This is a genomic window from Propionispora sp. 2/2-37 (assembly GCF_001298735.1).
GTDB lineage: Bacteria > Bacillota > Negativicutes > Propionisporales > Propionisporaceae > Propionispora.
Genome location: NZ_CYSP01000001.1, coordinates 230687 through 288357, shown reverse-complemented (window position 1 = coordinate 288357; position 57671 = coordinate 230687). Strand labels below are relative to the sequence as shown.

Sequence of the window (57671 nt, the reverse complement as noted above, 5' to 3'; positions counted from 1 at the left end):
CGAGAGGGCAGACGATATAGGCTTGATGCCCTTTGGTAACTTCATCAATAATGAACTTATAAACTAAAGAACGCCGACTGCTGTCGCGAACGAATGTTTTGACAGGTGATCGTCCCGGCGGAAGTTGCTTAATAGAGGAGACATCCAAATCGCCATATACTGTCAATGCCATGGTTCGAGGTATAGGAGTTGCTGTCATAACAAGTACATCCGGCATTTTTCCCTTGGATTGGAGTTTTGCCCGTTGTCTTACGCCAAATCGATGTTGTTCATCGGTGATGACCAGCCCCAGAGCTTTAAAAAACACATCCTCCTGAATCAGTGCATGGGTACCGATAACAATATCCACGACTCCTTCGCCAATGTCATTGATCAATTGCTGCCGTTTATATTTGGATAACTTTCCGGTTAATAAGGCTATTCGCACACCGTATACAGAGAGCAATTCCGATAAGGTTCGGTAATGTTGCTCTGCCAAGATCTCCGTTGGCACCATCAGCGCACCCTGATAGCCGTTTTCTACCGTTTTGGCTAAGGCTATAGCCGCCACTACCGTTTTACCGGAACCTACATCTCCTTGGACCATTCGTTGCATCACAACGGTGTTTTCCATATCAGCCTTGACTTCTAGCAGTGTCTGCCTTTGGTCATGTGTGAGAGAGAATGGCAAATTTTGCTCTAACTGCCGTACCAAATGCCCGTCACTCGCGTGCTTAATTCCGGATAGGCTTCCCCTGTTCCTGCGCTTTGAGTACAGCAGGCCACATTGTAAGAGATACAGTTCTTCAAAAACCAGCCTTTCTCTTGATTTTTTTAAGATTTCCCAGTCGGCGGGAAAATGAATGTTTAGCAGTGCTTCATTATGCCCAATCAAATGATTGTCTTTAATAACCTCTGCAGGAAGAATTTCTGCTTCCGAAGTGTTCAGATAGCTTAACGCCTGTTTTAGCAAGCCGCGCAGCCAACGTTGGCTAATGTTGTCACTACAGGAATAGATAGGTAAAATACTTCCGGAAGCCAAAAACCCCGTGTTACCAATTATTTCCATTTCAGGATTTACTACTTGTGTATAAGGAATTTTCTTTTGTATTTTACCATATACCATGATTTGCTCTTCCAGCTTATATTTTGTTTTTAAATAGGGCTGATTAAAAAAAATTAATTCAGCAATTCCGGTATGATCACGCACCATGATTTTAGTAAGATTAACTCCCCTGGCAGATTTCTTGCCATTGCTGCCGATAATAGTGGCAATAAATGTTTCCATCTCACCATTTGTTAATTGATTGATAGCCTTTATCTGACGACGGTCTTCGTAACGACGTGGAAAATGTTCCAGCAAATCCTGTATAGTCAAAATTCCTAAATTGGCAAGCCAAGCAGCTTTTTGATTTCCGACTCCTTTTAGATACTGTACATTGGTTGACTTATAGATTGTCATAAATTTCACCTCGAAAGAATAAGCAAAGTATCATTAGACACTTTGCTTATTTTCGGCTTCCAGTAATTCATTCAATTCTTTCAGAAGCGCTTCCACATCAATGTTATGCATCTTGGCCCCATTCCCTATCGTTTCCTGATTCGACCCCATGCAGCCTATGCAACCCATTCCGTGCAAAGCAAAAATTTCCCGCGCCATTGGGTGAGAACGGAGTGCCTCAATTATCGGCGTATTTTTAGTAAACAAAATATGCGCCTCCCATCCCCTATTTGTTTGCTTATTTCCATAGCGGGTCAAGAAATTCCTGCTTGTAAAACATAAAGTCCCAATAAAATTACTAGGATATCTTGCTTATGAAGTTAGCATATGTTAAAATATCTATGTTTAGTTGAGAACTGGTGTCTTCATCAGAGGAGGTGTATTATAGATGGCAAATGTTTGTGAAGTCTGTGGTAAAGGTGAGCAAAGCGGTTTTAATGTCAGCCACTCCCATTTAAAAACAAAACGCAGCTGGAAACCGAATATTCAGCGGGTTAAAGCCGTTGTAAACGGTGAAATTAAACGAGTTAATACTTGCACTCGCTGCTTGCGTTCCGGTAAGATTCAACGTGCGATATAGTTTCAAAATAAGCGGGTTAACTCAAGTTAATCCGCTGTCTCATTTCCATATAAATTAATGTTGATGGGATCACTGTTTGTTGTTATTCATACGCATATAACCTTTTGTTTGATAAATTAAAGAAAAAGGCTATCGCTTAAGATTTCGATAGCCTTCTTTTTTATTCCGCCAGCATTTTTCCCAGATCACTACGGTCGAAATAATACTTTTTGGCACAGAAATGGCAGCAAATTTCAGCTTTCCCCTCTGCGGCCAACTCTGTTAGCTCTTTTTTTCCCAAACTTATCAATACTTCCTGAACCTTATTGCGCGTGCAGGGACAATGGAAACTTACCGGCTGTTGATCATACAGTTTTATTGGTAATCCTTCAAAAACAGTATTAATGATATCTGCTGCACAATATCCCGAACTAATCATCTGAGAAACCGGAGATAACCGTGCTAAATTCTTTTCAATAATCTGCAGACTCTTTTCTTCTGCAGCCGGCAGTGCCTGTACTAAAAAACCGCCTGAAGCACTGACCGTCATGTCAGGTTGAACCAATACACCCAACGCTACACTGGAAGGTGTTTGTTCGGATACTGCCAAATAGTTGGTAATATCTTCAGCAATTTCACCACTTACCAAAGGAGCATTACCGGTAAAAGGCTGTTTTAAACCGGTAAACCGGGTGACAAATATGCTGCCGCCACCAACAGCGGTCCCGACATCCAGTTTAACACCGTGAAGCGGTAAATCAACATGAGGATTTTTCACATAGCCACGTACCGTCCTCCCCTTTGCCGATGCATCAGCAATAATACTACCGATCGGACCATCTCCTGCTATGCGTATACTCAGCCGTTCCTCTGTTTTAAGATTGGCTGCCATTAACAGCGCCGCTGTCATTGTACGTCCTAATGCTGCCGCTACTACAGGGTAACAGTCATGCCGCTGCCGTGCCTCTTCGGTTAATGCAGTTGTTATTGCCGCCACCATCCGGACTCCCGGCACTGTAGCTTTCATCATATGATCCTGCATGAATTTCCTCCTGAATAAACTGGTTAGATTGATTCTTCCATGATGATTTTCCCCGCATCAATATCGATTACAGAAATTTTACGATTTGTTACTATTGCCAGAGTCCCATGTTGATCAACCTGTTTAGACAAGCCTGAAACGGGCGATCCCGGATTTAAATGCGTTACGCCATTCTGCTGCTTTAACGCTGCAATATGTGTATGACCGGTGATAATCAAGTCTGCTTTTACTTGTTGTGCCAAAGCAAAAAGCTTTTCTTCCGTTTGATTCTGTCCGTGAGTAACAAGAATGCGAAGATCGTTGACTATGGCATACGAATATGGAGATTGTACGGGAATATCAAGCACCATACTGTCAACTTCACTGTCACAATTACCAGCGGCTACAATAAACGGAACAGGACAAGCATTCAGTGCTTCCGCCAGTCGAGATGGATTGTATTCCGGTAATACCGGATTTCGTGGACCATGATAGAGAACATCACCGGCATGAATAATAAAGTCGGCATCATAAAGATATTGATCATATATTTTCTCCCACGTTGCAGAACAGCCATGGGTATCACTTATTACACCTATTTTCACGCTAATCTCCCCTTATTATTTCCCTGGAAATATTTTACATACCATGTAATAAATTGGCCATTTCAATTGCGGATAATGCTGCATCAAATCCCTTATTTCCTGATTTGGTTCCGGCACGTTCAATAGCCTGCTCAATATTTTCCGTTGTCAGCACACCAAAGATGGTCGGCACGCCACTAGCCAGGCCTACATGTGCCACTCCTTTGGAAACTTCGGCACAAACATAATCATAATGAGTTGTTCCCCCACGAATAACGGCTCCCAAGCAAATGACTGCATCATATTTCTTGCTCATAGCCATTTTTTGTGCTGCCAAAGGTATTTCAAAGGAACCAGGAACCCAGGCAACATCAATATTTTCTTCCGCTGCTCCATGACGTTTTAAACCGTCCAAAGCACCGCTAAGCAATTTATTGGTAATGAACTCATTAAACCTGCCTACCACAATAGCAAAACGTAAATCATTGGCTACTAAATTTCCCTCAAATGTTTTCATAACTTATTATACCTCCATATTTTGTTTAAGAATATGACCTAACTTGGCTTTTTTTACCGACAGGTACCGCTGATTAAAACGGTTGGGTTTCATTTCTAGAGGAACACGCTCGGTAATGGTTAATCCATACCCCTCTAACCCGGCCCGTTTTTGAGGATTATTGGTAAGTAAACGAATTTTACTTAATTCCAGATCTGCCAGTATCTGTGCTCCAATACCATAATCACGTAAATCAGCTGAAAAGCCTAAGAGTTCATTCGCTTCCACTGTATCTTTGCCCTTATCCTGCAAGGCATATGCCCTGATCTTATTCGCTAGGCCAATTCCCCGGCCTTCCTGGCGCATATACAGTAAAACTCCTTTACCTTCGGCCTCAATCCTCTTTAGAGATGTCACCAGTTGATCTCCACAATCGCAACGGAGAGAGCCCAAAACATCACCAGTAAGGCACTCCGAGTGGACACGTACTAAAACATTGTCCTGATTGGCTACATTACCTTTAATCAAAGCAAGGTGGCACTGCTTATCCAGCTTACTTTCATAGGCAATCAGTCGGAATTCTCCGTATTTCGTCGGTAAAGCCGCCTCCGCTACCCGTTTAATAAAATTCTCATTCCTTTTTCGGTACTTGATCAGGTCTGCAATTGTAATGATCTTTAAACCATGTTTTGCCACAAAATTCATCAGTTCTGGTACACGGGCCATTCTCCCGTCATCATTCATGATTTCACAAATTACACCTGCCGGATACAGTCCGGCTAATCTTGCCAGATCAACTGTTGCCTCGGTATGTCCGGCACGTCGTAAAACACCGCCTTCTCGATACCGTAAAGGGAAAATATGTCCCGGACGGCGAAAATCCTCCGGTTTCGCATCACTATGTAAAACCTTCCGAATAGTTTCAGCTCGTTCATAAGCCGATATTCCAGTGGTAACGCAGTTGGCATCAATCGAAACAGTAAAAGCTGTACTCATACTATCGGTGTTGACATCAACCATGGCACTTATGGCAAGTTCGTCCAACCGCTCACCGATTACCGGCATACAAATCAAACCACGGCCATAAGTAGCCATAAAATTTATCGCTTCTGGTGTTGCTTTCTCGGCAGCCATCAACAAATCGCCTTCATTTTCCCTATCCTCATCATCTACGACAACAACCATTTTCCCATTTTGGATATCTTCAATTGCTTCTTCAATTGTATTAAACTTGAATTTCATCATCGCATCTCCTGTCGCTAAGTATTGAGTTAGAAACCATTATTTATGAGTGAATCAATAGAAAGGCCCCCGCTTGCTACATTTTTTTCGTGGGTTGAACCGGACAATCCCAGCAATTTTTCCACATATTTGCCGATCATATCCACCTCTAAATTTACCTGATCATTTATTTTCTTATAACCAAGTGTTGTCATAGACGCAGTATGCGGGATCAGTGAGACGGTAAACCAGTCTCGTCCACAATCCACAACCGTCAGACTAATGCCGTCAATGGCAATTGATCCTTTTTTTATAATGTATTTCATGATCTCCGTTCCGGCTTGTATACGAATGATAACCGCAATATCGTTTATTTCCTTTGCGACAATGCTGCCAACCCCATCGATATGACCGGATACAATATGCCCTCCCAAACGAGAATCTAAGCGTAACGTCCGTTCTAAATTGACATGGTGGCCAATTTTCAGTCCGGCCAATACGGTCCTTGAAACGGTCTCGGGCATAACATCAGCTGTAAAGCAATCCGGCTGGAGTGCTACGACAGTCAGACAAGTACCATTTACGGCAATACTATCGCCGATTTTTACGTCCTCCAGAACCGTTTTGGCGCCTACGGTCAAGCGAACCGATCTTTGCCCTTTAACAATTGCTTTTATCGTTCCCAGTTCTTCCACAAGTCCTGTAAACATGCCGACCTTCCCTTCCCTGTAAATATGCTGTAATCAGTATATCTTCACCAACACGTTCAAGTTCAATATCTTCAAGCGTTAAAGCTTTTTCCATAGTTTCAAGACCGGTTCCGCCAATCGGCCCGGGTGCATTGCTTCCTCCAATAAATTTAGGAGCAATAAACCAGTATGCTTTATCAATAAGTCCTGCGCTGATTGCAGAAGCATTAATACGGGAGCCGCCTTCAATAAAGATGCTGGTAATACTTCTTCTGCCAAGAATTTCAAATAATCCTCGCAAGTCGATACCACCCCTAGGACCGCAAGGCACAATAACAATATCTGCATGTTTAGAACGTAATGCTGCTAATTTTTCCTCAGAAGCATTTGGACTTACTGCGATCACAACTGGGGCCTGATTATCATTCAGCAGTTTTGCCGTAAGCGGTATCCGTGCCATACTGTCAACAACAACTCGCAAGGGATTCTTCCCTCCCGGAATTCGGGTGGTCAGCGCCGGATCATCCGCAAGAACAGTACCAATTCCAACTAAGATAGCATCATAAATATTGCGTAAACGGTGCCCATAGTCTCTTGCCTGTTCACCGGTTATCCATTTCGAATGTCCTGTAAAGGCTGCAATTTTACCATCCAGGGTCATAGCTGTCTTCAAAACTCCGAAAGGCATTTTAGTTGTGATCCATTTGATAAAAACCTCATTTAGTTTCGCCGCTTCGTGACTCAGGACTCCCTCTACAACCTCAATAGCATTAGCACGGAGTATGCTAATACCTTTACCGGCAACGACCGGATTAGGATCCGTCATCGCAACGATTACTTTTTTAATTCCCGCAGTGATTATGGCATCCGAACATGGACCGGTACGTCCATAATGGCAACATGGCTCTAATGTAACGTAAAGCGTCGCATTCTTTGCTAAATGGCCTGCTTGGCAGAGCGCATGTATTTCGGCATGAGGTGTTCCGGCTGCTTGATGCCAGCCTTCACCGACAATTTGTCCATTATTGACAATGACTGCGCCGACCATCGGGTTGGGGCTTGTTTTTCCCCTTGATTTCGCAGCCAGTTGTAAAGCACGCTGCATAAATATCTCGTCCATTGCTGCCTCCAATCCAGAGATTAAAAACAAAAATTCCCTAAAAACAATAGGTTTTTTAGGGAAATAACATGCCAAGCCAAACATTACTATGGCCGGAAAACAAGCCTTTTCCCTTCCAGACTATACTGTCGGCTCCGGAATCACACCAGATCAACCATACGGCTCGCGGGCTTTACCGCCGGTAAGGAATTGAAGGATATCTACTCCCTCTCACCTTGCCCCAAAGGCTAATGATATTCAGTTACTTTACGTTTCTATAATAATAAATAATACAAAAATAGTCAAACTTTATTTTGCGGAAGAACTAAAATTTACTGCTTTGCTCTTTTAGTTCTTCTAAAATGGCAAGATATGAATTATATCTGCTTTGTGCAATTTTACCGGACAGCACCGCTTCTTTCACTGCGCACTGAGGTTCTTTTACATGCAGGCACGAGGCGAATTTACATTGGGCCGCTTGTAATGCAATCTCACGAAAGCAGTAGGTCAGTTCGGGTTCCCTTAGATTGCTGAATTCAGTAAAACTAAATCCCGGGGTATCAACCACATACCCGCCCCCGGTTAACGGAAGAAGCTGGGCAAAACGGGTTGTATGCCTTCCTCGGCCAATTTTTTCGCTGACTTCTCCGGTTTCCAGTTGAAAGCCTGGTTCAATCAAATTTAGGATGGTAGATTTTCCAACTCCTGAAGGGCCGGCAAATACAGATATTCGGTCATACAGGATATGCCGGAGATCTTTGACCCCTATTTCCGTTTTAGCAGATAAAGCAATTACATCATAACCGATACTTTCATATAGTTCGATAACCGGTTGCAAACTTCCCCACTCAACCAGTTCGGTTTTATTAATGCAAAGATAGGCTTTTAGCTGCGCCAGTTCAGCTAGAACCAGAAACCTGTCCAATAGTTCAACATTCATATCGGGATTTGCCGCGGCAAAGGTAATAATGACCTGATCCACATTGGCAACCATGGGCCGGGTAAGGATGCTGCGCCGTGGCAAGATCCTCTCGATGACACCCTTCTCCTGTCCGGTAAGGGTATAAACGACGCTGTCTCCAACCAGTAGCGAAAAGCGCTCTTTTTTAATGCGCCCTCGTAAAGTACACATTGTAATTTTGGAAGTATTTTTGACATAGTAAAAACCGTTATAGGCTTTTACCACTATTCCCTGAAACACGTAATGTTACCTCCCATTACAATGTTTTTTCCTGTACAAGCGTTCCATTAATATAAACCTGCATGCGAAGCTGCCCTACACCTTCAATTTGTTTTTCTACTTTATCTCCGGGTTTATGAGGATTATCATAAACTACACGGCGGCCATTGGAATCGGTTACCACAATTTGCACTACCTGTCTTGAAGCGCCTTCAGGTACGGTAATCTGGACAATAGCCCGTTTCACTGCACCGGGAGCACTGCGTGACACGGTAAAATCAATTGCAGTTCCCTCTATCACCTCGGAGGCAGGCGCTGGATTCTGACTGATAATAGTACCCGGAGGATACTTATCATTAGCTTCTTCCGTAACCTTACCAAGTTTTAATTTGAGACTTTCTAACTGCGTATTCACAGTATTTAGCGGGGCACCTTGAAAATCAGGCAAAACGATTTTTCGCTGTGCCGGTCCCTTGCTAATAATCAGATCAATAGCTGTATTTTTATTTACATGAGCCGGTGGCCTTGGATTTTGACCAATAACGATATCCGGTGCCACATCGGCGGCAATCTGTTCTTCAACTCGTCCTAAAGTAAGTCCCGCATTTTTTATCTGTAATTCTGCATCCCGCCTTGTTAAGCCCCGGACGTCCGGCACAACCGTAACTTCCCCGCCCTTGCTGACAACCAGGGTTATTGTCCGCTGTTCTTTGACAGTGGCACCCGCTTCCGGGTATTGCGAAATAACATGACCGGCAGGGACATCATCGTTAAAAGCCTCTGATATGGATACGCGCAGGTTTTGGTTTGTCAGTATGTTTTGCGCAATATCCACTTGTTTGCCAACTACATCGGCAACAATTACCTCACTGGCACTCCAGAATTTCCCAAACGCCAAAAAAGTTCCTATGGCAAAACCTATTAACAATAGGGCAAATAAAAGCAAATACCATAATTTCGATCTGCGGCTTTTAGGTCTGCCTGAAGCATTTTGTTTATTTGTTGGTTGAGGTTGAGTCAAAACTTCATCGGTTACTTTAGGTAAAACTTGTGTGGGAAAATCATCATGCGATAAACGCCGGGTTTGATCATCACGGAGATAATTTTGTGCAAGTCTTAAATCGGCAATCATTTGAGTAATATCTTCAAAACGGTCGGATGGCTCTTTAGCCATAGCCTTTAATACAGTTGCTTCTACCAAAGGAGGTATTTGCGGATTTAATTCGCGTGGAGGCCGTGGTTCCTGCTGTAAATGTTGTAATGCAATGCTTATGGGCGTCTCCCCATTAAACGGTACTGTTCCTGTTAGCATCTCATACATAACCACGCCCAGAGAATAAATGTCGGATTTTGCGCTTACCATTTCACCTTTTGCCTGTTCCGGTGAAAAATAGTGAACTGATCCTAAAATAGTTCCGGTATGGTTCATTGTGGCTGAAGTCACTGCCTTGGCTATTCCGAAATCAGTCACCTTAACGCGGCCTGTACGGGTAATTAAAATATTGTGAGGCTTAATATCACAATGTACAAGATCGTTTTGGTGGGCATGTTCCAGCGCTTCGGCAATTTCTAAGATAACTCGTACCGTCATTTCTACAGGAAGTGTTTCGTTTCGTATAATGCGATCTTTTAATGTCTCACCGGAAATATATTCCATAATAATATAATATGTATCTTCCGCCTGACCCACATCATAAATATTAACAATGTTTGGATGGGATAATTTTGCTGCCGCCTGGGCTTCTCTGCGAAAACGGGTTACAAATTCCTCATCATGAGTAAACTGTGAGCGTAAAACTTTTACCGCCACAGACCGGTCCAGCAGTTTATCGTGAGCACGGTAGACATCTGCCATTCCGCCGCCACCAACATGTTCTAGTATAGTATAACGATTGTCTAATGTCTTATTAAGCACGCTCTGTCACCTCCTTAATGTATTCCCTGAGCTAAAACTTGCCGGGCGATCGGCGCAGCTACTTGTCCGCCCGAACCCGCATTTTCTACTATAACGGCAACAACAATCTGTGGATTGTCCGCCGGTGCAAAGCCGATAAACCAGGCATGTGGCTTCCCATGGGGATTTTCCGCTGTTCCTGTTTTTCCTGCAACCAGCGCATCTTTCAAAGCAGCCGCACTTCCGGTTCCTTCCGATACCACAGTTATCATCATTTCCTTAATTTTTTCTGCCAGGCCGGCATCAATTGGAGTCAGCCACTCAGTGGGCGCGTTCTTTTCAATCATGTTCCCATTGGCATCTTGTACCTGACTAACCAGATAAGGCTTCATGATGCCCCCCCTATTGGCAAAAGCACTTGCCAACAAAGCCATTCGTAAAGGAGTTGTCAAAAAACTTCCCTGTCCAATCCCGGTTTGGGCCAAATCTCCGCTGCTCAAATCAGCAAAATCCGGTAAATGACTCAACGATTCTTGGAAATCGCTGTTCAATGGAGTAGTAAAGCCATAACGTTCGAAAGTTTTTTCCATTCTCTTGTTTCCGAGATTTAACGCCAGTGTACCAAACGTTATATTGCAGGAAACAGCCAATGCTTTCTCTAAATTAATATCTCCATGCCGACTGCCATCAGCCTCGGTTAAAGTATAGTCTTTACCGATTTGAAGTGTTCCCTGGCACGAAAAAACCGTATCCAGATTCGCTATATTTTCTTTTAAAGCGGCTTCCGCCATCATGACTTTTAATGTGGAGCCGGGCGGATACAGCCCTTGTGTTGCACGATTTATTAACAACCCGTCCGGCGACTGAAATATATCCTGCCCATTCTCATCAATAGTATTGGGATTAAAGCCCGGTTTACTTGCCATAGCCAAAATCTCACCGGTATGCGGGTTTAAAGCTACAACGGCTCCCCGGTAATTCCCCAGAGCATTATAAGCAGTTTCCTGCAAAGCAGTATCAATGGTAAGAATAACATTAGCTCCCTGTTCCGGACGAAAAGCCTGGGAAATTGCTCCCCAATGGCTAAAAGGAGACTGTGTACCGGACAAATAAGCGCCATAAACCGCCTCTACGCCAGTCTTTCCATATTGTTTGCTGTTATAGCCCACAACGTGCGCAGTCAGCGCCCCATAGGGATAGTATCGCCGGAATGAACCCTTTCCATCTTCTTCACTATACGCTAATTTTTCGTTATGTCTGTCCCGTATTTCACCGGGATGTATCTTTTTATTTGCTTCAGTAATACGCTGGTTCAAAGGATGTTCCGCCAAAAAACTGCTTTTTACGGTTTGCAGATAAGAAACATAAATAAATACTACACATAGCATTCCAATAATAACATATGCCGCGGTACGAATATTCTCAGAAAGAGTATTGTGAAGTTCACTAATCCGGTTAAGCCTCATCTATAATTAGGCCTCATTTCCGATAAGGTAAACAAAATGCCTAACAAAATACAATTAGACAAAATGGAACTTCCGCCATAGCTGATCAAAGGTAACGTGATACCTGTCAGTGGAAAAAATTTTGTAACCCCGGCGACAATTAAGAAAGTCTGCAGACCGATAATCACGGCAAAGCCACTGGCTACCAACGCAATAAAAGAATTGTTGTTTAGCAGAGCCGTACGGAATGAACGATAAACCAAAATAATGTAACTGAGTAAAATGGCTCCTGTTCCCATTAGGCCCAATTCTTCGCCAATGGCTGCAAAAATGAAATCGGTGTGAACTTCCGGGATCATCGTAGGAAAACCATACATAAGGCCTGTCCCCAGCACACCGCCCGACCCCAGAGCAAAGAGCGACTGAACGATTTGGTAGGCTTTGCCGGACGGATCGGCCCATGGATCAATCCAGATATCAATTCGCGTTTGAATGTGAGGATAGTAGTAATAGCAGAAAACTGAACCCGCAAAAAACAGCACAAATCCCATCATAGGGTAACTCAAACGCCCACTGGCCATATAGGTCATGATAATAGTGATACTAAAATATAATAATGCAGAACCCATATCACGCTGCAAAACAAGCATCAACATGGTTACTCCCCAAACAAACACTAATGGGGCAACAAACCGAGGATGGGGTAACAGCAACGGACCAAGACGTTTATTGGCCAAAGTCAGAACTTCACGCCGCTCATTCAAATAAGCCGCTAAAAAGATAACAATAAACAGCTTGGCGAACTCCGAAGGCTGAAACCTTATCGGCCCTAAAATAACCCAGCTTTTGTGTCCGCCAATATCTACGCCAAAAAGAATGGCCGACATTAATAAGATAATACCGGTAAAACCGCAAACATACTTAAAGGTAGCTAAATTTTCTATTTTCTGTGCAAGATATACTGAAAGCACAAAGACGAACACACCCAAAAGTATCCATATGGTTTGTGCAAAAAAAAGATTTGGTGTCAGTCTAAGTACCATAATCAAACCAATATTTGACAATAGTGCAGCTAACGGCAGCAATAAGGGATCACCGGAATGGCCGGCAACACGCAACCATACATGTGCGGCAAACCAGGAAGCGACAATGGCTGCCGCAGCGCCCAGTACTTTGTAATCCATATTTTTCTGCAGAAGCTGTATTACCGCAAGGCCATTGATCAGAACGGCGCTGGCAAGCAGCAGCAGAAACCGCTCGCATCTTACCATTTCTCTCATTTATTAATCACCATATTGCAATAAAATTGCCGTAATATTATCCAGGCCGCCGCTGCGGTTAGCCTGGTTTACAAGCTCCTCTAAAACCTGTTCGCCGGTAAGCCGGCTAAGATTGGTTCTAATGCTTTGGTAAATTTCCTGGTCGTTTAACATGCTGGTAAGTCCATCTGTACAAAGTAACAGAATATCTCCAGGTCCCCACTCCATTGATCCGCACTCCACCGCAATAGTTTGGCTGGTTCCTACTGCACGGGTAAGCATATTTCTTTGAGGGTGAGACTGAATTTCCTCCTGCGTTATACTGCCGTTTAAAAACAGTTCCCATACCAGAGAATGATCATTAGTCAGCTGGCAGATAGAATTATCCTGAATCAAGTATAAACGGCTGTCACCGACATGACTCCAGTAGACATGATTCCCTTCAATGTAAGCAGCCGTTACGGTAGTTCCCATCCCGAGATACTCCGTTTGCCGTAACGACATTTCATAGATCAGCGTATTAGCCTGACAAATTGCCTCTTCCATTAGTTGTTCAATAGGCATAGACCCGGCCTGCTTTTCAATAAATTCAGTAAACGCCTTAATGGCTAGGCTGCTGGCAACTTCACCGGCCGCATGCCCTCCCATTCCGTCTGCTACTCCGAAAAAGTTTGGAGGATGAAAGGCATAACTATCTTCATTAATTTCTCTCACTTTGCCAATATCCGACTTTACATGAGCTAACAAACCGATCACCTCTCAAACTTGAAACTTACTGTTCCAATGCGGATGATATCGCCATTTTGCAGCAATATCTCTTCATTCACAGGCTGGTTATTAAGCAAAGTACCATTCGTACTATTTAAATCGGCCAGCCAATATTTATTGTTCTGTCTGGCAATGCAGGCGTGTTCATGTGAAACCACACTTTGATTAATCACTATGTGATTTTCTTCACCCCGGCCAATCGTAAGCGTATCCTCTATCCTCCAGAATGACTTTGCCAACATAACGCTACCTCGTTCAAATACTTTTAAAGCTGCACAAGGCTGATCAGCTTTACTGTCAGCCCTTAAATCCGCATGAATTATCTTCAATGTATTCCATAAAAAAATATAAATAAAAACAACCAGACTGTACTGCAACAGTATACTGACTGCATTAAGCACCCCAAATTTATCCGGCAACTTATTTCACCTCATATAAAATCACCGTATTCCCCATCTTAATACGTTCTCCACCTTGCAACACCTTTCGGCTGACACGCTGTCCATTGACATAGGTACCGTTCAGGCTTTTCGCGTCATGTAACACATGACAATCTTCCTCAAAAGAGATATACGCATGCAGTCGTGACATATTCATATCGGTTAAAGCCAGTTCGTTACCTTCTCTCCTGCCGAGATTGATTCTGCCCTTTCCCAGCTTAACCGTCTTACCGGTATCAATTCCTTCTATTACTCTCAAAACAGCAGACAATGCTCTTTTATTCTCTATAATAGGGCTGATTTTATTAAAAATACGGGTATCCGACAATGCTTGTTGCGAATGATTTACTCCCCTTTGGGCAAGAGGTTCGATAAACTGTGTAGTGATTTGAAAATTACCGGCTGCCACTTGTTTGTCTTGATCGAATGTTATAAGCGGCTCTCCAATAATCGTATAACCTTTTTGTCTGACTCCGTCGGTTATGTACCCGGATAATTCTTCACAGATCGCATCCTTATAGGGCTTTAAACGTTCGTAATCCATTGGATTTAAATAAATCGTGTAACTATTGGGAACATAGATATTATCCACGCTGATTGACCGTTCATCATCCATCTTCTGCAATAAATGCTTGGCAATCTCAACCGGCTGTAATCCACCGGAAAGTTTCTTCAAAAAAAAACCCTCTATATACGTCTCAAATAGAGTCTCAAGATTACGAATAAATTTTACACCCATAATGAATACACTCCAATTCTTATAGATGTATTATACGCCATATTTCCAATATAGTCAAAATCAAGCATTATTATACAAAAGATCGCTATAACTCTTCTAGGACTTATCCGTGTCTATATTTTTTTGTCTCAGTTGACCACAGGCGGCTTGGATATCCGTCCCCATCTCCTTTCGAACGGTAACATTAATCTTATTGTCCAGCAGCACTCTTTCAAATTGTTTGACCTTAGCCACAACAGGACGTAATAAGCCCCGTTCCGGAACAGAATTGACCGGAATCAGATTAACACTTGCCAACCTGTGCCGCAGCAGTCCGGCAAGTTCTTTTGCGTCTTCAATATGGTCGTTATAACCGGCAATCAATGTATATTCATACGTAACCCTCCTGCCGGTACAGGCTGCATAACGGTCACCGGCTGCCAGCAGGCTTGCGATATTGTAGCGCCTGTTTACAGGCATAATCTTTGACCGTACGTTGTCGTTGGCTCCATGCAATGAAATGGATAACGTAATCGGTAATTTTTCTTCGGACAAACGGTCTATTTCCGGTATTAGTCCGGAGGTGGATAAAGTAATACTGCGATAACTTATGTTTAGCACATACTCCTCATGGCACAGGCGAATAAACTTCAACACATTATCATAATTGGCTAAAGGTTCTCCCATTCCCATAATGACAATAGTGTCTATTTTTTCTCTTTTTACAGCCAGGTAAGAATCAATATAGAGTATTTGAGAAATGATCTCTCCCGCCGTTAAATTTCTGGTCAACCCATACAAAGTAGATGCACAAAAAGCACAGCCCATCGCACAGCCTACCTGAGTGGAAACGCAGACACTATTGCCATAGGGCTGACGCATAAGCACGGTTTCAACTGTCGTTTGGTCGGAAAAGGCTAACAGGAATTTACTCGTTTTTCCATCTGCAGAGTGTAAAGAATCTTTTATTTTATAATTTCTAATCAAAAAATGTTCACTAAGCAACCGACGTGTTTCTTTTGATAAGTTAGTCATATCCGAAAAATCATCCACGTGATATCGATACATCCAGTCAGCTATTTGCCTGGCACGATAAGCCGGTAACTTGAACGGCTTAATTGCAGCAGCTATCTCATCGACATACATACCTGGCAAAGCAATCTTCAATTTGCTCCACCTACTTTAGCCTTCATCATCCGTGCAATGAAAAAACCGTCAATGCGATCAACATGAGGCCATAATTGAATTATTGCGCGATCTTGCGGTTCGGGGAGATACCACCCTGTATTTTGTAAGACAAAATCAGGGTGTTGTTGCAAAAACTGATCAACAACCCTTTGATTTTCCTCCGGTTCTGTAGTGCAGGTACTGTATACCAAAATACCACCTGGCTTTACACACTGCGCAGCACTGTACAGTATACCCCTTTGCAACTTAGGTAAATCAGCTAACATGGCGGGATTCTTCCGCCACCTGGAATCTGGTTTGCGTCTCAAAACACCGAGCCCCGAACACGGAGCATCAACCAGCACACGGTCCGCTTGTGCCGGAAAAAGCGAGCCAATCTGCGTGGCATCCAATTCTTTTGTTTCAATGATCGTTATACCCAGCCGTTTGGCATTTTCCCGAATCAGCTCTAATTTATGTTCATAAAGATCGGCAGATAACACCCGGCCTTTATTCTCCATTAATGCGGCGATATGGGTGCTTTTCCCTCCCGGTGCTCCACAAACGTCAAACACCACTTCTCCCGGCTTGGGGTCCAGCACATGGGCTACCAGCATGGAGCTTTCATCCTGAACCTGAAACAAGCCTTGCCGCAAAGACTGTAAAGAAGCAATCGCCGGATGTTCGCTGCATACGATACCTTCCGGCGTCCAGTGGGAAGCAGTGCATACCACCCCCTCTTTTAGTAAAAGGTCAACCAGTTCTGCACGGGATATTTTTAATAGATTCGTACGCATCGATAACGGGGGCGTCTCATTATTTAAGCGGCACAACTGCTCTGTGTTCTCAATGCCTAATCGTTCCACCCATCGTGCAACCATCCATTCAGGATGAAAATACTTTAAGGATAAATACCGCACCGGTTCCTGCTCCCTGTTAGGATAAATGACTTTTTCCGGATTTCTGCTTGCATTTCGCAGGACAGCATTAACAAATCTAACCGTTCCGGCATGCCCATACTTTTTAGCCAGTTCAACCGACTGATTACAGGCAGCAGACACAGGAATTTTTGATAAAAAAAATATTTGATAGATACCCATCCGCAAGATATTGCGAATGATTGGTGATACCTTGTCCAGTGAGCGCGTAAGATAGTGGCCAAGAATCCAATCCAGAGTGTTTCCGGCTTTAACCGTTCCATATACCAGTTCCGTCACAAAGCGGCGGTCCTGGTCGGAAAGCTCCCGCCTTCCAATTTCTTTTGCCAGTGCCAAATTTGCATAAGCCTGCCTGGTTTCAACGTTATTAATAATTCGAAGAGCAATCTCTCTGGAATCCATATATTCACCGCATTTATAATTATTTTGTTCCCCTATACTTTTTTACTTGCCGTTCTGAATAAAAGCTCTTACCGCATCTTCTACTTGAACCACATCAATCCGTGTATTACAACATGGCCCATTGGGACGATAATTAAGTATGCCGATAACAGGCAAAGGAAATACATCCTGAATGCCACTGGTTAGATCCCGCTCACAGGCAATAGCTAACACAGCATGCGGGCGAAGGGTCTTAATTACTTTACGGGCAAGTGTTCCTCCTGTTACAACTGCCACATGGACACCATACTTGCGCTGAATCTGCAGCAAATCTCCCACCTGACAACCACCACAGAGCCGGCAGTTCTGTATATCGCGGGTGATCTTGTGAGGGCAAGACTCCTGCTGTATGCAGTGCGGCGTAAGAATCAACAAATTTTCCGCCTTAATGTGAATATGTTTTTTCTTAATCAAATAATTACTTACTTCAATAAAAGAACGCTCTACGCGCTCTTTTTCAAAATCAAGTAATTTACCTATCCGTATGGCCAGAGGGAACAATAAATTAATGGCCGACCATGCCAGTTCCTGAAAAAAAGACAAAGTTGGCAAGCCTAGAATAGCCAGTATAATACCGGTAACGCCCGTGGCAATTAGCAATATGGTCACAGCCAGTAAACAACCTAACAGGATGGGAAGGTGTTCACTGATATTGGCCAATCCGGGAAAACTGACCCGCCAAATACCATACCCCGATAAGGCTGCAACAACAAGGCTGGCAAGAATAAGCGCAAGAAACAAACGTTTTTTAGGCCGTGGAATTGCTTCAATCAAAATTCATCACCTCTATCCTAGCCTTTCACCAATACTTACCGAATATCCTGTAACATATTCACGACTCTTCATCCGCCGCTTGCTTTCAGGCTGCAATTCGTAAATTCCAAGGGTACCCTTTCCTGTCTCAATGACAATACCATCTTCTGTGATTTCTCTTATTGTGCCAGGCTGTCCTGTGATTGCATCACTGAGAACTTTTGTTTTCCATATTTTTATTATTTTATTGTTATGGTAACTAAAAGCACCAGGCCATGGATTCAGCCCTCTTACCAAATCATGTATCGATTTAGCCGGTTTTGTCCAGTCAATGTGCTCTAATTCCCTGGTCAGAAGCGGAGCATAGGTAGCCGCATGGTGATCCTGTGGTGTGCGTGGTGCGTTGCCCGCAGCCAGTAGTTCCAACGAATGTGACAATATATCAGCACCAACGACCTTTAATCTGTCGTGAAGATCTCCCGTCGTATCTTCCGGATGAATCTGAATCTCAGATTTAAGCAACATATCGCCCGTATCCATTCCCTTATCCATATACATTGTAGTAACACCGGAGATGGCTTCTCCCTTGATGACAGCCCAGTGAATGGGAGCTGCTCCCCGATACTGCGGTAATAAAGAAGCATGTACGTTGATACAGCCTAATGGAGGAATTGTTAATATCTCCGGCGATAATAATTGTCCGAAAGCCACAACAACAATAATATCCGGACATAAATCAATTAATGCGGCTACCGCAGCCGGTGATTTTATCCTTTCCGGCTGCATGACAGTCAACTTATGTTGTAATGCTGTTTCCTTCACCGGAGAGGCTGTGAGCTTCTGTCCCCGCCCTTTAGGGCGGTCCGGCTGCGTAACAACAGCAGCAATCTCATATCCATCCGAAATCAGCCGTTCCAAACAGGGTACTGCAAATTCTGGTGTTCCCATAAATACAATGCGCTTGCTGTTCGACATTATTTCTGCCCCTTATGGATTGTCTTGGCGCGCTCAATAAAGAGCACACCGTCTAAATGATCAATTTCATGCTGTAAAGCTCTTGCCAATAAACCGGTGCCCTGGATTACTATTTTTTTACCATTGCGGTTGAGAGCTTCCACAGTAACCTCAGCAAACCGCTCCACTTCGCCAAAAACTCCGGGAAGGCTTAAACATCCTTCCGTACCGGTTTCCAATTTATCCTGGGCAGTAATCACCGGATTGATTAGTTCAATAAGGCCTTCTCCGGTATCAATCACAACGATGCGCAGAGATATACCCACCTGCGGCGCTGCCAGCCCTACGCCGTCGGCTGCATACATGGTTTCCGCCATAGCGTTTAACAATTGCCTGATTTTACGATCTATTTTAACAACCGGTTCTGATATTTTTTTTAAAACCTCATCACCGGCTTTTCTAATTTCCAGGATCGCCATACATATCCTCCTTTATTCATTACGTTCCTATTATGTCCAAATTCTAACACAAATGCTGATAAAAATCCATGAAGGAAGGACTGCCGCCATGAAGTTAAATTACAAGAAAACTATACTACATGTAAAGGATCAATATCAATGATTATATTAGCCCTTCTATTAAGATTTAAATCGGATATATGTTTTTTTATTCTTTTTAATGCAAACGATTTAATTAAAATATTCATACGGAATATATTGTTAACTTTGGCAATTGTAGCCGAGAAAGGGCCTATAATTTCGTCCCCCGGGCATTTTCTCAGCATAGGTTGCAGTAACCTTACAATTTCCTCTGCCTGCCGTCGTGCATCAATTTCGTCGGCCGAAAAAACGGTTATTTTGAGCAATTCGGTAAAAGGAGGATAATTAAGTATACGCCGGGCTTTAATCTCTTCAGTATAAAAATCAACATAACTATGATTTTGACTTGCCATAATAGCATAATGCTCCGGGTTATATGTTTGTATAATAACCCTTCCTTTTTTTGAACCCCGTCCGGCACGCCCGGCCGCTTGAGTCAACAAAGCAAATGTGCGCTCCGCTGAACGAAAATCCGGAAGATTTAATGCCGAATCTGCGGAAATAATACCAACCGCCGTCACGTTCTTAATGTCATGACCCTTAGCTACCATCTGAGTTCCCAGCAGAATATCATATTCACCGTTTGCAAATGCATGCAGAATACGGTCATGTGCCATCTTACCAACAGTTGAGTCCTGATCCATTCTGGCAACCCGGGCGTTGGGCAACAGTTTCGATAACTCTTCTTCCATTTTTTGCGTACCGGTTCCAAAAAAGCGGATATAACGGCTGGAGCATTTTGGGCAAACATCCGGAACTGGCATTTTACCCTGGCAATAATGGCACTGAAGGGTATGATTCGTATTATGATAGACCATGGACACACTGCAGCGTGTACAGCGAATAATGTGCCCGCACTCCCGGCAGAGCACAAATGTCGAATACCCTCTGCGATTCAATAATATAATGGCTTGTTCCTTCCGGAACAATGTCTCCGTTAATAAATGCTGCAACGGCAAGGAAATGACACTGCGGCGTCCTTGCATCATTTCCTCACGCATATCAACAATCCGCACTTCAGGCAATGCCTGTTGTTGAACACGTGAGCACATGGCAAGTAAGGTATGTTTTCCTGCTAATGCCTGATAGTAAGTTTCAATAGAAGGTGTAGCACTGCCCATCAGCAGTACGGCTCCCTCCAGACCTGCCCGAATCATAGCAACAGTTTTTGTATGATAATGAGGTGTTTCCTCCTGCTTATAAGTAAATTCATGCTCTTCATCAATCACAATAATGCCTAGCCGTTTTACCGGTGAAAAGACAGCCGATCGCGCCCCAATCACAATACCGGCTGTTCCGGTACGTATTTTTTCCCAGGCATCATAACGCTCTCCTACCGATAACTTGCTGTGCATAACAACAACGTCGTCACCGAACCGCGCCTTAAAGCGGGCAATAATTTGGCTGGTCAATGCGATTTCCGGCACCAAAACGATGGCCTGACGGCCAATTTCTCTTACTTTGGCCACTGCTTCCAGGTATACCTGTGTTTTTCCGCTGCCGGTAACGCCATGCAAAAGATAGGATTGATATTCACCCGTCTGTATCGAAGCAATTAGTGGTTCCAAGGCTTGTTTCTGTTCCGACGTTAACTGCACTTCGAGTGCAAATTTGGCTTTAACAGGAGAATAGCTGTCACGCAGGACCTGTTGCCTGATCAATGTAATCATGCCGCTCTCCACTAACCGGTGCACAGTACTATGGGCAATGCGCAAAGTTTTTAACTTTTTAGCTGTAAGTTTTTTCGACTGAATCATTATATTCAGTAGACGTTGTTGAGCCGGCTTATGCTTTAACCCTTGCTGGTAGATTTCTGCTATCTCCGGCTCGACTGCCAGGCATAAAATATTTTCATACTTAGCCTGCCTGGTTTTCTTCAGTTTCGTAGTACAAACAATCAAATTTTTCTTGATTAAATGCGCTAAAAGTTTACTGGCGTTACTGCCTAATTCTTTTCTTAATTTAACCTGGGAGACTGCGCCGTTTTCCTGTAAATAAAGCAGCGCACGTTGTTCTTCTGCAGATAGGTTAATGCTATTTTGCTCTACGTTGGTATTAACGCTATACTCTTTTTTATTGTTTATGCCCGTTTTGCCCGGTATAAACAACCGCATTGCCTCGGCCAGAGAACATAAGTAGTGCTCACTTATCTGTTTGGCGGCAGACAGCATATACTCATTAAACCATGCCTGATTGTCCAATACATCCAGTAAAGGCTTTAGCTCACAATTGTCAGGGACTTCACTGCCGACAGACACAATGAAGCCTTCGAGTCTTCTATTACCAAAAGGAACAATAACCCTCCATCCAACGTTTACAAATTGTAAATTTCCAGGAATAACATAAGCAAAAATCTTGCTGATGTTTCGGACCGGCAAGTTTATACAAACGTGAGCTACCATATCCATACCATATCTCCAGTCAAAGAAGAAGAGGACTATACAGTCCTCCCTCTTCTTTCTATCTTATTAAACTATTTTACAATAATATGATAAAGTTTTTCAAGGCAAAAGTTATATATTCGCCTCTTTGCGCAAAATATCCGCTTTGTCTGTCCGTTCCCATGGCAGATCGATATCCGTACGGCCAAAATGTCCGTAAGCTGCCGTCTGACGATAAATCGGACGCCGCAGATCCAACGTCTTGATAATACCCGCAGGGCGAAGATCAAAATGCTTTTCAATCAGGCTGGTGATTATTTTTTCATCCACTTTGGCAGTGCCAAAAGTCTCAACCATAATAGACACCGGGCGTGCAATGCCAATTGCATAGGCAAGCTGAATTTCACACTTGTCAGCTAGCCCGGCCGCTACAACATTTTTTGCTACATAACGTGCAGCATAAGCAGCAGAACGGTCAACTTTTGTTGGATCTTTTCCGGAAAAAGCTCCGCCGCCATGGCGAGCCATGCCACCATAGGTATCCACTATAATTTTCCGGCCGGTCAAACCGGCATCTCCCTGCGGTCCTCCGACAACAAACCGGCCGGTCGGATTAATGTAGTATTTGGTATTAGCGTCTAAAAATTCACTGGGAACTATAGGCTGAATCACCTTTGTTATCATATCTTTCTCAATCGTCACAGCATCAACTTCAGGACCATGCTGCGTCGAGATGACAATCGTATCCACACGTTTAGGAACGCCACCTACATATTCTACGGTAACCTGGGTTTTCCCATCGGGACGAAGATAATCCACCTCACCCCGTTTCCGGATATCGGTTAGTCTTTTGGCCATTTTATGGGCCAGCGCAATAGTAAGCGGCATATACTCCGGCGTTTCATTTGTCGCATAACCAAACATCATGCCCTGGTCACCGGCACCGATAGCTTCAATGATGTCCATCTCGCCTTTTTTAGCTTCCAAAGCCTTATCTACTCCCAAAGCAATGTCCGGAGATTGTTCATCAATAGAAATCAATACGCCGCAGGTTTCACCGTCAAAGCCAAATTTAGCCCGGGTATAGCCAATATCTTTAATCGTCTGGCGGATAATATGCGGAATATCTACATAGCATTTTGTCGTAATTTCCCCGGCCACATGCACCTGACCTGTAGTCACTAACGTTTCGCAAGCTACTCTGGCAGTCGGATCTTGAGCCAGAATGGCATCCAGTATACTGTCGGAAATTTGATCGGCAATCTTATCCGGATGGCCTTCGGTAACCGACTCAGATGTAAACAGTACTCTTTTTTCTGCCACAAAAAAACCTCCCTATCAATCAAAAAATAAAACCCTCCAAAACGGGAGAGCCTCTATTTCTCCCATCTTGTAGCAAATGCCACAGGAATTGGCACCTTGTCAGTAAAAACTAACGGTTGCCGCGGTTTCATCGGGCCATTCCCTCCACCTGCTCTTGATGAGTGTAACTATGTAGTTTTCATCAAAGTAATTGTAAATTAACCGAACTTAAAAAGCAACTATTTTTTTAACTTTACCCGGATTTTATCTAAAATAACATGAGCTAACTGAATTTTCGTCATTTGCAAAAATTCCTCCTTCAGTCCGTCACGGTAGAGAATTTTCACGGTATTGGTATCGTAATCAAAGCCTGCCCCCGGTTTCGTCACATCATTAGCAATAATCATGTCCAAATTTTTTTTATTTAACTTGTCTGTTGCATTTTGAATCAGCGATTCCGTCTCTGCCGCAAATCCGACTAAAAACTGGTTCTGTTTCAGTTGTCCCAGTTCCTTAAGAATGTCCGGATTTTTCTCCAATACGAGTGTAAGAGTATCATCATTTTTTTTGATTTTTTGCAACTGTACTGTTTTCGGTTTATAATCAGCAACTGCTGCCGCCTTAATGACAATATCGGCATCCGGATATTCCGCCAAGACTGCCTGTCTCATTTCAGCCGCCGTTTCAATATATTTTACAGAAACATGTTCCGGTACCGACAGTTTCGTTGGAGCCGAGATCAATGTTACTCGCCCTCCACGTGCTGCCGCTGCTGCCGCCAGCGCATATCCCATTTTTCCGCTGGAATGATTACCAATATATCTGACCGGATCGATTGGTTCGCGTGTTCCACCAGCAGTAATGAGGAATTTTTTATCCGAAAAATCACAGGGAATAGAAGCGTTGATCGTAAACGGGGCAAAGGTTTGACAGATGTACTCGACAATTGCCGACGGCTCTGGTAACCGGCCTTGTCCTTCAACACCGCAAGCCAGCATTCCGCTGGCCGGTTCAATAAACCGGTAACCTAAGCCGGCCAGCTTGCTTATATTTTCTTGCACTATCGGATTTACATACATTTCGGTATTCATAGCCGGGGCGATGATAACCGGGGCTTTTGTCGCCATCACCGTAGTCGACAGGGTATCATCGGCAATACCATTGGCTATCTTGCCGATGATATTTGCCGTAGCCGGTGCAATAAGAAATAAATCCGCCCACTTTGCCAGCGCAATATGTTCGACATTCCAGTGCTTAATCTCGCTCCACATTGCTACGGCTACAGGATTTCCACTCATTTCACGGAAAGTCAAAGCCGAAACAAACTGTGTTGCAGCTTCGGTCATAATCACCTGGACAACCGCTCCAGCTTTTTTTAAACGACTGACAATTTCTACGGCTTTATATGCGGCAATTCCTCCACTCACTCCCAGGACAATCTTTTTCCCGTTCAGCATGGAAAAGCCTCCTATTTTATACCGGTTTTCGTTCTTTCATATGAAATTTGATCCTGGGAAACTTCTTCTAAGGCAATTGTGACCTGTTTATTCGATTTGCAATCAACAAGCGCTGCATCCCCGTCCATGAGTTCGCGTGCGCGTTTAGCCGCTAAAACAACCAACGTATATTTACTATCCACCTTTGTCACTAACACATCTAGTGAAGGATGAATCATAAGGCATTCCTCCGTCATCAATATTATTTGACTGCGCCACAGGTACAAACGGTGTCAATAATACAGCCGTTTCGTTTGGCGCTACATTTTTCAGCAGTTATGATTGCCAAAATTTTATCAACAGCATCCTCAACCCGATCATTCACTACGACATAATGATAGTCATAGGCGGAATTTAATTCTCTCGAAGCAGAGCTAAGCCTCTTTTGGATCGACTCTTCACTGTCGGTACCACGTTTATGGATACGATCCGCCAACTCATTAAGAGAAGGAGGAACAATATAAATAAATACCCCCTCGGGAAATTTACTTTTTATCTGTAAAGCTCCTTGCGTATCAATCTCCAAAATAACATCCTTGCCAGCGGCTAAAAGTTCCATAACATAACGGCGCGGCGTTCCATAACAATTACCGTATACATTGGCCCATTCCAATAAATCGTCATCAGCGATCATCTTTTGAAATTGATCCGTGGAAACAAACCAATAATTTATACCGTCCTGTTCTCCTGTCCGTGGAGGACGTGTAGTAGCTGAAACGGAATAATGCAAATCGGGATATTTACGCAACAATTCCTGGCAAATTGTTCCTTTACCCGCTCCCGACGGGCCGGATAAAACAATTAAAATTCCTTGCTGCGTCATATAAAACTGCTCCTTTCAAAAAAACAACTACTCGGCGCTCTCGTCGGTGGTATCTTTGCTGGCCAGCCGATGTGCTACAGTTTCCGGCTGGACAGCTGATAAAATCACATGGTCGCTATCGGCAATAATTACTGCGCGGGTCCGGCGGCCATAGGTGGCATCAATCAGCATACCACGGTCTCGCGCCTCCTGAATAATACGTTTGATAGGGGCGGACTCAGGACTGACGATAGAAACAATACGATTGGCAGAAACGATATTCCCGAAGCCAATATTAATCAGTTTAATTTCCATATGAATTCCTCCTATTTCTTTATAACAAAATTCTTAGTTTACTCTATATTCTGGATTTGTTCTCTGATCTTCTCAATTTCGCTTTTTAATTCTACTACAATATTGGCCACATAAAAATCATTCGCCTTAGAGGCAATCGTATTCGTCTCTCTGTTAATCTCCTGCACAATAAAGTCAAGTTTACGTCCTACCGCCGCTTCAGCATATACGGCGGTTTTAATCTGCGCTAAATGACTTTGTAAACGAACCAGTTCCTCAGTGAAATTAATACGGTCGGCTACTATCGCCGTCTCCTGTAAAAGCCTGGACTCGTCTAATTCCACATGTAAAGAGGCCAAGACTTCACGCATGCGTCCCAGCATTTTCTCGCGATATTCACTAACAATTTGCGGCGCCCGTTCCTCAATAGCCAGAATATGTGAAGACAACGTATCAATACGTACCAATAAATCTTTTTGTATATTGGCCCCTTCAGTTGACCGCATCAGCATTAAATTCTCAGTGGCTACATCAATTGCCTGCGACAATTTAGGCCATAAAGCCGCCGCATCCTCCATAAACTCCTCAACCTGGATAACCTCAGGGTACCTTGCTATCTGATAAATATTTTCATATTGAGAACCGGTATCACCGCCAAATAAATCCGCCAATTCTTTCAATGCATTATGGTAAGCGATAGCCAACTCTTTGTCAACCCTTACCACACGATTCTTTTTCACATATTCCTCCATATTAATAAAAACGTCAATACGTCCGCGCACTAAGCTCTTTGAAATCTGACGCCTAATTTTATCTTCCAATGCGTTCAGATTCTTGGGCATCCGTATTACAATCTCGTTGTACCGATGGTTAACCGCTTTAATTTCTACGATCATACGGTGATCATTGTCCCAATATTCCCCTCGTCCAAAACCGGTCATACTTTTCAGCAAGGTAAGCTGCACCTTCCTTTGCGTATTTTATTATTGACGGTAAAAATTATAATTAACCTTAATTTTTCTCTATATTACTTCGCTTTGCTTCGCATAATTCCTTTATATCCGCAAAAGTAACATACCACACTATCTGAACTATCTGATTTGCGGTATGTTAAAATAAAACCGATGTTCACGTTTGTCTTGTGTGCTGACTACTAACATGCCCGGACTGTCCATGAAAATATCTTTTTCCTTAAAATAAAAATAACACTGCGACATATATAAAGAGTTGCCTCCCGGGCCGGCCGTCTTAACCGCTTCGGCCGGAATTGTAGACTGCGCCACTTTAATTATTTTTTTATCCTGCTTTACTGTTGCCGTCGCACCTTGGACAAAAGTTGCATCGCCGCCAAATAATACGGCACTGAAAATAATATAACCAGAGTAGTCCTGCAAGGTCTTATCGCTGTCCTCTATCTCCACTTTTTCTCCCCGGCCCGCCTTATCGCGGGCATCTATCGCAATTAGCAGAAATGGAGTATAAAGATAAGCGCGTTCAGCAAACTCATCCAATTTAGGAGCGCGTTCCTCAAAAGACATCCACGGAGCTAAAAAAGTGGAATAATCTGCTTGAAATTTTGATGTGCCGTAAGCTTGAGCTTGTTTTATCACGTCTAGATTAATCGATGAAATAGCTGATACCTGACTGCTTAATACCAGTAACAAAGCTAATGCCAGACAGATAATTCTCATGAAGCACCTCCTTAGCCTTATGGCGTATATTATTACACTTTCACTGGAAAAATTCCTTTAACGGAATGAAAAAAGTCGTCTGCTCCAAAGACGACAAATCCCCGACGGCAACTAAAGGATATATTCGCCACGAAAGACTTCAACAGCTGGCCCGCTCATAAATACATGGTTGTTATTGTCCCATTCTACTTCCAATGTGCCACCATCCAAATGAATCGAAGCCTTCCTGTCGGTTTTATCATTTAACACACTTGCAGCTAACGTAGCACAAGCTCCGGTACCGCAAGCCAGTGTAATTCCCGCTCCCCGTTCCCATACACGCATGCGAATGTTCTGTCCGTCCAAAATTTGTGCAAATTCCACGTTGACTTTATTGGGAAACATACCATGGGTTTCTATTTTCGGACCAATTTGAGATAAGTTAATCTTATCGATATCCGAAACAAAAATCACACAATGGGGATTCCCCATGGAAAGGCAGGTTACAGAGTAGGTTTCATCCGCTAACGTCAATGGGACATTGACCGCCAGCTCGGCTACATTGCCCTGCACGGGAATTTCTCCGCGTTTTAACTTTGGCTGCCCCATATCCACACATACTCCTGTTATCTTACCGTGCGCAAAGAGTAATTCCGGTATAATAATTCCGGCACCGGTCTGCAGGCTGATTTTGGTTTTATCAGTCAGGCCGCGTTCGTATACGTAACGGGCAACACAACGAGTCACATTACCGCACATTTCGGCTTCACTGCCATCAGAATTAAAAATTCTCATACGAAAATCCGCCACATCCGAAGGTAAAATAGCAACCAGTCCATCGGCTCCGACACCAAGATGGCGGTCACAAACCTGAATTGCTGTCCCGCGATAATCCCTTATGGTTTCTTTAAAACAATCTACAATAACAAAGTCATTCCCTAAGCCATGCCATTTAGTAAAATGAAACCCCACTTTACTGCCTCCTCAACATCGTTACAAGCTAGTATGCCTGTCATAATTTAAACTTTTTCCGGCTGCGAAACCATATAGTTTTTTCTCCTGAAAATACAGTGAATCCCGCTTAAAACAAAGGTCCAGCCGGATAAAACCAGAACTAATAACCAATCTCCTATTCCCAGCGGTACCGTTTGAAAAATACTTTGCAGCAGAGGATGATATATGACTCCAACCTGCATAATAATTGAACACAAAACAGCAAGCAATAAATATTTATTTTTCCCCAGCCCCACTTCAAATGCCGTCAACCTTTCCGAGCGACAATCAAAGACATGAAACATCTGGGATAATACCAGTGTAACAAAAGCCATCGTTCTTGCCAACTGTAAATTATTTTGCAAATAATATACCAGCGCAAAGATTAAGACCGTACTCCCTCCTATCTGTAGACCGCGGGTGATTATCTTCCTGCTTAAACCACGGGAAAATACGCTTTCCTCAGGATTCCGTGGCGGTCGGTTCATAATTTCCTCAGTATGAGGATCAACACCCAGTGCCATAGCCGGTAATCCATCCGTCACCAGATTGACCCATAGAATTTGCACTGGCAGCAGGGGTAGAGGGAAACCAAGCAGAGAGGCAATTAACATCGTCAAAACTTCGCCTAAATTACAAGACAGCAAGTAACGAATGAACTTGCGGATATTTTCATAAATTGCCCTTCCTTCCTCTACAGCTGCTACAATACTGGTAAAGTTATCATCGGTCAGAATCATAGCCGATGCCTCTTTAGTAACATCGGTTCCGGTTTTTCCCATAGACACTCCGATATTTGCTTCTTTAATTGCCGGCGCATCATTAATCCCGTCCCCCGTCATTGCCACTATATTTCCCCGGCTTTTGAGCGCTTTGACAATACGCAGTTTATGTGCGGGAGACACACGGGCATATATGGCTACCTCATCTACTACTTTCGTCAGTTCCTTTTCATTTAACCCGTCTAACTCGCTGCCGGTGAGAGCCTTCGTATCATTATCCTGAAAAATTTGCAGTTCCCTTGCTATCGCAATAGCTGTATCGCGATGATCCCCGGTGATCATTACCGTTTTGATACCGGCCTTACGGCATAAATTAATGGCATGCTTTACTTCTTCCCTTGGTGGATCAATCATCCCGATTAATCCCGTAAAAACCAAATCCTTTTCATACCGCTCATCCAAATTTTCCACATCGATTTGCCGGGGACTAAATTTACGGTAGGCAACTGCAAGAACACGCAAAGCCTGTGATGCCATCTCATCATGGACCTGCAATATCAGGGACCTGATTTCCGGCGTTATCGCAACTTCAACATTCCCTTTATTATAATATTTGCAAGAGTCTAAAACAGTATCCGCGGCTCCTTTGGTATATAGCGTATACATCCCTTTCTGCCCGTATAACACAGACATGGAACGGCGTTCTGACGAAAAAGGAATTTCCCCAATGCGCTTTTGCGTTTTTTCGAGAGTTTCACGCCATATATCCGCCTTGCCGGCTGCAACTACCAATGCCCCTTCTGTCGGATCCCCTTCAATAGACCATTCTTCCTGGGCAGAACGGCGCCAAAGTCCGCTTATACTAATCTTGTTATGTTTAAGAATGCTGTTATTGCAGACCGTTCCGGCTGTCAGGCATGCTTCTAGGGCTTTATCTTTCCGAGGATTGATTTCTTGCTGCTGTAAAAAAAATTTCCCGTGAATATCATACCCGTTACCGGTAACATCGAACAGATTTCCACCCGAAAAAATCTTACGAACGGTCATTTTATTCTGGGTAAGAGTACCGGTCTTATCGGAACAAATAACCGTTGTGCATCCCAAGGTCTCCACAGCCGGTAACTTGCGGATAATGGCATTGCGCCGGATCATACGCTGTACTCCCAGGGCCAAAGATACAGTTACAATGGCCGGCAATCCTTCAGGAATGGCGGCAACAGCCAGACTGATTCCTGCCATACACATTAAAAACAATGGTTCTCCTTTTAACACACCGGTTATCACCACAATCAGGCAGATAAGCAGGCAACCCCAAACAAGAAAATGCCCCAGCCTGGCCAATCTTCTCTCCAGCGGTGTCTTTTCCTGCTCCGTAGACTGAATCATACCGGCGATGCATCCCACCTCGGTTTCCATTCCTGTTGAACAAACAACGGCCTTGCCCCGTCCCTTCGTTACGCTGGTTCCGGCATAGATCATATTTTTTCTGTCGCCTAAAGCGCTGTTTTCGTCATATACCTGATTGGCTAATTTACTGACCGGCACGGATTCACCCGTTAAAGCAGCCTCTTCTATTTCCAAATTCTGTGCTTCTAGCAGTCTGCCATCTGCTGCCAGTTTATCGCCGGCCTCAATAACCATCAGATCTCCGGGAACCATTTCCCGTGCCGGAATTTGCTGCAACATTCCATTGCGAATGACACGTGCTGTCGGTGCAGACAATTCTTGTAATGCCTGCAGGGATTTTTCAGCCCGGAACTCCTGAATAAATCCCAGTACGGCATTAATGATTACTATGATCAAAATGGTAATTGCGTCGGCATATTCACCGAGAAAAGCGGATATCAAAGTGGCTGCCAGCAAGACCAACACCATAAAATCTTGAAACTGCATTAAAAGTTGCTTCCACCAGCCGATTGGTTCTTTAACTGCCATTTCATTAAAACCAAACTCTTCCTGCCTGGTTTTAACTGTTTTAGAAGACAACCCCTCACTAGCATTTAACTTCCAAAAATCAACAATTTCTTCTAAAGAACGCGCATGCCACTTATCCATTTTTATCCGGTCACCTCATTATTAAACAGCTTTTTTGTATCCATGTTATTCAAAAAGAAAGGTAATTAGACCTAGTTTGACCACATGGGATGCTCATGATATACTAGTTGAAAAATAGGTTCGGAGGCAGTTTTTATGAGTCTTGACGGCTTTTCTTTATCGGCATTGATTGTTGAATCCAATAAAAAACTAGCGGGCAGCAGAATTGAAAAAATATATCAGCCTGACAAATATACTTTATCTTTTGTAATTAGGAACCATAATGAAAATATTCGCCTCATTATTTCTTCCAAGCCAGAAAATCCCTGTCTGTATATAAGTTCATCACTTCCGGAAAATCCGGCTTCTCCGCCCGCATTTTGTATGTTGCTGAGAAAACACCTGGAAGATGGACGAATAGCCGGGATATCCCAGTATGGACTGGATCGTATTGTGTTTATTGACATTGACGTGAAAAGTGATCGTGGGAATGTAGTAACTAAGCGTCTAACTATGGAGTTAATGGGTAAGCACAGCAATATCATTCTTGTGCAGGATGGTCGGATCATTGACTCCATTAAACGTATCAGCTCAGCCGTCAGCCGTGTACGCCAAATTTTCCCCGGTATATCCTATCAGTATCCGCCGAACACCTCCGGTTATGATTTACTGCATACTCCGGTAGAAGATTATGTAAAACAGCTTGCACAGGAGGAACCTAGTTCCACCATAGCGAAAGCCATCATCAAAACCGGCAGCGGTATTGGGCCGGTAACGGCCAAAGAGATTATATGGCGCAGCGGCCTGCCTGCAGATATTACAGTTGGATCCTTAGACCAAGCCGATTTAGGAGCAATAACGGAAGCTATTAACAGTATCCTGGGCGTGGTAAAAAACCATTCCTTCATCCCTACGCTTGCCTTTAATCAAAACAATCGTATCACGGGTATGGCTTCCTTCCCTTTAGAACATCTGGCTACCAATCAAGTAAAAGTCTTTTCCTGTATGAGTGAACTTCTAGAGTTTGCCGACCAATTGAAAGTTATTGAACGCAATCCGGATAAAAATGAATTGGAAAAACTAATCAGTAATGAATTAAGCCGGCTAAACCGCAAATTACAGGCCCTGTCAAGCGAACGTAACGACGCTGGCCAGGCATTAAAATACCGGCAATATGCCGATATTTTAATGGCCAATCTCTATCGGATCGACCAGGGTTCTTCCAAAACGGTATTAACTGATTTTTACAGCACCGTTCCTGCGACAATTACTATTCCGCTTGACCCCTCTCTCTCCGCTTCCCAAAACGCACAGGCCTATTACGCAAAATATAATAAACTGAAAAGAGCGCAGACTTCTCTTACCATACAAATTACCCAATGCCGGCAAGAAATTGAATACCTGGAAAGTGTCCAGATATCTCTGCATAATTCCACAACCAATGCTGAAATATCTGAGATTAAGGAGGAATTGGCACAATCCGGTTATCTCAAAATACCGGCTAAACGCCGCATAAAACAGGCACCATCAACGCCTTTGACTGCTTATAGCAGCGACGGACTGACCATATTAATCGGAAAAAATAATCGGCAAAATGATTTTGTCACCTTCAAACAGGCACATACTGAAGATATCTGGCTGCATACCAAAAATATTCCCGGATCACATGTTATTCTCCGTACCGGTTCTACGCCGGCCTCTCCGGAGGCAATAAACGAGGCAGCTCATCTTGCCGCTTATTTTAGCAAGGCCCGCCTGTCGTCCCAGGTTCCGGTTGATTTTACCAAGCGCCGTTACGTAAAAAAACCTTCCGGCAGCAAACCGGGGTTTGTTATCTATGAACACCAAAATACGCTTCATATTACGCCGGACGAAAAAGTTGTTCAACACCTGCTCCGGCAGCCAGTGGCCCGAAATAAATAATAAAGAGGACTGTATTGAATTCGATGCGCGCTCCTTCCTGTACCAGGTTTTTATTATTTAACCCGTCTACCTAGGATAGCATATCAGTTTACCTCAATGACAATCCTCTTTTATTTTGCTAGTCTGTAATTTCCGCTATCACGACTTGATCGGTCGTATCTACAGGTGTAATCCGAACATTGACAATCTCCCTGCTTGCAGTAGGTACATTTTTCCCAACATAATCAGCACGCAACGGCAGTTCACGATGCCCGCGGTCAACCAACACTGCTAACTGGATGACTTTCGCCCGGCCGATGTCCATGACCGCATCCAATGCCGCACGGGCTGTTCTGCCCGTATAGAGCACATCATCGACTAATACTATTTTTTTACCGCTAATATCACCGGGAATTTGCGTTTGATGAACTACCGGCTGATAACTCAGTGTCGATAAATCATCACGATATAGGGTAATATCCAAAATTCCAACCGGCAGTCGGACCCCCTCAATTTGTTCAATAGCCGCTGCCAGCCGTTCCGCTAAAGGAACGCCGCGAGTCCGTATACCAACCAGGATAATGTCCTGTATCCCTTTGTTCTTTTCAATGATTTCATGAGCCACCCGCGTAATAGCCCGGCGAACGGCCTGTGCATCCATCAAAATCGTTTTTTCGATAAAATTAGTCATTTTTCTCACCTCTTGTATTTTTGTAAGGTATGTAAAATCTCACTCATATCGCTGGGTAGCGGCGCAGTAAATTGCATTGGTTCTCCGCTTACAGGATGGATCAAACGCAATTCTCTGGCATGTAAAGCCTGTCCGACAATAGAAAATTCTTGTTTTTTTACCCCGTATTTCGGATCACCGACAACCGGATGACCGATATACGCCATATGAACTCTGATTTGATGTGTTCGTCCTGTCAGCAGTTTACATTCAACCAGTGTATATTCCCCAAAACGCGTAAGCACAGTAAAATTGGTTGTGGCTTCCCGGCTGTTTTCAAAGGTCACCGCCATCTTTTTCCTATCGGCCGTATGGCGTCCGATAGGAGCATGGATGCTGCCGTGATCTTCTTTAATATTCCCGTGAACAATAGCCCAGTATATACGACTGGCAGTACGGTCTTTAATCTGCTGCGCCAGGCTTATATGAGCACGGTCAGTCTTAGCTGCTACCATAACCCCTGAAGTATCTTTATCAAGACGGTGCACTATTCCCGGACGAATTTCGCCATTAATACCCGACAGATTCTTACAGTGTTCCAGCAATGCATTTACTAAAGTACCCTGATAATTGCCGGCGGCAGGGTGCACGACCATCCCTCTGGTCTTGTTAACCACAATAATATCGTCATCTTCATACAAAACAGAAAGTGGGATATGCTCGGCAACAACATCCATCGGTTTAGGCTCCGGAATCATAACGGCCACTCTATCATTCAACTGTATCCGGTAATTAGGTTTAACCAGCTTAGCATTCACGGTAACATGTCCCTCACGGATTAATTTCTGTATAAACGATCTTGTCAAATCGCTTCGCTGTTTAGTTAAAAACAAATCCAGCCGCTCATTTTCAGCCGCTGCTTCAACTATGTCGACAAATTCTCTAGTCACACTCATTCAGTCCCTTTTTGAAAATAAATAATATGTATAATAATAAAAAATACGCCAGTTACAATGGCAATATCGGCAATATTGAATACCGGCCATATGCGAAAATCAAAAAAATCCACAACATAACTAGTTCTCACCCGGTCAATAACATTGCCGATCGCGCCTCCGACCATAAAGGCAATTCCAACTCGTAATAATAAATTACCGGCCGGAATGCGCGGATAAAACCAAAAGACGCCGGCAATCATCATGCCCGCAATAACCACAAAAAAAGCCGTCTTATGCTCTAAAATCCCAAAGGCCGCACCTGGATTCAATACATAGGTCAGATGAAACACATTTTGAATTAATGGGATGGACATGCCTGGAAGCATATGGGTTTGAACATAATATTTGGTCAGTTGATCCAAAACGATAATAAGTATGGATAACAGTAATATTGGCACGATTTTGCTCTCCTATTCTTTTACGTATATGTACATTATGATAAAGATAGTTACATCATACCGAAAATATTACGAAACGTAAAGAACTGCATTAGTATTCATTTTTCTCCGCCGCTGTATCCGTACCGGATCCAGCTTTGTTTTCCACTACTTCCCTGCAAAGCATACATATTCCTCTTTCCAGGCTTTCTTCCCTTAACTTTAAGGGTGCCTCTGCCGCTCCCTGCTGATAACCTGATACATATCCATAGTGTTTACCCAAAAAATAGCCAACGATAAATGCTGATAAGGCAACAAGCATTACCAATGTTTCCGCCCTCCTTGACAACAATAATCCACTGTGTAAAAAACAATGATGGCCAGGCACACCGGAAAAAACATATCATCGTTGACAAACCATGCAATAAACAGGCCAAGCAAAGCCAGCAGCAAGCATTCAAAAATCCCATAGCGGTGAGCTAAGTTCCGAAAGCCCGCTAACATGTCGGAAGACAAATCAATACAATCATCAATTAATTGCACGGAAAAAACAAGCGGCAGGGAAAAAAACATGACCTGCCAGCCCAATAACAGCCCTCCCAGCAGCAGCAGCACTAACGACTCTTGCAGGCCGCTCAATCTGCTTGGGAATTGTTTTTCCATGTCATTAAACATCCCTACTATATAGCTGCTGAAAAACAAACTGACGCTGATTTGAGTATGGATGGCAGCAGCAACTACCATACATATCATGGCATAATACATCGTTGATTTTCCGAGTTTTTCAGCCCAGTTACCCCGTTTTCCCCGATAATCAAGTTCATAATCCAGATAATCATCTGCCAGTTTAATGGCAGCGGCACAACAAATAACAGCAAAAAAGGTACTACCGAGTTCAAATATTCTGTCTGACATAGTTTTTCACCTCTTTAAAACCATGGGCATATAGCGCAGATATGGCAAAAATCGGTGACTCCGGAAAAACAGCAGGTATTTTTCTAATAGCGTCTTGTGCCGCAGGCAGGTCAACCTTATTTGCCAGCATCACATAATTGCGCCGTAAAACTCCGTAGCGGTAAATTTCTTTATCGATATCCGCCGAGCGTTCATTGGCACAGTCTTTAAAAATTGTCGATAAATCAATAATATGCAATATTGCTTCTGCACAACGCAAAGCTTTTAGAGTTTGAGCCATGCCCTGACGAATATCGGCATCGGGGTTAATCGTTTCGCTGATACCGCAAGTATCGGTTAATAAAAAACTGGCTATTGTTTTACCCACAGGAATTTTTAAAACGAAAGATTGCATTGAACGTGTCTTATGTAAAGTTACAGAGCAAAACTCTCTTTTTGCTTCCTCAATACCAAGCTGTCGGCAAGTAGTAAGACCATCTACATGTTTCGTGGTAATGTTGACTGCTTTGCTACCCAAATAACCGGCAAAATTTAAAGCAAACATGGTTTTCCCTGAGTTTGGACGCCCTACAATCATCATCTCTTTCATGGATCTACCTCCGGCAAATCTTCCTTTTCAATGCTGATCAACTCCTCGCGGGTCGTAGTAGTTTTTGATAATAAGCGAACCGCCTGACGGCGAATAGCCTTTTCAATTATATTACGGATGGTCCGGGCGTTGCCAAAATGCTCTTCCTTGGCAAATATATACAAAATTTTTAACAGGGCTGCCTTGGCTTCAAGTGTAAGACGATACTGACGCTTTGAACACATTTGTTCAGCAATTAGCCACAATTCTTCCTGATTATAATCGTCAAAATCGATATGAATAGGAAATCGTGAACGCAGACCGGGATTAGACTGTAAAAATAATTCCATTTCCTTTTGATATCCGGCAAGAATCAGAATGAGTTCATTTTTATGATCTTCCATGGCTTTCACAATACCCAGGACACAAATAGGCATAACCTAGATAACTAATGCAAGTTATTACCCTATAACAAAATAAGTGCAATTGCTCAGCATTGATTCAATGCCTGCAATTACACTCAACTTGTAAATAAACGGAACAAAAGATCGGCTCCATGACGGTTGTTTATTGAATGACCGTTATAGCATCGCCATTTTTTATTTCTCTAACCCTGGTTGTTATGACCATGCTTTCCTGTGGCAACGCTGAGGTAACTTCAGTAAAATCACCGGTCCTTTCGCCAATAGTTACTTGCCGACTGACAGCTACATGATTGACTGCTATAAAGATAAAATTTCGTCCTTGTTCATCCTGGAATACGGAATCAGCAGGAATAACACGGACATTTTCTGTTTTACCGGTGTCCATGCGAACGTTTACGGAATTGCCCGGCTGCAGCAAGTCTTTCGGATTATCCGTAAGCTTAATATGTGCTATAAAAGAAGAAATTTGTTCGCCGTCAACTTCCGGATAAATACTGGAAACCTGCCCCATTACCATTTGATCCGTTAATTCTATCATAGCTTTAGTGCCTAAATGAACCAAATAGAGATCATTCTGATTCAGATGCACAATCACTTCCACTTCTTGCCCGCTGCCCAGAGCAAGCAACTGTTGACCGGCTTGTACTGTATTCCCCGGAGTTACGGACAAACCTGTTACAATGCCGTCAATGGGTGCTGTTACGGTTGCAGAGCCATGAAGTGTTGTCATTGCGTCACTAGTATTTCCACCGGCTGTCGAATTTTGAGCATTGTTCAATTCCTCCTGCGCTTGTTGCAGCCGGGTCAGGGCGGTTTCCAGTTGACGCCGTGGAATAGCCCCTTGCTCATACAACTTTTGATAGCGATTAACATCGTTTAGCGCTTTGTCGTAACTTTCCTGCGCTATTCCTCTATTTAGGCTCCCCGCCGATGGAGATTCACGGCTAGCAGAAGTTCCCTGAAGTTTGGCCAATGGGTGGCCTGCTTTAACTGCCTGGCCTGTTTTAACATATATTTCGCTAAGAATGCCGGAATAATCGGTATGAATAGGCACAGAAGTTGAATTTTCCACAGAACCCGGCCGGGCAATCCATAATGGCTTGTTTATAATTCTTACTGGTGCTACAGTAACGGAAACCGAATTTTGTACCATATTTTTGTCTAAAAAGGAGAATGGAAACAGGTGAAATCGGGCTGCCACTACAAGCGCCAAAAAAAGCAAAAATGCACTCAAGGGAATGATCGGATGATATTGCCGGGCTATTTTCCTCATATATTGTCATCTCCAATAATAAAAACTAGCATGTACTATGTTCTCACTTTTCACTTTTTACGTCAAGTGTTGACACAACGTAAATTTAGTTGGAAAATAAGAAGGTACGCTGGTCAGTAAAAGTGGCGTTTCATGGTTTTATGGAGGAGGATATACTCAATGCTTATTCCGTTTCAAAAAAAGGGTAAACCAATTCTACTGCCCGGGATAAACTGGGCCAGTTTACTTATTAGCATGCTCATCTTAGTTTCAGTGGGGATTTTTGCAAATCATCAGCAAGCGCTTACTGCAAACGCTGTGACAGCAACCGAACTACAAAACAATCAGCCTGATGAAATTGGATCTATGCAGGAGAATGAAAGTCTGCCGGACAATACTAATGCGCTTGCAACCACCCCCTCACTCTGGCCGGCTAGCGGCGCGGTTACCTCCGGTTTTGGTCAGCGTAATTCACCATGGGAGGACGGCAGTGAATTACACCCGGGCATCGACATTGCTGCCGGAATAGGGACTCCCGTTGTCGCCACAGCCGATGGCGAAGTTGTAAAGAGCGGATGGTCCGGTGGCTACGGAAATATTGTCCAAATCGATCATGGTAACGGCATTGAGACGATTTATGGACACAACTCGAAAGTAGCAGTAATTGTAGGCCAAAAAGTAAAAAAAGGCCAGATTGTTTCCTTTGCAGGCAGTACCGGAAGAAGTACCGGTCCACATGTCCATTACGAAATCAGGGTTAACGGTACCGCCGTTGATCCTATTAAATTTTTGGTTTTATATTAGACGTAGGATATCTGTTCATTTCCCCAAGCAGTATCAACAGCCAAGATTTTACTTTTTTTAGATTCGTCACATTGATAATGAGCGTACATTCTGGTATGCTCATTTTATTTTTTTGCAGAGAACATAGATACTTTTACAAAATATGATCTCTAAAAAAACAAACAGACAACCATTGCCCGCATATGATTTACCGAGGTGATGAAAATGTCGCAAACAGGTAAACCCCTTCCTATTGTAAAAATAACTCTACTAAATGCTGATATCAGCAAACATGAGGCTTATAGCAGGAAATTCATGTTGACACTTATCAGTGGTCTTATGAAACGAACGCAGCGTTCGCATTCCGACTAAGAGGTAACTATGCATGAATGCAGCGATATATGTTCGGGTATCTACAGATCAACAGGCTGAAAAAGGTTATTCTATAACTACGCAATTAGAAGCCTGCCGTAAATATGCTCTTAAATTAGGCGCAACCAGAATTGAAGAATTTATTGATGACGGATATTCAGGAGAATTTATTGATCGTCCGGCATTGACTAAATTACGGGAAAAATTAAAAAATAAACTCTTTGATCTTGTTATTGCCTATGCACCCGACCGCTTGACCCGTAAAACCATTCATCTTCTCATCCTATCGGAAGAAATTGCCAAAGCCGGAGCCACGCGAAAATTTGCCTCCGTAAACTTTGACGCCACCTCCGAAGGTGAACTGATGTATAAATTCCAAGGCATAGTGGCCGAATACGAAAAAGAAAAAATCAAAGAAAGGACGATGCGTGGGAAACGGGGTAAAGCTGCCAAAGGTCTGGTTATTAGTAATGCCAAACCATTTGGCTATAGTTTTGATTCAGCTAGAAGCACTTATATAATTAACCAATCAGAGGCTGAAATTATAAGAATGATCTTTGACTTCCTTGTTAAGAGAAAAATGGGTACAGCCAGGATATGTAAGGAGCTGAATGCTCGCGGAATCCCTTCGCCTAGAAATAAACATGGCTGGATAAGCTCCAGTATACACAGGATATTAACAAACACCTTGTATAAAGGCACGATCTATTCAATGAAATATCGTTATGAAAAAATTGGTTTAAGTAAAAAAAAACGCACTCTCCGTCCGGAAGCAGAATGGATTCCAATTACTGTCCCTGCCATAATTGACGAGTTTACCTGGCAGGCTGCACAAAAACAATTGCAGGAAAATAGGGACTTTGCCAAACGCAATATAAAACATGAGTATCTGTTAAACGGCCTTGTCACTTGTGCTAAATGTGGCCGGCCAATGCTTATTTCTCATTCCGGATGCAAAAAACTCATTAGCTACTACGCCTGTTCAGGGAAAAAAAATCCATCCTGCCTGCCCCCAGGGCAGTCCCCGTGTCCGGCCAGGCAGATCCCCACTGAAACTCTCGACGAATATGTATTTAATTACCTGTGGGAGAACTTTCATAGTTTTTCATTAGTAAAGGAGTGCATTCAATTCCTTCCTCAGACAGAGGAAGGTAAAAAAAATAAAATTGCACTGGAGCAAATTATAAAAACCGAAAAAGAACTAGTACGGCAACAAGCTACTCTCCTACGTTGGTTTCGTCAAAGAATTGTAACGGAAAGTGAGGCTGAAATTCAATTAAGAGATATACAGAAAAAACTGGCGGACATTAACCAGATAAAGAAAACATATGAAACACAATTAAACGCAACTGCTTTTAGCCAGTCCTCTCTTGACATTTTTCCCACAGATCAGTTCCATATTTATAAAGATAGTTTTACATTACAAGAAAAAAGAGCAGCTTTACGGTCAATTTTGGATGAAGTTATCGTTGAACGAACCGATGATACCCGGGGACGTGGCAGCCGTCTGGAAATTAACGTGCAATTAAAGCTAAGTCTCACCGTTCTCTAAATTCACATGGCAGCCTGATGGTACCTGTAATCGTTTCACTGTCCCCTGATTCTTTTGCCATGCACCGTAGTATATTTTTCCCTCCGGACTGCTTAACCCCTATCCGAAAATTTTGTCTAAAATGCTGGCAATGATTGGCTTTGTTAAAGCAACAACCGGGACAATCCGCGGTAAGAACAACAAGACCAGCCTGTGCTGCAGCGATAAACTGTTTAGCCTGTAAAAGTTCGTGTACCATATCACTGATAAAATCATTTATACCCTCCGCCTGAAACCCGTTTAGCTTTTTTATTTCTTTAACAACTTTGTCCAGTTCCATTTCATATCGCTGTATATCGGGTATCTGTCCCAGCAGTGCCGGATCTTCGGTAAGTAATCTTAGTTTTTCTTTTGCTTGTATGGCATTGGCACCAAGGTAAACAGACTTATTTTTCGGCCGTTTTGTTTTAGGATCATAGACACTTTCTTTGAGATAAAAGGTGCCGTTTCTACGCTTCTCTACATACATAGCATTCCACCTTGCAAAGATCTGCAATCACATTATTTTTGTGATTATAAACACAAGAAACGATGATATAATCATATAGTATATATGATTATATCATTAACTGCCTTTGTTCACAATTAATTTAAATTTTGAACAAAGGTAAACCATATAGAGACATTTCATTATTCTTCTGTTCTATCCCCAATTCCCTTTCAGGATTTTCTCAGAATAGAGACCGTTAGTGAAGCAACAGGCTCTTACGCCCTTTTAAGGGAAAAGGCCTGTTGTTTTTACTTTGAGGAAACCGATAAAGCTTGTATAAAAGCTGCCGGATCAGAACAGGTCATGGCTTCAGACCTGACACAACATCCTTGCGCCCCTGTTGCCAACACCTGCCTTATGTTATTTCTGCCAATTCCACCAATAGCCAGCACCGGCAAATCCACAGCCTGGCAGACTTCCTCTAAAAAAAACAATCCTCTGGGTGGGATGCCTCTTTTACAGTCTGTAGTATAGATATGGCCTGCAACAACATAAGCGGCTCCCAGCGCTTCTGCCTCCCTGGCTTCTTCAACCGAATGAACCGAAGCCCCCAACTGTATAACCGATGCTTCCCGGCGATAAACGCGTAAATCCGGCATTGACAAATGAAGATGCTGATGCTGCATTTTTATTGCCACCGCACTATATCGGTGAAGGATCAGAATCACCCCATATCGGTCACAGACCTTTTTGACCTGGCAGGCTAACCGTTCATAAGCCGGCAGATCCAAATCTTTTTCTCTCAACATCACTGCATAAGGTTTGGCCTGAGCCACCTTTTGAATGCGGTGTAAAAAATCCTCCTGGCAAAGTTTCCGGTCGGTCACACAAATTACCATAATTCTATACCCGCACATAGTCGGTATAAACCGGCTGAAGTCCCCTGTCAAGAATCATCTGATGCACCTCTTCCACACTGCGTGTATCGGCAATTTTAAATTGTTCATCACCCTTTTCCTGCTCTTTGTGTCCCCCCACACCAACATTAACCCCGGCAGAAATCTTAGTAGCAGCCATACCGATGATATGGTCACGAAACCGTGCCCGTTCTCGGGTAGAAATGGTAATTCCGGCAAAAGGCATAAACAGGCGATAAGCCAGTATAACTTGCAACAATTGTCGTTCATGGACATCATTAGGATTATTTTTTACATTGTTAATGTATGGCCGTAAACGGGGAGTTGAAAAAGATATTTCAGCATAAGGATATTTCTGCTGGAGAAAATAGGCGTGCAGTCCAGCAGCAAAGGCATCCTTACGAAAATCCCCTAACCCCAGCAATGCTCCAAAAGCCACCCCTTTCATCCCCCCTTTTAATGCCCGTTCCTGCGAATGGAAACGATAAGGATACACTCGTTTTGGCCCCCGTAAATGAACCTCTTTATATTTGTCCGATTCATAAGTTTCCTGATAAACGGAAACAAAATCGGCACCACATTCACGCAAGTAGGCATATTCATCACTGTTCAACGGATAGATCTCAATACCGACTGTCGAAAAATAGCAGGCTGCTAACTTGACAGCCTCTCCGATATAGCGGACTCCGGACTGGGAACGGGCTTCTCCGGTAAGAAGCAGAATCTCTTTTAATCCGGTGGCAGCTATCTCCTTTAATTCCTCTTCAATCTCCGCTAAGGACAGTTTTCCTCTTTTTATGCTGTTCTTGCAGTTAAAGCCACAGTATACACAATGATTTTCACAGTAATTAGAAATATAGAGTGGTGTAAATATTTGAACTGAACTGCCAAAATACCGTCTGGTCTCTGCGGTAGCCCTCACAGCTATTTCTTCCAAATACAGTTCGGCAGCCGGAGATATAATGGCTCCATAGTCCTCAAGGGTAAGCCGTTCATGCCGCAATGCCTGTTTGACATTTTCCGCGGTATATTGCCGATGATCATAGAGCTGCAATAACCTTCCAACTCTTTCCATCAAATCCGAATCAATAACTTCCATTCCTTCCCTATATTCCATATGACTATTTTGACTCATCATCATGATCAGTCCTCCAAAAATCCGGTCAAAGGACTTGAGGCTTCCGCTTTATCCAAAACACGTCCCAAACGGGCTATATAAGCTTCCCGACCGGCTTGAACAGCTAACTTAAAAGCGCTCGCCATCTGCGCTATATTTCCCGATGTGGCAATAGCCGTATTGCACATCACGGCAGCTACTCCCATTTCCATCGCTTCACACGCTTGCGACGGGCGGCCGATTCCCGCATCGACAATAACCGGCAGGTCAATTTCTTCCACTAAAATACGAATAAACTCTTTAGTACATAACCCTTTATTGCTGCCAATTGGTGCGCCCAATGGCATAACGGCGGCTGCCCCTGCATTGACCAACGCACGGGCAACATGTAAGTCAGGATACATATAGGGCATGACATGAAATCCCTCTTGCGATAACATCTCCGTGGCTTTAATTGTTTCGTAATTATCCGGCAGCAAATATTTTGAATCAGAGATAACCTCCAGCTTAATAAAATGGCCGCACCCGATTCCCCTTGCCAGCCTGGCAATCCTTACTGCCTCCTCTGCATTTCTAGCCCCGGAGGTATTAGGTAAGAGTGTAACGTTGGAAGGTATGTAATCCAAAATATTCTCTTTTCCACCGATATTGGCCCGGCGCAAGGCCAGTGTCACCATATCCACTTCGCCGTAAGTAATAACCGCTTGAGTCATCTCAAGTGAGAATTTACCGGATCCTAAAATTAACCGGGATCGAAATTTCTGTCCGCCGATAATTAATGAGTCATTCATATAAAGTGCTTCTCCTCCCTCTCATTCCAATTCACGTTACAACTAACCACCGCCCACAAAATGCACAATTTCCAGAATGTCCTGATCTGACAGCCGGATCTTTTTATACTCTGTCTCGGGAATAATTACCCCGTTGTGTTCTATAGCAATGGTCCTGTAATCAAACTGCAGGCTTGTCAAGAAATCAAATAAAGTCTGTTCTTTTTCCAGCGCCATGTTCTTACCATTCACTTTCATTATTTCACCTCTTCCATAAAAAATGAAAAAAGCACAAAACGAAGTGACACCCTTTTGGTGGTGTTCCCCATTTTGTGCTTTTATTAAAGACAGTATAACATGTTCCCTGACACAAATCAAGTTATCGATGGTTCTTTTCCTCAATGTAAATATCCACATATTATGCTGATTTATTTCCAGGCTTTCACCAAAACGTCGATTGATTCTTTTCCAAAGTCTTTTTCCCCACCCCTGGCCAGCGAATAGGCCTCATCAATAAACAGTATACCGCCATATGCTTTTTTTAGTTGTTCGCGTGTTTTTTGGGCAGTATGCCCAATATATTCCCCTACCAGATCCGCCCGCTCCACTTCAATCAAATGTCCACGGCTGAGAACGCCCATCTGGCAAAAAATTTTTCCTAAGATACGGGCTACAGTTGTTTTCCCTGTCCCAGGATTCCCTTTAAAAACCATATGTAATACTAAAGGCTCTGTCAGCAAATGTTCTCTTTCCCTCCGCTTTTGTATCTCTAAAAATGCATATATTTCCCTAACTAACCGTTTTACTTTATCAAGTCCGATTAAAGAATCCAACTCTTTTAAAACATCTTCTGCTTTTTGCGGACTGCTTGCTGTTTTTTTTAGCATTGGGCGGTTCATTGATTCTTCCATTTCCCGCAAATGCCGAAAACCCTCCAAGGCCGATATCTCCCCTGCGGCGATTGCTGTAAAAACTTCTTGTGGACAAATATATATCATTTTCACTCACCTCTCGCCTATCGGTGATATACAGTATATGCGTAAACACAGAAAAATGTAACAAATGCTCCGGAAGGTTCCGGAGCATTTGTTACATTTTGGGCTCTTCTTTTTTTTCATGATAATTAGAGGAAAGCGGACGGAAGGGTGTAATTGTCGATATCGCATGTTTGTAAACTAATTGCTGTTTACCATCATTTTCTATGATCACTGTAAAATTATCAAATCCTTTAACCGACCCTCTCAGTTGAAACCCGTTGACTAGATAAATTACCACCGGCATATTCTCTTTACGTACTTGATTTAAAAAACTGTCCTGCAAATTAATTACTTTTGTTGTCATGAATTAACCCCTCCGTATTTATGATATTTCCTTCTCATCTATACTCTTTCTTAGTTTTATTCTACTTGAGACCAAGCTTTCCTGCAACATATCTGTAAATACTTTCCATTAAATTCGCATAGTCAATATACTCATCTACCTTAAACCATTGTATATAAGGCATTTTCCGGTACCAAGTCAACTGGCGTTTTGCAAAATTCCGGGTTGCCTGCTTGATATTTTCTACAGCCTGAGCTAAATCAGTATCCCCCTGCAAATAAGCTACTATCTCTTTATAGCCGATTCCCTTCATCGCCTGACACTCCGGTGAGACGCCTTGCTTTAACAACCCATCCACTTCTGCCACTAACCCAGAAGTAACCATCTGATCAACACGCAGATTAATATTACGGTATAAGGCCGCCCTATCCAAAGTTAGAGCGATAACCGCTGCATTGTACACCAGCCCCTGGGGGTTCTTCGCCTGCGATATGCGTTCACCACCCAGTTCGTTAACTTCCAATGCACGTATGATGCGGCGGCGATCATTCGGATGTAATCTGGCTGCAGTATCAGGATCTTTAACGGCTAATTTGTTATGCAAATAAGTATTCCCATATAAATCGGCCAAATTTTCCAGTTTCAGACGAAGCTTTTCACTCCCCGCCGTAGAATTAAATTGATAATCTTCTAAAAGAGCCCTCACATACAATCCCGTTCCTCCGACTAAAACAGGCACTTTCCCCTGTTGGTTTATCGCTGTGATATGTTGTGCGGCAAGCTGCTGAAAATCAGCTACGCTAAATTGCTCCGTCGGCTTAAGACAATCGACTAGATGATGTGTAACTCCACGTCGTTCCGCCATATCAGGTTTGGCGGTACCAATATTCATTTGTTGATATACAAGCATTGAATCACCGGAAATAATTTCCGTATTAAGCTTTCTGGCCAAATCAATGCTGACTTTTGTTTTTCCGACTGCAGTCGGGCCAATGACGGCTATAACACGTTCCATAATCACTCTCCCATTCTCACCCGCTTATCTCGATAATGCCATAATGAATGCTGCTATATTTGCCTCCCTGCAAAGCAGTTAATGGAAATTTTCTAAATTCAGCACTATTATGAGCTTCTTTAATAACAACACGACGCTTAGCTACCCGACAGGCTTCTGCCACCGCTTCCGGAAGCAAGGGACGGTCATCAGCGAGATATCTCAACGGCTTTACATTCGAACTGCTTTGAATGGGACGTCGGAACATCGGATCAAAATATACAATGTCAAAACTATCCGTAGATAAATTATTTAGATATTTAAGATAATCCGCCGTTTCTACTTCAACGCGGCGTAAAGATTGAATGATGTCACTATCTGCATCAGCAAAATTTTGTAAACCGTACCGGGTAACCGCACTAATCAATGGAGAATTTTCAATCCCCTTGACATAGCCGGTTGTTCCAGCCACGAAGCTGGCTACAATGGCATCTGTAGCTAATCCCAGTGTACAATCCAGAACTGACATACCTGGCTTTAAGTCCATGGCAGCTGCCATATGGTCATGTTTTCCATTTATGATATTTTTTATACGCAATTGTGCCATACTCAAATGAAAAAAGAAGTTGCCTCCAGGTGTTGTCACTACAGGACCCCTTTGGGTAATAATTAACAATAAATCGGTTTTATAGATTTCTTTAAGCATGGGTATGGAGTGATTTTCCCTAACGACATAGGGGATTTGTAAGATGGCTGCCAGGTTTTGTGCCATTGCCATTATTTTTGCGCTGGGACGCAGCGCCGTTGTAACTATTACCTTCACACTAAAGCCCCTCTTATACTATGTCCGCTTAAACATTTTTGCTAAATCTTTGGGAGAAAACCGGATCATAGCGGGTCTACCATGCGGGCAGGTATAAGAAAGATCGGTACTGCATAATTCATCAACCAGTGCTTGTATCTGCCGCATGGTAAGTGTATCCCCGGCTTTGATCGCAGCCCGACAAGAGGCAATCTGTAACCCGGCATGCCGGAGATCCTGTGCTGTCGGTTTATGCATAGTCTGAACTTCCAAAAGAATTTGTCTTAGCAGGTCTTCACTGTCGCTGGCAGAAATATCGGCAGGAACCTCTGTCAAACGCACGGTATTTGGTCCCACTATATCCAAAGAAAATCCCAGTTGATAAAAAACTGCCGAATGTTCCTGGATGACATCCATTTCTCTTGGATCGAATTCGAAAAAAACCGGAACCAATAATTGCTGAATGGGGATACGGTTAGCCGCTTTACTCATTCGATCGTAAAGAATTCGTTCATGGGCGGCATGCTGATCAATAATGTAGAGTCCGTCTTTACCTTGAGCCAAAATATAGCAGTCTTCAATCTGCCCCAGCGCTCTTAATGCAAACTGAGTTCCTTCGACGGTTGCTCTCACTGATTCTAAAGGAGAGATCGGAGGTAGTGGAAATATATTGTCCTGCCGTTGCAGACTTTCACGTGCAACCATTATCGGTGAAACCTCTTCCTGCTGTGAATAATCGGAGTCTAGTGAGGTCTGTTTCCAATGACATACCTTCCCTGCTGCAGGTGCGAATGAATTGGCATTTTGATATCTCTCCGTAAACCGCAGCTGGACAGTGGCCGCCAATTGAGTCGGTGGCAAAGGAGCCGTCAGCGTCGCTGTAACGGCCTTATACACGGAACGAAAAACTTTTTGCTCATCCCGGAATTTAATATCAACTTTTTGCGGATGAACATTTATATCTACACTGTCTAATGGAACCGTAATGTGAAGTACAGTAAGAGGATACCCGGTTTTCGGCAACAAAGAGTGATAAGCATTATCAACAGCCTTGGCAATAAAGCGGTTATTAATAACTCGTAAATTGACAATATAGGTTTGCCACTGCCGGCTGCTTTTTAAAAGTGTAGGCTTGCCAATAATTCCGGAAATAGTTATGTCGTTATCGGCATAATTCACATTAATCAGATCATCGGCAACCTGTACCCCATATAAACTGGTAAGTACATCGACTAACTTATTAGTTCCCGGAGTATGCATGACTAACTTTTGATTATTAATCAACTTAAAAGAAACTTCCGGATGCGATAAAGCCAACTTGGAGACTATATTATGAATTTGTGAACTTTCTGCCCCTGGAGTTTTCAAAAACTTCCGTCTGGCCGGCGTATTGAAAAACAAATCGCTAACCGTAATTGTTGTGCCAATATTACTGCCCCCTTCACGCATATCGGTAAGCGTACCGCCCTGAATTTCCAAAAAGGTTCCCAAAGTTTCCTGTTTAAGCCGGGTAGTTAATGTAAATTTAGCTACTGCCGCAATACTGGGTAACGCTTCCCCACGGAAACCAAGCGAGCTGATGCACTCCAAGTCTTCTACTTCCCGGATCTTACTGGTGGCATGACGTACCACGGAAAGTTTGGCATCTTCAGAACTCATTCCGCTGCCGTCATCCGTCACCCGGATAAAGCTGGTTCCCCCATCTTCTATTTCTATTTCAATGGTTCGGCTACCCGCATCCAGAGAGTTTTCTATTAGCTCTTTTACAATGGATGCCGGTCGCTCTACTACTTCTCCTGCCGCAATTTTATTGGCAGTATTTTCATCAAGCACACGGATAATCGATGCGTTCATAGCTGGCCTGCCTCCTGTTTAGCCTGATTCTGCAGCCTATATAAAATATTGATTGCCTCTAGGGGAGTTATTGTCATGACATCTATCGCTGCTAATTCTTCCACCAGTGAACTGGTAAATAAAGACAAGGCTTCGCTATGACTGGCCGCCGTTTGACAAGTTGCTTCCTTTGTCTCGTTTATTGCCTGATGCTGTTCTAGTTCATGCAAAATTTCCTGTGCCCGTTCAATCACTTTTTTTGGCAAGCCAGCCAGCTGGGCTACATGAATACCATAACTTTTATCCGCTCCGCCCGGAATAATCCGGCGCAAAAATATGACATCATTTCCACGTTCTTTTACTGCAACCGAATAGTTTTGCACACCGGAATGCGACTCTGCCAGTTCGGTCAGTTCATGATAGTGAGTGGCAAACAGGGTTTTCGCTTTGATCCGGGTCTTAATATACTCAATTACTGCTTTTGCAATGCTCATCCCGTCAAAGGTACTTGTCCCCCGCCCAATCTCATCCAATATAATCAAGCTGTTTTGCGTAGCATGTTTCAGAATTTGAGCTACTTCATTCATTTCAACCATAAAAGTGCTTTGTCCGGTTGCCAGGTCATCACTGGCTCCCACTCTTGTAAAAATGCGGTCAACCGGACAAAAACTTGCTTCACGGGCCGGAATAAAACTACCAATTTGAGCCAGCAGCGCTAAAACAGCCACCTGCCGCATATAGGTCGATTTACCCGCCATATTGGGCCCGGTTATAATCATGATTTCGCTATCTCCATGGTTAAGCAGCGTATCATTCGGCACAAACATTTCTTTGAACAGCAATCTTTCGACAACCGGGTGCCGCCCATCACGGATTACGATTTCCCGCCTGTTGTTAATGACAGGCCTAACATAATTGTACCGGGCAGCTGCTTCGCTCAGACTTGTTAAAACATCAATCTGTGCTACCTGTCGCGCCGTATGCTGAATTTCCTGAATGCGCTCCTTTATGTACTCACGTACCGTGCTAAACAGATGATATTCAATTGAAACGATTTTTTCTTGAGCGCCTAATACTTTCGTCTCAAACTCTTTAAGTTCAGGAGTAATATAGCGTTCCGCATTGGCCAACGTCTGTTTGCGGATGTAATGTGCAGGAACCGCAGCCGCATGAGTATGTGTGACTTCCAGATAATAACCAAAGACTTTATTATAGCCGATCTTCATTGATTTGATACCTGTAGCTTCGCGTTCCTTCATTTCTAAATCCTGTATCCACCGTTTACTGTCCCGTGCAATATTACGCAGCTCGTCCAGTTCAAAGTCATAGCCTTCTTTTATTAATCCGCCCTCGCGAACAGAGAAAGGTGGTGTGTCGACAATAGCATTTTCGATCAAATTGACTACATCCTGATGAATACGAATATTGGCACCCGTCGTTTTTAGTAAATGACTGCTAATATCTGCTAAGCCCTTCTTAATACGCGGCAAAGAGGACAGCGAATTTTTAAGAGCAATTAAATCGCGGGCATTCGCAGTTCCTACTTCAATACGGGTTAAAATACGTTCAAAATCGTAGATATCCGCTAACGCGGCATGAAGGCTTTGACGCAATAAAGGATTTTCCAATAAAGAGGTAATGGCATCCTGGCGGAATATAATGTCCTGTGCCTGTAATAGCGGATATTCAAGCCATTTTCGTAAAAGTCTGCCTCCCATTGCCGTTTTGGTAAAATCCAATACCGAATAAACAGTATCTTTTTTGCTGCCATCACGCATATTTCTTGTTATTTCTAAGTTTCGTAATGTTGCGGCATCCAGTACCAGATGTTCCGCCGCATTATACCTAACTAAACGGTTAATATGTGATAAATCATTTTTTACCGTCTGGTTTAAATAATAAAGGAGATAACCGACAGTATGATAGGCTCCTCCCTTCTCCGGAAGGTCGTCCTTAGCGAAGTGTTTTTCCGGAAGAAGCTGAACTAAACTTACATCATCTATTTTCAGAGTCGTTACCGTACAATTGGGCATGCGATTGTCCATAAAGGATTCCAACCCGGCAAAATCATTTATCCTGCCGGTAAGTACTAATTCTGAAGGCATTAGTCTGAACAACTGGTCACAAAGGGAGCTTTGGCGGTCCGGTCCGCTGAATGAGGACCACAGGCATTCCCCTGTGGAAATATCAGCGGCGGCCAGATACAGGATATTGGCATCTTCTGATATAACCGCTAAAAAATTGTTATTCTGATCCGGCAGAAGATTTTCTGAAAGAACGGTACCGGGAGTAATAATTTTTATGACTTCCCGGCGTACCAGGCCCTTCACCTGCTTAGGATCTTCCATCTGCTCACAAATGGCAATTTTATAACCTTTGCTAATCAACTTAGACAGGTAAGGTTCTGCAGCATGATAAGGAATACCGCACATAGGCACACGGGTATTTTGTCCGCCTTCGCGTGAGGTTAATGTAATTTCCAATTCACGCGAAGCCAGCTCGGCATCATCAAAAAACATTTCATAAAAATCACCAAGACGGAAAAATAGTATTTCCTGAGGGTGATTTTTTTTTATTTCCCGATACTGCTCTAGCATCGGAGTATAGCTCACGCTCATATTCGCTCACCTTTTTCTGTTTCTAAATTTTAGGATAAAAGTTGTCCCTTTAACAACCAGGTTTGGGCATTAACAATGTAAACCGGCAATAGCTGGCCAACTTTTTCCGTGCCTTTCTTATCCCACAGAACGATTTTATTCGTACGTGTCCTGCCCATCCACCTGGTTTCATCATTTTTACTAGGCCCTTCCACAAGAACTTCTAAAGTCTGTCCTTGCAAACTCTGGTTAATATCCAGGCTAATATCATTTTGCATTGTCATTAAACGCTGCAATCTTGCCTTTTTTTCGGCAAGAGGAACCTGCCCCGGCATGGCAGCTGCAGGAGTACCGGAGCGCTGTGAATAAATAAATGTATAGGCAGCATCAAAACGAATTTCCTTAAGCAATTGGATTGTTTCTAAAAATAATTCTTCCGTCTCCCCGGGAAACCCTACAATAATATCAGTAGTAATACTGGCATTCGGAACGGCTTCCCGTATTTTTTTCATCAAAGAAAGATAGTATTCGGTACTATAGCCACGATTCATTTTCTCCAGAATTTTATCGCTCCCCGATTGGATGGGCAAATGAAAATGTTCACAGATTTTTGTACTCTGACTAATCACATCGATTACCGCATCATTCATATCCCGCGGGTGTGAAGTCATATACCGGATACGTTCTACGGCGGAAGACCGGTCTACTGCCTCAAGAAGCCTTGCAAATCCCTGCGTCTCTTGTTTATCCTTACCGTAAGAGTTTACATTTTGTCCAAGCAGTGTCACTTCTTTGAATCCATCCGCCGCTAACTGATTGATTTCCCTAAGAATGTCCTCAACAGAACGACTGCGTTCTCTCCCCCGCACATAAGGAACGATACAATACGTACAAAAATTATTACAACCGTACATAATCGGAACATACGCCGAAACTTGTCCCTTATGAACGGTAGGAACATCCGGCGCCATCTGTTCGGCCTGTTCCCATACCGCCAGCACTTTTTCCTTTTTATTTTCTACTTCCGCAATCAATTCAGCTAATTTATGGACATTATGCGTTCCAATAATAAAATCAATATGAGATGCTTTCTTAAAAATTTTCTCCTGATCTTTTTGGGCCATGCACCCCGCAATGCCTATCAGCAAGTTTGGGTTAACAGCTTTTAATTTTTTTAGCTCACCAATTTTTCCATATATCTTTTTCTCGGCACTTTCCCGTACACAACAGGTATTAATAATAATCAGATCAGCCTGATCAAGTTTATCCGTAAATTGATACCCCGCAGTTTTTAATTGACCGGCAAACCGTTCAGAATCGTTTTCATTCATTTGACAACCATATGTAAGAATGCACATAAATTTCTGGCATTGATTTTTTCCGTCTATGTCAACATCATTTTCTATTCTATCTGTCATTCATTTATCCTCCAGAAAACTCTTGATGATGGATATTATACCCTATATTATGATATCAAACAACTAAACCTAAAACCGGCTTTTTATAAAAACATGGATACTTAGCAAACAGATAAAAAAATCCTTACTAAAATAATAAAAACCCAATTGGGTTTTTATTATTTTAGTAAGGAATATTATAAAACTTTATCAAGAGCGTCACTAAACTCTTTCCGCGGTCGGTAGCCAACCAGTCTGGTAACTTCTTGTCCGTTCTTAAAAACAAGAACAGTAGGGATGCTCATAACATTGTATTGACCAGCCAATTCTCCTTGTTCATCAATATTCACCTTAGCAATAACCGCTTTTCCGTCATATGCCTGGGCCACCGCCTCAATTTCCGGTGCAACCATTTTGCAGGGCCCGCACCAAGCTGCCCAAAAATCTACTAGAACAGGCTTATCTGTATTTATTATACTGGAAAATTCAGTCTGGTTGGAAATGTTTACCACGCTCATAAAAATACCTCCTCCCCCCCATGCCGGGGGTTACTATGATAAAATTATAAAAAATATTCTTCCAAAAGTCAATCCTATTTATTATACTAATTCGCTTTACAGATAAGGCACAATAGAATATTATTAAGTCATATATTTATATGATTTTTGAAAGGAAATAGCCATGGAATTTAAAAATACACTGTACACGCGTCGCTCGGTTCGAAAGTATACCGAGCAACAGCCCGATAAATCAACAATTCTTACTTTGCTAGATGCTGCTACTCAGGCGCCCAGCGCCACAAATTCACAACCCTGGTGCTTTGCTGTCATTCAGGACCGTGTTTTGTTAAAAAACTATTCTGACCGCATCAAAACATATTTACTAAGTATATTGGATACCCATCCCTCATTGTTAAAATACAAACCTCTGTTAGAAAAAGATAATTATGATGTATTCCATAATGCCGGGACACTACTTATCATTTATGCCAAACCAAAGGGGCCTTTTGCTTGTGGCGATTGTTGTCTGGCCGCACAGAATATCATGTTAACAGCTCATGATTCAGGCTTAGGAACCTGCTGGATCGGTTTTGCCCAGGATTTTTTGCAAAAGCCGGATATCAAACAAGAATTAAATATTCCGGCGGAATACACCATGGTAGCTCCTTTAATTCTAGGCTATCCCGCTACCCAGGCCAAGCCGTTAATAAAAAAGAAACCGGAAATACTTTATTGGAAAAAATGATACCCGTATTACTTCAATTAGAAGCACCACGGGTATTATGTCATCATTATGAGCCATCAATAAGCCGAGTTCTGTTCCGCAAAAGCGGCGATGATCATTTATCTAGACCGTCAGTTACCTGACGATTCAAGCGACGCAACCCGGAAGGCTCAGCGGGCAGCTTCATCCCTTCCCTATTCGGTCTTGCTCCAGGTGGGGTTTACCTAGCCAATCAGTCACCTGATTGCTGGTGCGCTCTTACCGCACCGTTCCATCCTTGCCTGCTATCCAGGCGGTCTACATTTCTGTGGCACTTTCCCTGAGGTCACCCTCGCTGGACGTTATCCAGCACCCTGCCCTATGGAGCTCGGACTTTCCTCAAATACGCAAGGGTATTTGCGATCATCTTTCCGACTCATATATCAAACTAGAAATATATTTTATCAGCTTAATAAGACTTCGTCAAGAAGATCCTCTAATAAAAATCAAAAATATCCTTATTGCAATGTTCACCGGATTCAATTTCCACAAACCATTTATGTTGAGTGGCAAAATTATTCAGATATTTCACAAGATCAGCAATGACCGGTTGTTCTGTGGCAAAATGTCCGGCATCAATAACAGAAATGCCCGCCTGCACTGCATTATGTGCTTCATGATACTTCACATCACCGGTTACCAACACGTCAGCCCCCAAAGCAACGGCTTCGGAAATCAATCCAGCGCCACTGCCTCCACATATGGCCACCTTGTTAATCATAGCGTTGTGCTGTCCGGCAACTCTGACAAAGCTGACAGAAAGTGCCTGCTTCACCTGACAAATAAACTCTGTCAAGCTCGTGGGATGAAGTAATTCGCCAATACGCCCCAATCCGAACGGCTGCCCTTTATTTTCCAGCGAATACACATCATACGCAACTTCTTCATAAGGATGGACTTTAAGCATTGCATTAATAATCCGCTGAATTCCAGACTCCGGCACGATAGTTTCCAGACGGTATTCGTCCACAATTTCCAGTTCTCCCTTGGTTCCTATAAACGGATTAGTCCCTTCCAATGGCAGAAAGGCTCCTTTTCCTGGAGACTGAAAGGTACAATGACTATATTTGCCAATATGGCCACCACCTGCTTCTGTCAGGGCTGACCGAACTTCAACAATATGCGTTTGAGGAACAAAGACGACTAGTTTTAATAATTTTTCGTTCTTATAAATATTCAATGTTCTTATGTTTTGTAACAAAAGTTTTCTGGCCAGGCTGTCATTTACACCGCCGGCCGTTATATCTAAATTGGTATGGGCAGCATAAACAGCAATATCAGCTTTTAATAATTTTGCAATAACCATTCCTGAATACAAATCTGTGCGGATATTCTTCATCCCGTGAAAAATCAAGGGATGATGTGAAATAATCATGTCCACTTTACTATCAACGGCATAGTCAACAACAGTCGGTGTGACATCTAAAACAACTAAAACTTTTCTTATTTTTTGTCCCGGATTTCCAACCAGCAGTCCGACATTATCCCAGTCTTCCGCCAGATAATCGGGTGCTAATTGATTCATTGCATCCATGATCAGTTGGCATTTTACAGACATTTTCGCCTAGCCTCCAATGCTTCTAGCTTATCCGACAAAATTGAAAATTTTGAGGAAGCATGCGCCCGTTCACTGGCTTTCATATTTTCCCGCATTCTACTATACTGCCTGATAAGCAAGGAAATATGCTCTTTCAGGAATGGATGCCTGCTATTCCATAAGAAAGGGCCAATATCGTATAAAATATCCTCTAAATGGGGTGAGCATCCGGGTTCGGCCACAACGATTTCATATAGCCGCCCCTCTTCCGGCACAAGATCCTCTGCCACAATGCGCCATTGATGACTGACAAACCACCGACGCACTAACCCTGTGGCAATCATAGGTTGTATGATAAAACGTTGAACAGACTGGGTTACCCTGGGGTGTTGAGATAAAATATTAATGATCGTAGGGCCTCCCATACCGGCAATAACTACCGTTTCTGCTTCACCCGGATGTAAAACAGACAAGCCATCACCTAAGCGCAATGATACTTGGCTTTTTAATGCAAAACGCTTCAGTGTTTCTTCGGCCGACCGATAGGGCCCAGTATTGACTTCCCCGGCAATTGCTGAAGATATAACATGTTTTTGTATAAGAAAAATCGGCAAATAAGCATGATCGGTACCGATGTCGGCTAGTCGTGAGGACTGCGGCACGAAACGGGCAATTGCAGCCAGCCTTTTACTTAAATGCAACCATCTCACCTCTATCATCTTTCCTCTTCCAGTCTATCTCTATTATATCAAAATAAATAATATCTATTTCTATAGAAAAATATGCAAAGCAACTGCTTTGCATATTTGTTCTTATGGTGGGCGATGACAGGATCGAACTGCCGACATCCTGCTTGTAAGGCAGGCGCTCTCCCAGCTGAGCTAATCGCCCTTTTCAATTTTTAAACCTAATGGTTGGTTTCTAATCATCAGTGGTGACCCGTGGGGGAATCGAACCCCCGATACCGCCGTGAAAGGGCGGTGTCTTAACCGCTTGACCAACGGGCCAAAACTATCTGATCTGTCAATGGTGGGCCCACCTGGGATCGAACCAGGGACCAGCCGGTTATGAGCCGGCTGCTCTACCGCTGAGCTATAGGCCCGGAGAATATAAAACAGGTTTTCCGAAGAAAGCCTGTTTAGCAATCCTATAGATGGCTCCTCGAGTAGGACTCGAACCTACGACCGATCGGTTAACAGCCGATTGCTCTACCAACTGAGCTATCGAGGAATGATACCAACAAGATCTATTATAAAGCAATATATATTTTTAGTCAATAGATTCTTTCATTTTTATGAAAACTCACTCATTCGTTCTATTCCAAAAAATCTTTTAACTTTTTACTTCGGCTCGGATGACGCAGTTTACGCAGCGCTTTTGCTTCTATCTGCCGTATACGTTCCCGTGTAACGCCAAAATGCTGCCCAACCTCTTCCAGCGTA

59 protein-coding genes, 4 tRNA genes, 1 other RNA gene and 2 riboswitches (2 of these 66 running past the window's edge) are annotated in these 57671 nt (G+C 43.1%); of the genes, 5 read left to right on the top strand and 59 right to left on the bottom strand.

Annotated features, from left to right (window positions below; translation table 11 throughout):
* On the bottom strand, positions 1-1441 hold the 5' portion of the coding sequence (recG, locus tag P22_RS01505) for an ATP-dependent DNA helicase RecG (protein WP_054258427.1). Its footprint begins 611 nt before the window's first position; 1441 of the gene's 2052 nt are visible here — the first part of the coding sequence; it begins with the start codon at positions 1439-1441; its stop codon lies beyond the left edge, outside the window.
* Positions 1442-1474: 33 nt separating this feature from the next.
* On the bottom strand, positions 1475-1687 hold the full coding sequence (locus tag P22_RS01500) for a DUF1858 domain-containing protein (protein WP_054258426.1): 213 nt from the start codon (positions 1685-1687) through the stop codon (positions 1475-1477).
* Positions 1688-1868: 181 nt separating this feature from the next.
* Here P22_RS01500 and rpmB point away from each other — a divergent pair, with 181 nt between their 5' ends.
* Positions 1869-2060 carry a 50S ribosomal protein L28 gene (gene rpmB / locus P22_RS01495; RefSeq protein ID WP_054258425.1) on the top strand — a complete coding sequence of 64 codons (192 nt, stop codon included), beginning with the start codon at positions 1869-1871 and terminating at the stop codon, positions 2058-2060.
* A gap of 160 nt (positions 2061-2220) precedes the next feature.
* Here rpmB and hslO read toward each other — a convergent pair whose 3' ends face one another.
* The 28 genes from hslO to P22_RS01355 form a co-directional block, all read right to left on the bottom strand.
* Complete coding sequence (gene hslO, locus P22_RS01490) at positions 2221-3081, bottom strand: Hsp33 family molecular chaperone HslO (RefSeq protein WP_054258424.1); 861 nt, start codon at positions 3079-3081, stop codon at positions 2221-2223.
* A 23-nt stretch (positions 3082-3104) separates the two neighbouring features.
* Complete coding sequence (yfcE, locus tag P22_RS01485) at positions 3105-3665, bottom strand: phosphodiesterase (RefSeq protein WP_054258423.1); 561 nt, start codon at positions 3663-3665, stop codon at positions 3105-3107.
* A 34-nt stretch (positions 3666-3699) separates the two neighbouring features.
* On the bottom strand, positions 3700-4161 hold the full coding sequence (gene ribE / locus P22_RS01480) for a 6,7-dimethyl-8-ribityllumazine synthase (protein WP_054258422.1): 462 nt from the start codon (positions 4159-4161) through the stop codon (positions 3700-3702).
* A gap of 6 nt (positions 4162-4167) precedes the next feature.
* Complete coding sequence (locus tag P22_RS01475; protein WP_054258421.1) at positions 4168-5382, bottom strand: bifunctional 3,4-dihydroxy-2-butanone-4-phosphate synthase/GTP cyclohydrolase II; 1215 nt, start codon at positions 5380-5382, stop codon at positions 4168-4170.
* Between the two features lie 29 nt (positions 5383-5411).
* On the bottom strand, positions 5412-6071 hold the full coding sequence (locus tag P22_RS01470; protein WP_054258420.1) for a riboflavin synthase: 660 nt from the start codon (positions 6069-6071) through the stop codon (positions 5412-5414).
* Entirely contained in the window at positions 6022-7170 is a 1149-nt protein-coding gene (gene ribD, locus P22_RS01465; RefSeq protein ID WP_054258419.1) for a bifunctional diaminohydroxyphosphoribosylaminopyrimidine deaminase/5-amino-6-(5-phosphoribosylamino)uracil reductase RibD, read from the bottom strand. Before ribD ends, P22_RS01470 begins: the two co-directional genes overlap by 50 nt.
* A gap of 99 nt (positions 7171-7269) precedes the next feature.
* A riboswitch (FMN riboswitch) is annotated at positions 7270-7402 on the bottom strand.
* A 72-nt stretch (positions 7403-7474) separates the two neighbouring features.
* Positions 7475-8350, bottom strand: a complete 876-nt coding sequence (gene rsgA, locus P22_RS01460) for a ribosome small subunit-dependent GTPase A (RefSeq protein WP_054258418.1) — start codon at positions 8348-8350, stop codon at positions 7475-7477.
* A gap of 16 nt (positions 8351-8366) precedes the next feature.
* A complete protein-coding gene (pknB, locus tag P22_RS01455) occupies positions 8367-10244 on the bottom strand; it encodes a Stk1 family PASTA domain-containing Ser/Thr kinase (RefSeq protein WP_054258417.1) in 1878 nt (625 codons plus the stop codon).
* 14 nt (positions 10245-10258) lie between these two features.
* Positions 10259-11689: a peptidoglycan D,D-transpeptidase FtsI family protein gene (locus tag P22_RS01450; RefSeq protein ID WP_054258416.1), complete on the bottom strand. Its 1431-nt coding sequence runs from the start codon at positions 11687-11689 to the stop codon at positions 10259-10261.
* On the bottom strand, positions 11686-12948 hold the full coding sequence (locus P22_RS01445) for an FtsW/RodA/SpoVE family cell cycle protein (protein WP_054258415.1): 1263 nt from the start codon (positions 12946-12948) through the stop codon (positions 11686-11688). The genes P22_RS01450 and P22_RS01445 overlap by 4 nt, the downstream gene beginning before the upstream one ends.
* A gap of 3 nt (positions 12949-12951) precedes the next feature.
* Positions 12952-13674, bottom strand: a complete 723-nt coding sequence (locus tag P22_RS01440) for a Stp1/IreP family PP2C-type Ser/Thr phosphatase (protein ID WP_054258414.1) — start codon at positions 13672-13674, stop codon at positions 12952-12954.
* A gap of 5 nt (positions 13675-13679) precedes the next feature.
* Positions 13680-14114 carry an FHA domain-containing protein gene (locus tag P22_RS21425; RefSeq protein ID WP_054258413.1) on the bottom strand — a complete coding sequence of 145 codons (435 nt, stop codon included), beginning with the start codon at positions 14112-14114 and terminating at the stop codon, positions 13680-13682.
* 1 nt (position 14115) lies between these two features.
* Positions 14116-14874 (bottom strand): FhaA domain-containing protein, encoded by a 759-nt coding sequence (locus tag P22_RS01430; protein WP_054258412.1) that lies wholly within the window; start codon positions 14872-14874, stop codon positions 14116-14118.
* A 96-nt stretch (positions 14875-14970) separates the two neighbouring features.
* Entirely contained in the window at positions 14971-16020 is a 1050-nt protein-coding gene (gene rlmN / locus P22_RS01425) for a dual-specificity RNA methyltransferase RlmN (protein WP_072169767.1), read from the bottom strand.
* Positions 16017-17360, bottom strand: a complete 1344-nt coding sequence (rsmB, locus tag P22_RS01420) for a 16S rRNA (cytosine(967)-C(5))-methyltransferase RsmB (protein WP_054258411.1) — start codon at positions 17358-17360, stop codon at positions 16017-16019. The genes rlmN and rsmB overlap by 4 nt, the downstream gene beginning before the upstream one ends.
* 42 nt (positions 17361-17402) lie before the next feature.
* Positions 17403-18173, bottom strand: a complete 771-nt coding sequence (locus tag P22_RS01415; protein WP_054258410.1) for a DUF116 domain-containing protein — start codon at positions 18171-18173, stop codon at positions 17403-17405.
* 12 nt (positions 18174-18185) lie between these two features.
* Positions 18186-19127, bottom strand: a complete 942-nt coding sequence (gene fmt, locus P22_RS01410) for a methionyl-tRNA formyltransferase (protein WP_054258409.1) — start codon at positions 19125-19127, stop codon at positions 18186-18188.
* Positions 19127-19585 (bottom strand): peptide deformylase, encoded by a 459-nt coding sequence (def, locus tag P22_RS01405; RefSeq protein ID WP_054258408.1) that lies wholly within the window; start codon positions 19583-19585, stop codon positions 19127-19129. Before def ends, fmt begins: the two co-directional genes overlap by 1 nt.
* 110 nt (positions 19586-19695) lie before the next feature.
* Positions 19696-22107, bottom strand: coding sequence for a primosomal protein N' (gene priA, locus P22_RS01400; protein WP_235814528.1), 2412 nt, complete (start codon positions 22105-22107; stop codon positions 19696-19698).
* Between the two features lie 111 nt (positions 22108-22218).
* Positions 22219-23409, bottom strand: coding sequence for a methionine adenosyltransferase (metK, locus tag P22_RS01395; protein WP_054258406.1), 1191 nt, complete (start codon positions 23407-23409; stop codon positions 22219-22221).
* A 59-nt stretch (positions 23410-23468) separates the two neighbouring features.
* Positions 23469-23573, bottom strand: a riboswitch (SAM riboswitch).
* 54 nt (positions 23574-23627) lie between these two features.
* The gene (coaBC, locus tag P22_RS01390) at positions 23628-24845 is read right to left on the bottom strand and encodes a bifunctional phosphopantothenoylcysteine decarboxylase/phosphopantothenate--cysteine ligase CoaBC (RefSeq protein ID WP_054258405.1); all 1218 of its coding nucleotides are present in this window, start codon (positions 24843-24845) and stop codon (positions 23628-23630) included.
* Positions 24846-24856: 11 nt separating this feature from the next.
* Entirely contained in the window at positions 24857-25063 is a 207-nt protein-coding gene (gene rpoZ / locus P22_RS01385) for a DNA-directed RNA polymerase subunit omega (RefSeq protein ID WP_054258404.1), read from the bottom strand.
* Between the two features lie 23 nt (positions 25064-25086).
* Positions 25087-25707, bottom strand: a complete 621-nt coding sequence (gmk, locus tag P22_RS01380) for a guanylate kinase (RefSeq protein ID WP_054258403.1) — start codon at positions 25705-25707, stop codon at positions 25087-25089.
* A 27-nt stretch (positions 25708-25734) separates the two neighbouring features.
* A complete protein-coding gene (gene remA / locus P22_RS01375) occupies positions 25735-26001 on the bottom strand; it encodes an extracellular matrix/biofilm regulator RemA (protein WP_054258402.1) in 267 nt (88 codons plus the stop codon).
* A gap of 38 nt (positions 26002-26039) precedes the next feature.
* The gene (locus tag P22_RS01370; protein ID WP_054258401.1) at positions 26040-26933 is read right to left on the bottom strand and encodes a YicC/YloC family endoribonuclease; all 894 of its coding nucleotides are present in this window, start codon (positions 26931-26933) and stop codon (positions 26040-26042) included.
* A 138-nt stretch (positions 26934-27071) separates the two neighbouring features.
* Positions 27072-27671, bottom strand: a complete 600-nt coding sequence (locus P22_RS01365) for a hypothetical protein (protein ID WP_054258400.1) — start codon at positions 27669-27671, stop codon at positions 27072-27074.
* Positions 27672-27782: 111 nt separating this feature from the next.
* Positions 27783-28622, bottom strand: a complete 840-nt coding sequence (dapF, locus tag P22_RS01360; RefSeq protein ID WP_054258399.1) for a diaminopimelate epimerase — start codon at positions 28620-28622, stop codon at positions 27783-27785.
* A 47-nt stretch (positions 28623-28669) separates the two neighbouring features.
* Positions 28670-31420 carry a calcium-transporting P-type ATPase, PMR1-type gene (locus tag P22_RS01355; protein WP_054258398.1) on the bottom strand — a complete coding sequence of 917 codons (2751 nt, stop codon included), beginning with the start codon at positions 31418-31420 and terminating at the stop codon, positions 28670-28672.
* A gap of 135 nt (positions 31421-31555) precedes the next feature.
* Between P22_RS01355 and P22_RS01350 the strand changes: the two genes are divergently transcribed.
* On the top strand, positions 31556-33322 hold the full coding sequence (locus P22_RS01350; protein WP_054258397.1) for an Rqc2 family fibronectin-binding protein: 1767 nt from the start codon (positions 31556-31558) through the stop codon (positions 33320-33322).
* Positions 33323-33440: 118 nt separating this feature from the next.
* Here P22_RS01350 and pyrR read toward each other — a convergent pair whose 3' ends face one another.
* The 8 genes from pyrR to P22_RS01310 form a co-directional block, all read right to left on the bottom strand.
* The gene (pyrR, locus tag P22_RS01345; RefSeq protein WP_054258396.1) at positions 33441-33992 is read right to left on the bottom strand and encodes a bifunctional pyr operon transcriptional regulator/uracil phosphoribosyltransferase PyrR; all 552 of its coding nucleotides are present in this window, start codon (positions 33990-33992) and stop codon (positions 33441-33443) included.
* A gap of 5 nt (positions 33993-33997) precedes the next feature.
* Positions 33998-34927 (bottom strand): RluA family pseudouridine synthase, encoded by a 930-nt coding sequence (locus tag P22_RS01340; RefSeq protein ID WP_054258395.1) that lies wholly within the window; start codon positions 34925-34927, stop codon positions 33998-34000.
* Positions 34924-35367 (bottom strand): signal peptidase II, encoded by a 444-nt coding sequence (lspA, locus tag P22_RS01335; RefSeq protein ID WP_054258394.1) that lies wholly within the window; start codon positions 35365-35367, stop codon positions 34924-34926. Before lspA ends, P22_RS01340 begins: the two co-directional genes overlap by 4 nt.
* Positions 35368-35458: 91 nt before the next feature.
* Entirely contained in the window at positions 35459-35674 is a 216-nt protein-coding gene (locus tag P22_RS01330; RefSeq protein ID WP_054258393.1) for a hypothetical protein, read from the bottom strand.
* Positions 35668-36261 carry a hypothetical protein gene (locus P22_RS01325; protein WP_054258392.1) on the bottom strand — a complete coding sequence of 198 codons (594 nt, stop codon included), beginning with the start codon at positions 36259-36261 and terminating at the stop codon, positions 35668-35670. Before P22_RS01325 ends, P22_RS01330 begins: the two co-directional genes overlap by 7 nt.
* The gene (locus tag P22_RS01320) at positions 36242-36850 is read right to left on the bottom strand and encodes a GTPase domain-containing protein (RefSeq protein ID WP_054258391.1); all 609 of its coding nucleotides are present in this window, start codon (positions 36848-36850) and stop codon (positions 36242-36244) included. Before P22_RS01320 ends, P22_RS01325 begins: the two co-directional genes overlap by 20 nt.
* Positions 36847-37266, bottom strand: coding sequence for an AAA family ATPase (locus P22_RS01315; protein ID WP_235814516.1), 420 nt, complete (start codon positions 37264-37266; stop codon positions 36847-36849). The genes P22_RS01320 and P22_RS01315 overlap by 4 nt, the downstream gene beginning before the upstream one ends.
* A 130-nt stretch (positions 37267-37396) precedes the next feature.
* The gene (locus P22_RS01310) at positions 37397-38527 is read right to left on the bottom strand and encodes an efflux RND transporter periplasmic adaptor subunit (RefSeq protein WP_054258390.1); all 1131 of its coding nucleotides are present in this window, start codon (positions 38525-38527) and stop codon (positions 37397-37399) included.
* A gap of 159 nt (positions 38528-38686) precedes the next feature.
* On the opposite strand from P22_RS01310, the gene P22_RS21525 reads away from it, so the two are divergent.
* Positions 38687-39310, top strand: a complete 624-nt coding sequence (locus P22_RS21525) for a M23 family metallopeptidase (RefSeq protein ID WP_054258389.1) — start codon at positions 38687-38689, stop codon at positions 39308-39310.
* 364 nt (positions 39311-39674) lie between these two features.
* Positions 39675-41213 carry a recombinase family protein gene (locus tag P22_RS01300; RefSeq protein WP_054258388.1) on the top strand — a complete coding sequence of 513 codons (1539 nt, stop codon included), beginning with the start codon at positions 39675-39677 and terminating at the stop codon, positions 41211-41213.
* On the opposite strand, the gene P22_RS01295 is transcribed toward P22_RS01300, so the two are convergent.
* The 13 genes from P22_RS01295 to trxA all read right to left on the bottom strand — a co-directional run bounded on the left by P22_RS01295 (position 41200) and on the right by trxA (position 53947).
* The gene (locus tag P22_RS01295) at positions 41200-41721 is read right to left on the bottom strand and encodes a hypothetical protein (protein WP_054258387.1); all 522 of its coding nucleotides are present in this window, start codon (positions 41719-41721) and stop codon (positions 41200-41202) included. The two genes, P22_RS01300 and P22_RS01295, sit on opposite strands and share 14 nt — an antisense overlap.
* A gap of 269 nt (positions 41722-41990) precedes the next feature.
* A complete protein-coding gene (locus P22_RS01290) occupies positions 41991-42581 on the bottom strand; it encodes a thiamine phosphate synthase (RefSeq protein ID WP_054258506.1) in 591 nt (196 codons plus the stop codon).
* A gap of 4 nt (positions 42582-42585) precedes the next feature.
* Positions 42586-43740: a 2-iminoacetate synthase ThiH gene (thiH, locus tag P22_RS01285; RefSeq protein WP_054258386.1), complete on the bottom strand. Its 1155-nt coding sequence runs from the start codon at positions 43738-43740 to the stop codon at positions 42586-42588.
* 2 nt (positions 43741-43742) lie between these two features.
* Positions 43743-44507 carry a thiazole synthase gene (locus P22_RS01280; RefSeq protein ID WP_054258385.1) on the bottom strand — a complete coding sequence of 255 codons (765 nt, stop codon included), beginning with the start codon at positions 44505-44507 and terminating at the stop codon, positions 43743-43745.
* A gap of 42 nt (positions 44508-44549) precedes the next feature.
* Positions 44550-44744: a sulfur carrier protein ThiS gene (gene thiS / locus P22_RS01275; RefSeq protein ID WP_054258384.1), complete on the bottom strand. Its 195-nt coding sequence runs from the start codon at positions 44742-44744 to the stop codon at positions 44550-44552.
* 170 nt (positions 44745-44914) lie between these two features.
* Positions 44915-45484, bottom strand: coding sequence for an AAA family ATPase (locus tag P22_RS01270; RefSeq protein WP_054258383.1), 570 nt, complete (start codon positions 45482-45484; stop codon positions 44915-44917).
* A gap of 91 nt (positions 45485-45575) precedes the next feature.
* Positions 45576-45827, bottom strand: coding sequence for an RNA chaperone Hfq (hfq, locus tag P22_RS01265; RefSeq protein ID WP_054258382.1), 252 nt, complete (start codon positions 45825-45827; stop codon positions 45576-45578).
* A gap of 61 nt (positions 45828-45888) precedes the next feature.
* A complete protein-coding gene (gene miaA, locus P22_RS01260) occupies positions 45889-46821 on the bottom strand; it encodes a tRNA (adenosine(37)-N6)-dimethylallyltransferase MiaA (protein ID WP_054258381.1) in 933 nt (310 codons plus the stop codon).
* A gap of 16 nt (positions 46822-46837) precedes the next feature.
* Positions 46838-47623 carry a class I SAM-dependent methyltransferase gene (locus tag P22_RS01255; protein ID WP_054258380.1) on the bottom strand — a complete coding sequence of 262 codons (786 nt, stop codon included), beginning with the start codon at positions 47621-47623 and terminating at the stop codon, positions 46838-46840.
* 18 nt (positions 47624-47641) lie between these two features.
* A complete protein-coding gene (gene mutL / locus P22_RS01250) occupies positions 47642-49456 on the bottom strand; it encodes a DNA mismatch repair endonuclease MutL (protein ID WP_054258379.1) in 1815 nt (604 codons plus the stop codon).
* The gene (gene mutS, locus P22_RS01245) at positions 49453-52053 is read right to left on the bottom strand and encodes a DNA mismatch repair protein MutS (protein ID WP_054258378.1); all 2601 of its coding nucleotides are present in this window, start codon (positions 52051-52053) and stop codon (positions 49453-49455) included. The genes mutL and mutS overlap by 4 nt, the downstream gene beginning before the upstream one ends.
* A gap of 29 nt (positions 52054-52082) precedes the next feature.
* Positions 52083-53450, bottom strand: a complete 1368-nt coding sequence (miaB, locus tag P22_RS01240) for a tRNA (N6-isopentenyl adenosine(37)-C2)-methylthiotransferase MiaB (protein WP_082378360.1) — start codon at positions 53448-53450, stop codon at positions 52083-52085.
* A 176-nt stretch (positions 53451-53626) separates the two neighbouring features.
* Positions 53627-53947 carry a thioredoxin gene (gene trxA, locus P22_RS01235; RefSeq protein WP_054258377.1) on the bottom strand — a complete coding sequence of 107 codons (321 nt, stop codon included), beginning with the start codon at positions 53945-53947 and terminating at the stop codon, positions 53627-53629.
* A gap of 163 nt (positions 53948-54110) precedes the next feature.
* On the opposite strand from trxA, the gene P22_RS01230 reads away from it, so the two are divergent.
* Positions 54111-54674 (top strand): nitroreductase family protein, encoded by a 564-nt coding sequence (locus tag P22_RS01230; protein ID WP_054258376.1) that lies wholly within the window; start codon positions 54111-54113, stop codon positions 54672-54674.
* A gap of 45 nt (positions 54675-54719) precedes the next feature.
* On the opposite strand, the gene rnpB is transcribed toward P22_RS01230, so the two are convergent.
* The 8 genes from rnpB to rpoD form a co-directional block, all read right to left on the bottom strand.
* Positions 54720-55071: RNase P RNA component class A (rnpB, locus tag P22_RS01845), an RNA gene on the bottom strand.
* Between the two features lie 57 nt (positions 55072-55128).
* On the bottom strand, positions 55129-56250 hold the full coding sequence (locus tag P22_RS01225) for a Nif3-like dinuclear metal center hexameric protein (protein WP_054258375.1): 1122 nt from the start codon (positions 56248-56250) through the stop codon (positions 55129-55131).
* The gene (locus P22_RS01220) at positions 56241-56948 is read right to left on the bottom strand and encodes a tRNA (adenine(22)-N(1))-methyltransferase (protein WP_069972729.1); all 708 of its coding nucleotides are present in this window, start codon (positions 56946-56948) and stop codon (positions 56241-56243) included. The genes P22_RS01225 and P22_RS01220 overlap by 10 nt, the downstream gene beginning before the upstream one ends.
* A 96-nt stretch (positions 56949-57044) precedes the next feature.
* Positions 57045-57120: transfer RNA gene (locus P22_RS01215), tRNA-Val, on the bottom strand.
* A gap of 41 nt (positions 57121-57161) precedes the next feature.
* Positions 57162-57236 (bottom strand) — tRNA-Glu (locus P22_RS01210).
* Positions 57237-57256: 20 nt separating this feature from the next.
* A tRNA-Ile gene (locus P22_RS01205) sits at positions 57257-57331 on the bottom strand.
* A gap of 52 nt (positions 57332-57383) precedes the next feature.
* Positions 57384-57459, bottom strand: a tRNA-Asn gene (locus P22_RS01200).
* Positions 57460-57544: 85 nt separating this feature from the next.
* On the bottom strand, positions 57545-57671 hold the final stretch of the coding sequence (gene rpoD, locus P22_RS01195; protein ID WP_054258374.1) for an RNA polymerase sigma factor RpoD. The gene runs 989 nt beyond the window's last position; 127 of the gene's 1116 nt are visible here — the last part of the coding sequence; its start codon lies beyond the right edge, outside the window; it ends in the stop codon at positions 57545-57547.

Excerpts from the sequence above, each read along its gene's own strand:
- rpmB (WP_054258425.1), top strand. The coding sequence starts at position 1,869 with ATGGCAAATGTTTGTGAAGTCTGTGGTAAAGGTGAGCAAAGCGGTTTT.
- hslO (WP_054258424.1), bottom strand. The coding sequence starts at position 3,081 with ATGCAGGATCATATGATGAAAGCTACAGTGCCGGGAGTCCGGATGGTG.
- ribE (WP_054258422.1), bottom strand. The coding sequence starts at position 4,161 with ATGAAAACATTTGAGGGAAATTTAGTAGCCAATGATTTACGTTTTGCT.
- P22_RS01475 (WP_054258421.1), bottom strand. The coding sequence starts at position 5,382 with ATGAAATTCAAGTTTAATACAATTGAAGAAGCAATTGAAGATATCCAA.
- P22_RS01470 (WP_054258420.1), bottom strand. The coding sequence starts at position 6,071 with ATGTTTACAGGACTTGTGGAAGAACTGGGAACGATAAAAGCAATTGTT.
- ribD (WP_054258419.1), bottom strand. The coding sequence starts at position 7,170 with ATGGACGAGATATTTATGCAGCGTGCTTTACAACTGGCTGCGAAATCA.
- P22_RS01450 (WP_054258416.1), bottom strand. The coding sequence starts at position 11,689 with ATGAGGCTTAACCGGATTAGTGAACTTCACAATACTCTTTCTGAGAAT.
- P22_RS01445 (WP_054258415.1), bottom strand. The coding sequence starts at position 12,948 with ATGAGAGAAATGGTAAGATGCGAGCGGTTTCTGCTGCTGCTTGCCAGC.
- P22_RS01430 (WP_054258412.1), bottom strand. The coding sequence starts at position 14,874 with ATGGGTGTAAAATTTATTCGTAATCTTGAGACTCTATTTGAGACGTAT.
- rsmB (WP_054258411.1), bottom strand. The coding sequence starts at position 17,360 with ATGGATTCCAGAGAGATTGCTCTTCGAATTATTAATAACGTTGAAACC.
- fmt (WP_054258409.1), bottom strand. The coding sequence starts at position 19,127 with ATGTCGAACAGCAAGCGCATTGTATTTATGGGAACACCAGAATTTGCA.
- def (WP_054258408.1), bottom strand. The coding sequence starts at position 19,585 with ATGGCGATCCTGGAAATTAGAAAAGCCGGTGATGAGGTTTTAAAAAAA.
- priA (WP_235814528.1), bottom strand. The coding sequence starts at position 22,107 with ATGGTAGCTCACGTTTGTATAAACTTGCCGGTCCGAAACATCAGCAAG.
- coaBC (WP_054258405.1), bottom strand. The coding sequence starts at position 24,845 with ATGCTGAACGGGAAAAAGATTGTCCTGGGAGTGAGTGGAGGAATTGCC.
- rpoZ (WP_054258404.1), bottom strand. The coding sequence starts at position 25,063 with ATGATTCATCCTTCACTAGATGTGTTAGTGACAAAGGTGGATAGTAAA.
- gmk (WP_054258403.1), bottom strand. The coding sequence starts at position 25,707 with ATGACGCAGCAAGGAATTTTAATTGTTTTATCCGGCCCGTCGGGAGCG.
- remA (WP_054258402.1), bottom strand. The coding sequence starts at position 26,001 with ATGGAAATTAAACTGATTAATATTGGCTTCGGGAATATCGTTTCTGCC.
- P22_RS01365 (WP_054258400.1), bottom strand. The coding sequence starts at position 27,671 with ATGAGAATTATCTGTCTGGCATTAGCTTTGTTACTGGTATTAAGCAGT.
- P22_RS01355 (WP_054258398.1), bottom strand. The coding sequence starts at position 31,420 with ATGGATAAGTGGCATGCGCGTTCTTTAGAAGAAATTGTTGATTTTTGG.
- P22_RS01350 (WP_054258397.1), top strand. The coding sequence starts at position 31,556 with ATGAGTCTTGACGGCTTTTCTTTATCGGCATTGATTGTTGAATCCAAT.
- pyrR (WP_054258396.1), bottom strand. The coding sequence starts at position 33,992 with ATGACTAATTTTATCGAAAAAACGATTTTGATGGATGCACAGGCCGTT.
- P22_RS01340 (WP_054258395.1), bottom strand. The coding sequence starts at position 34,927 with ATGAGTGTGACTAGAGAATTTGTCGACATAGTTGAAGCAGCGGCTGAA.
- P22_RS01325 (WP_054258392.1), bottom strand. The coding sequence starts at position 36,261 with ATGTCAGACAGAATATTTGAACTCGGTAGTACCTTTTTTGCTGTTATT.
- P22_RS01320 (WP_054258391.1), bottom strand. The coding sequence starts at position 36,850 with ATGAAAGAGATGATGATTGTAGGGCGTCCAAACTCAGGGAAAACCATG.
- P22_RS01315 (WP_235814516.1), bottom strand. The coding sequence starts at position 37,266 with ATGCCTATTTGTGTCCTGGGTATTGTGAAAGCCATGGAAGATCATAAA.
- P22_RS01310 (WP_054258390.1), bottom strand. The coding sequence starts at position 38,527 with ATGAGGAAAATAGCCCGGCAATATCATCCGATCATTCCCTTGAGTGCA.
- P22_RS21525 (WP_054258389.1), top strand. The coding sequence starts at position 38,687 with ATGCTTATTCCGTTTCAAAAAAAGGGTAAACCAATTCTACTGCCCGGG.
- P22_RS01300 (WP_054258388.1), top strand. The coding sequence starts at position 39,675 with ATGAATGCAGCGATATATGTTCGGGTATCTACAGATCAACAGGCTGAA.
- P22_RS01295 (WP_054258387.1), bottom strand. The coding sequence starts at position 41,721 with ATGTATGTAGAGAAGCGTAGAAACGGCACCTTTTATCTCAAAGAAAGT.
- P22_RS01290 (WP_054258506.1), bottom strand. The coding sequence starts at position 42,581 with ATGGTAATTTGTGTGACCGACCGGAAACTTTGCCAGGAGGATTTTTTA.
- thiH (WP_054258386.1), bottom strand. The coding sequence starts at position 43,740 with ATGATGATGAGTCAAAATAGTCATATGGAATATAGGGAAGGAATGGAA.
- P22_RS01280 (WP_054258385.1), bottom strand. The coding sequence starts at position 44,507 with ATGAATGACTCATTAATTATCGGCGGACAGAAATTTCGATCCCGGTTA.
- thiS (WP_054258384.1), bottom strand. The coding sequence starts at position 44,744 with ATGAAAGTGAATGGTAAGAACATGGCGCTGGAAAAAGAACAGACTTTA.
- P22_RS01270 (WP_054258383.1), bottom strand. The coding sequence starts at position 45,484 with ATGATATATATTTGTCCACAAGAAGTTTTTACAGCAATCGCCGCAGGG.
- hfq (WP_054258382.1), bottom strand. The coding sequence starts at position 45,827 with ATGACAACAAAAGTAATTAATTTGCAGGACAGTTTTTTAAATCAAGTA.
- miaA (WP_054258381.1), bottom strand. The coding sequence starts at position 46,821 with ATGGAACGTGTTATAGCCGTCATTGGCCCGACTGCAGTCGGAAAAACA.
- mutL (WP_054258379.1), bottom strand. The coding sequence starts at position 49,456 with ATGAACGCATCGATTATCCGTGTGCTTGATGAAAATACTGCCAATAAA.
- mutS (WP_054258378.1), bottom strand. The coding sequence starts at position 52,053 with ATGAGCGTGAGCTATACTCCGATGCTAGAGCAGTATCGGGAAATAAAA.
- miaB (WP_082378360.1), bottom strand. The coding sequence starts at position 53,450 with ATGACAGATAGAATAGAAAATGATGTTGACATAGACGGAAAAAATCAA.
- trxA (WP_054258377.1), bottom strand. The coding sequence starts at position 53,947 with ATGAGCGTGGTAAACATTTCCAACCAGACTGAATTTTCCAGTATAATA.
- P22_RS01230 (WP_054258376.1), top strand. The coding sequence starts at position 54,111 with ATGGAATTTAAAAATACACTGTACACGCGTCGCTCGGTTCGAAAGTAT.
- P22_RS01225 (WP_054258375.1), bottom strand. The coding sequence starts at position 56,250 with ATGTCTGTAAAATGCCAACTGATCATGGATGCAATGAATCAATTAGCA.
- P22_RS01220 (WP_069972729.1), bottom strand. The coding sequence starts at position 56,948 with ATGATAGAGGTGAGATGGTTGCATTTAAGTAAAAGGCTGGCTGCAATT.